62 protein-coding genes and 1 tRNA gene (2 of these 63 running past the window's edge) are annotated in these 54446 nt (G+C 68.6%); 35 read left to right on the top strand and 28 right to left on the bottom strand.

Annotation, left to right across the window (positions count from 1 at the left end):
• From GRI72_RS01785 to GRI72_RS01745, 9 genes are all read right to left on the bottom strand, one after another.
• On the bottom strand, positions 1 to 573 hold the 5' portion of the coding sequence (locus tag GRI72_RS01785; RefSeq protein ID WP_160732208.1) for a TonB-dependent receptor. Its footprint begins 1536 nt before the window's first position; only the first 573 of its 2109 coding nucleotides appear in the window; its start codon is at positions 571 to 573; the stop codon falls past the left edge of the window.
• A 175-nt stretch (positions 574 to 748) separates the two neighbouring features.
• On the bottom strand, positions 749 to 2572 hold the full coding sequence (locus tag GRI72_RS01780; protein WP_160732207.1) for a gamma-glutamyltransferase family protein: 1824 nt from the start codon (positions 2570 to 2572) through the stop codon (positions 749 to 751).
• Between the two features lie 269 nt (positions 2573 to 2841).
• Entirely contained in the window at positions 2842 to 3240 is a 399-nt protein-coding gene (locus GRI72_RS01775; protein ID WP_160732206.1) for a hypothetical protein, read from the bottom strand.
• Between the two features lie 34 nt (positions 3241 to 3274).
• Positions 3275 to 7015 (bottom strand): Ig-like domain-containing protein, encoded by a 3741-nt coding sequence (locus GRI72_RS01770; protein ID WP_160732205.1) that lies wholly within the window; start codon positions 7013 to 7015, stop codon positions 3275 to 3277.
• 48 nt (positions 7016 to 7063) lie between these two features.
• Positions 7064 to 7657 (bottom strand): hypothetical protein, encoded by a 594-nt coding sequence (locus GRI72_RS01765; RefSeq protein WP_160732204.1) that lies wholly within the window; start codon positions 7655 to 7657, stop codon positions 7064 to 7066.
• 28 nt (positions 7658 to 7685) lie between these two features.
• Positions 7686 to 8453, bottom strand: coding sequence for an SH3 domain-containing protein (locus GRI72_RS01760; protein ID WP_160732203.1), 768 nt, complete (start codon positions 8451 to 8453; stop codon positions 7686 to 7688).
• The gene (locus GRI72_RS01755) at positions 8450 to 9226 is read right to left on the bottom strand and encodes a hypothetical protein (RefSeq protein WP_160732202.1); all 777 of its coding nucleotides are present in this window, start codon (positions 9224 to 9226) and stop codon (positions 8450 to 8452) included. The genes GRI72_RS01760 and GRI72_RS01755 overlap by 4 nt, the downstream gene beginning before the upstream one ends.
• A 92-nt stretch (positions 9227 to 9318) precedes the next feature.
• Positions 9319 to 10587: a Yip1 family protein gene (locus tag GRI72_RS01750; RefSeq protein ID WP_237486679.1), complete on the bottom strand. Its 1269-nt coding sequence runs from the start codon at positions 10585 to 10587 to the stop codon at positions 9319 to 9321.
• Positions 10588 to 10768: 181 nt separating this feature from the next.
• Complete coding sequence (locus GRI72_RS01745) at positions 10769 to 11698, bottom strand: helix-turn-helix transcriptional regulator (RefSeq protein WP_160732201.1); 930 nt, start codon at positions 11696 to 11698, stop codon at positions 10769 to 10771.
• 271 nt (positions 11699 to 11969) lie between these two features.
• On the opposite strand from GRI72_RS01745, the gene GRI72_RS01740 reads away from it, so the two are divergent.
• On the top strand, positions 11970 to 13091 hold the full coding sequence (locus GRI72_RS01740) for a glutathione S-transferase family protein (protein ID WP_160732200.1): 1122 nt from the start codon (positions 11970 to 11972) through the stop codon (positions 13089 to 13091).
• 52 nt (positions 13092 to 13143) lie between these two features.
• Here the strand turns inward: GRI72_RS01740 and GRI72_RS01735 are convergent, their stop codons facing one another.
• A complete protein-coding gene (locus GRI72_RS01735; protein WP_160732199.1) occupies positions 13144 to 13716 on the bottom strand; it encodes a TonB-dependent receptor domain-containing protein in 573 nt (190 codons plus the stop codon).
• A gap of 224 nt (positions 13717 to 13940) precedes the next feature.
• Here GRI72_RS01735 and GRI72_RS01730 point away from each other — a divergent pair, with 224 nt between their 5' ends.
• From GRI72_RS01730 to GRI72_RS01715, 4 genes are all read left to right on the top strand, one after another.
• Positions 13941 to 14396: a sigma-70 family RNA polymerase sigma factor gene (locus GRI72_RS01730; protein ID WP_160732198.1), complete on the top strand. Its 456-nt coding sequence runs from the start codon at positions 13941 to 13943 to the stop codon at positions 14394 to 14396.
• Positions 14396 to 15337 (top strand): FecR family protein, encoded by a 942-nt coding sequence (locus GRI72_RS01725; protein WP_160732197.1) that lies wholly within the window; start codon positions 14396 to 14398, stop codon positions 15335 to 15337. Before GRI72_RS01730 ends, GRI72_RS01725 begins: the two co-directional genes overlap by 1 nt.
• A 68-nt stretch (positions 15338 to 15405) precedes the next feature.
• Complete coding sequence (locus GRI72_RS01720; RefSeq protein ID WP_160732196.1) at positions 15406 to 18426, top strand: TonB-dependent receptor; 3021 nt, start codon at positions 15406 to 15408, stop codon at positions 18424 to 18426.
• Between the two features lie 63 nt (positions 18427 to 18489).
• Entirely contained in the window at positions 18490 to 20034 is a 1545-nt protein-coding gene (locus GRI72_RS01715; protein WP_160732195.1) for an alkaline phosphatase D family protein, read from the top strand.
• Positions 20035 to 20290: 256 nt separating this feature from the next.
• Here the strand turns inward: GRI72_RS01715 and GRI72_RS01710 are convergent.
• Positions 20291 to 20380, bottom strand: a tRNA-Ser gene (locus GRI72_RS01710).
• Positions 20381 to 20541: 161 nt separating this feature from the next.
• Between GRI72_RS01710 and hspQ the strand changes: the two genes are divergently transcribed.
• Positions 20542 to 20922 (top strand): heat shock protein HspQ, encoded by a 381-nt coding sequence (hspQ, locus tag GRI72_RS01705; protein ID WP_160732194.1) that lies wholly within the window; start codon positions 20542 to 20544, stop codon positions 20920 to 20922.
• Positions 20923 to 20958: 36 nt separating this feature from the next.
• Here the strand turns inward: hspQ and GRI72_RS01700 are convergent, their stop codons facing one another.
• Positions 20959 to 21861, bottom strand: a complete 903-nt coding sequence (locus GRI72_RS01700; protein ID WP_160732193.1) for an ABC transporter permease — start codon at positions 21859 to 21861, stop codon at positions 20959 to 20961.
• A 73-nt stretch (positions 21862 to 21934) separates the two neighbouring features.
• Between GRI72_RS01700 and GRI72_RS01695 the strand changes: the two genes are divergently transcribed.
• The 5 genes from GRI72_RS01695 to GRI72_RS01675 all read left to right on the top strand — a co-directional run bounded on the left by GRI72_RS01695 (position 21935) and on the right by GRI72_RS01675 (position 25364).
• Positions 21935 to 22615, top strand: a complete 681-nt coding sequence (locus tag GRI72_RS01695) for a GcrA family cell cycle regulator (RefSeq protein ID WP_160732192.1) — start codon at positions 21935 to 21937, stop codon at positions 22613 to 22615.
• Positions 22616 to 22672: 57 nt separating this feature from the next.
• Entirely contained in the window at positions 22673 to 23449 is a 777-nt protein-coding gene (modA, locus tag GRI72_RS01690; RefSeq protein WP_160732191.1) for a molybdate ABC transporter substrate-binding protein, read from the top strand.
• A gap of 3 nt (positions 23450 to 23452) precedes the next feature.
• Complete coding sequence (gene modB / locus GRI72_RS01685; protein WP_160732190.1) at positions 23453 to 24145, top strand: molybdate ABC transporter permease subunit; 693 nt, start codon at positions 23453 to 23455, stop codon at positions 24143 to 24145.
• Entirely contained in the window at positions 24135 to 24770 is a 636-nt protein-coding gene (locus GRI72_RS01680; RefSeq protein WP_160732189.1) for an ATP-binding cassette domain-containing protein, read from the top strand. The genes modB and GRI72_RS01680 overlap by 11 nt, the downstream gene beginning before the upstream one ends.
• Before the next feature lie 69 nt (positions 24771 to 24839).
• Positions 24840 to 25364 carry a DUF1993 domain-containing protein gene (locus tag GRI72_RS01675; RefSeq protein WP_160732188.1) on the top strand — a complete coding sequence of 175 codons (525 nt, stop codon included), beginning with the start codon at positions 24840 to 24842 and terminating at the stop codon, positions 25362 to 25364.
• A gap of 13 nt (positions 25365 to 25377) precedes the next feature.
• Here GRI72_RS01675 and GRI72_RS01670 read toward each other — a convergent pair whose 3' ends face one another.
• From GRI72_RS01670 to GRI72_RS01640, 7 genes are all read right to left on the bottom strand, one after another.
• On the bottom strand, positions 25378 to 26061 hold the full coding sequence (locus tag GRI72_RS01670; protein WP_160732187.1) for a spermidine synthase family protein: 684 nt from the start codon (positions 26059 to 26061) through the stop codon (positions 25378 to 25380).
• Positions 26062 to 26167: 106 nt separating this feature from the next.
• Positions 26168 to 28456: a polyribonucleotide nucleotidyltransferase gene (gene pnp, locus GRI72_RS01665; protein WP_160732186.1), complete on the bottom strand. Its 2289-nt coding sequence runs from the start codon at positions 28454 to 28456 to the stop codon at positions 26168 to 26170.
• A 229-nt stretch (positions 28457 to 28685) separates the two neighbouring features.
• Positions 28686 to 28955, bottom strand: coding sequence for a 30S ribosomal protein S15 (gene rpsO / locus GRI72_RS01660; protein ID WP_160732185.1), 270 nt, complete (start codon positions 28953 to 28955; stop codon positions 28686 to 28688).
• Between the two features lie 5 nt (positions 28956 to 28960).
• The gene (gene truB, locus GRI72_RS01655) at positions 28961 to 29965 is read right to left on the bottom strand and encodes a tRNA pseudouridine(55) synthase TruB (RefSeq protein WP_160732184.1); all 1005 of its coding nucleotides are present in this window, start codon (positions 29963 to 29965) and stop codon (positions 28961 to 28963) included.
• Positions 29958 to 30641, bottom strand: a complete 684-nt coding sequence (locus GRI72_RS01650; protein ID WP_160732183.1) for a site-2 protease family protein — start codon at positions 30639 to 30641, stop codon at positions 29958 to 29960. The genes truB and GRI72_RS01650 overlap by 8 nt, the downstream gene beginning before the upstream one ends.
• A 53-nt stretch (positions 30642 to 30694) precedes the next feature.
• Complete coding sequence (locus tag GRI72_RS01645) at positions 30695 to 31273, bottom strand: thymidine kinase (RefSeq protein WP_160732182.1); 579 nt, start codon at positions 31271 to 31273, stop codon at positions 30695 to 30697.
• Between the two features lie 53 nt (positions 31274 to 31326).
• A complete protein-coding gene (locus GRI72_RS01640) occupies positions 31327 to 32256 on the bottom strand; it encodes a bifunctional helix-turn-helix transcriptional regulator/GNAT family N-acetyltransferase (protein ID WP_160732181.1) in 930 nt (309 codons plus the stop codon).
• Positions 32257 to 32395: 139 nt separating this feature from the next.
• Between GRI72_RS01640 and GRI72_RS01635 the strand changes: the two genes are divergently transcribed.
• The gene (locus GRI72_RS01635) at positions 32396 to 34039 is read left to right on the top strand and encodes an AbgT family transporter (protein ID WP_160732180.1); all 1644 of its coding nucleotides are present in this window, start codon (positions 32396 to 32398) and stop codon (positions 34037 to 34039) included.
• A 43-nt stretch (positions 34040 to 34082) separates the two neighbouring features.
• On the opposite strand, the gene rbfA is transcribed toward GRI72_RS01635, so the two are convergent.
• The 6 genes from rbfA to rimP all read right to left on the bottom strand — a co-directional run bounded on the left by rbfA (position 34083) and on the right by rimP (position 40819).
• Complete coding sequence (rbfA, locus tag GRI72_RS01630) at positions 34083 to 34484, bottom strand: 30S ribosome-binding factor RbfA (protein ID WP_160732179.1); 402 nt, start codon at positions 34482 to 34484, stop codon at positions 34083 to 34085.
• A gap of 19 nt (positions 34485 to 34503) precedes the next feature.
• Complete coding sequence (locus GRI72_RS01625) at positions 34504 to 35199, bottom strand: glutamine amidotransferase (RefSeq protein ID WP_160732178.1); 696 nt, start codon at positions 35197 to 35199, stop codon at positions 34504 to 34506.
• A gap of 64 nt (positions 35200 to 35263) precedes the next feature.
• Complete coding sequence (gene infB, locus GRI72_RS01620) at positions 35264 to 37804, bottom strand: translation initiation factor IF-2 (RefSeq protein ID WP_160732177.1); 2541 nt, start codon at positions 37802 to 37804, stop codon at positions 35264 to 35266.
• 9 nt (positions 37805 to 37813) lie between these two features.
• Positions 37814 to 38572, bottom strand: coding sequence for a DUF448 domain-containing protein (locus tag GRI72_RS01615; RefSeq protein ID WP_160732176.1), 759 nt, complete (start codon positions 38570 to 38572; stop codon positions 37814 to 37816).
• The gene (nusA, locus tag GRI72_RS01610) at positions 38553 to 40241 is read right to left on the bottom strand and encodes a transcription termination factor NusA (RefSeq protein ID WP_160732175.1); all 1689 of its coding nucleotides are present in this window, start codon (positions 40239 to 40241) and stop codon (positions 38553 to 38555) included. Before nusA ends, GRI72_RS01615 begins: the two co-directional genes overlap by 20 nt.
• Positions 40241 to 40819, bottom strand: a complete 579-nt coding sequence (gene rimP / locus GRI72_RS01605) for a ribosome maturation protein RimP (protein WP_160732174.1) — start codon at positions 40817 to 40819, stop codon at positions 40241 to 40243. Before rimP ends, nusA begins: the two co-directional genes overlap by 1 nt.
• 343 nt (positions 40820 to 41162) lie before the next feature.
• On the opposite strand from rimP, the gene rnk reads away from it, so the two are divergent.
• Entirely contained in the window at positions 41163 to 41567 is a 405-nt protein-coding gene (rnk, locus tag GRI72_RS01600; protein WP_160732173.1) for a nucleoside diphosphate kinase regulator, read from the top strand.
• Here rnk and pspF read toward each other — a convergent pair whose 3' ends face one another.
• Positions 41568 to 42653, bottom strand: coding sequence for a phage shock protein operon transcriptional activator (pspF, locus tag GRI72_RS01595; protein WP_160732172.1), 1086 nt, complete (start codon positions 42651 to 42653; stop codon positions 41568 to 41570).
• Positions 42654 to 42808: 155 nt separating this feature from the next.
• Here pspF and GRI72_RS14520 point away from each other — a divergent pair, with 155 nt between their 5' ends.
• The 12 genes from GRI72_RS14520 (at position 42809) to GRI72_RS01540 (ending at position 47309) form a co-directional block, all read left to right on the top strand.
• Positions 42809 to 42961, top strand: coding sequence for a hypothetical protein (locus GRI72_RS14520; RefSeq protein ID WP_202388876.1), 153 nt, complete (start codon positions 42809 to 42811; stop codon positions 42959 to 42961).
• Positions 42958 to 43923: a phage shock protein PspA gene (pspA, locus tag GRI72_RS01590; protein WP_419880230.1), complete on the top strand. Its 966-nt coding sequence runs from the start codon at positions 42958 to 42960 to the stop codon at positions 43921 to 43923. The genes GRI72_RS14520 and pspA overlap by 4 nt, the downstream gene beginning before the upstream one ends.
• Before the next feature lie 3 nt (positions 43924 to 43926).
• Complete coding sequence (gene pspB, locus GRI72_RS01585) at positions 43927 to 44223, top strand: envelope stress response membrane protein PspB (protein WP_160732171.1); 297 nt, start codon at positions 43927 to 43929, stop codon at positions 44221 to 44223.
• On the top strand, positions 44220 to 44597 hold the full coding sequence (pspC, locus tag GRI72_RS01580; RefSeq protein ID WP_160732170.1) for an envelope stress response membrane protein PspC: 378 nt from the start codon (positions 44220 to 44222) through the stop codon (positions 44595 to 44597). Before pspB ends, pspC begins: the two co-directional genes overlap by 4 nt.
• Positions 44598 to 44618: 21 nt before the next feature.
• The gene (locus GRI72_RS01575; protein WP_160732169.1) at positions 44619 to 44933 is read left to right on the top strand and encodes a hypothetical protein; all 315 of its coding nucleotides are present in this window, start codon (positions 44619 to 44621) and stop codon (positions 44931 to 44933) included.
• Positions 44933 to 45250 (top strand): hypothetical protein, encoded by a 318-nt coding sequence (locus GRI72_RS01570; protein WP_160732168.1) that lies wholly within the window; start codon positions 44933 to 44935, stop codon positions 45248 to 45250. Before GRI72_RS01575 ends, GRI72_RS01570 begins: the two co-directional genes overlap by 1 nt.
• Positions 45247 to 45534: a hypothetical protein gene (locus tag GRI72_RS01565; RefSeq protein ID WP_160732167.1), complete on the top strand. Its 288-nt coding sequence runs from the start codon at positions 45247 to 45249 to the stop codon at positions 45532 to 45534. The genes GRI72_RS01570 and GRI72_RS01565 overlap by 4 nt, the downstream gene beginning before the upstream one ends.
• Positions 45531 to 45800: a hypothetical protein gene (locus tag GRI72_RS01560; RefSeq protein WP_160732166.1), complete on the top strand. Its 270-nt coding sequence runs from the start codon at positions 45531 to 45533 to the stop codon at positions 45798 to 45800. Before GRI72_RS01565 ends, GRI72_RS01560 begins: the two co-directional genes overlap by 4 nt.
• A 51-nt stretch (positions 45801 to 45851) precedes the next feature.
• A complete protein-coding gene (locus tag GRI72_RS01555) occupies positions 45852 to 46094 on the top strand; it encodes a hypothetical protein (RefSeq protein ID WP_160732165.1) in 243 nt (80 codons plus the stop codon).
• 101 nt (positions 46095 to 46195) lie between these two features.
• On the top strand, positions 46196 to 46603 hold the full coding sequence (locus tag GRI72_RS01550) for a SufE family protein (protein WP_160732164.1): 408 nt from the start codon (positions 46196 to 46198) through the stop codon (positions 46601 to 46603).
• 146 nt (positions 46604 to 46749) lie between these two features.
• Complete coding sequence (locus GRI72_RS01545) at positions 46750 to 46908, top strand: YqaE/Pmp3 family membrane protein (RefSeq protein WP_160732163.1); 159 nt, start codon at positions 46750 to 46752, stop codon at positions 46906 to 46908.
• Between the two features lie 50 nt (positions 46909 to 46958).
• Positions 46959 to 47309: a DUF454 family protein gene (locus tag GRI72_RS01540; RefSeq protein ID WP_160732603.1), complete on the top strand. Its 351-nt coding sequence runs from the start codon at positions 46959 to 46961 to the stop codon at positions 47307 to 47309.
• A gap of 289 nt (positions 47310 to 47598) precedes the next feature.
• On the opposite strand, the gene GRI72_RS01535 is transcribed toward GRI72_RS01540, so the two are convergent.
• Positions 47599 to 48117 (bottom strand): sterol desaturase family protein, encoded by a 519-nt coding sequence (locus tag GRI72_RS01535; protein ID WP_160732162.1) that lies wholly within the window; start codon positions 48115 to 48117, stop codon positions 47599 to 47601.
• Positions 48118 to 48135: 18 nt separating this feature from the next.
• Positions 48136 to 48537 (bottom strand): acyl-CoA thioesterase, encoded by a 402-nt coding sequence (locus tag GRI72_RS01530; RefSeq protein ID WP_160732161.1) that lies wholly within the window; start codon positions 48535 to 48537, stop codon positions 48136 to 48138.
• 133 nt (positions 48538 to 48670) lie between these two features.
• Here GRI72_RS01530 and leuC point away from each other — a divergent pair, with 133 nt between their 5' ends.
• The 10 genes from leuC to GRI72_RS01480 all read left to right on the top strand — a co-directional run.
• Positions 48671 to 50101 carry a 3-isopropylmalate dehydratase large subunit gene (gene leuC / locus GRI72_RS01525; RefSeq protein WP_160732160.1) on the top strand — a complete coding sequence of 477 codons (1431 nt, stop codon included), beginning with the start codon at positions 48671 to 48673 and terminating at the stop codon, positions 50099 to 50101.
• A complete protein-coding gene (locus GRI72_RS01520; RefSeq protein WP_160732159.1) occupies positions 50098 to 50502 on the top strand; it encodes a GFA family protein in 405 nt (134 codons plus the stop codon). Before leuC ends, GRI72_RS01520 begins: the two co-directional genes overlap by 4 nt.
• Positions 50499 to 50993, top strand: coding sequence for a DNA-deoxyinosine glycosylase (locus tag GRI72_RS01515; protein ID WP_160732158.1), 495 nt, complete (start codon positions 50499 to 50501; stop codon positions 50991 to 50993). The genes GRI72_RS01520 and GRI72_RS01515 overlap by 4 nt, the downstream gene beginning before the upstream one ends.
• A gap of 40 nt (positions 50994 to 51033) precedes the next feature.
• Positions 51034 to 51201, top strand: a complete 168-nt coding sequence (locus tag GRI72_RS01510; RefSeq protein ID WP_160732157.1) for an isopropylmalate isomerase — start codon at positions 51034 to 51036, stop codon at positions 51199 to 51201.
• Positions 51201 to 51803 carry a 3-isopropylmalate dehydratase small subunit gene (leuD, locus tag GRI72_RS01505; protein ID WP_160732156.1) on the top strand — a complete coding sequence of 201 codons (603 nt, stop codon included), beginning with the start codon at positions 51201 to 51203 and terminating at the stop codon, positions 51801 to 51803. Before GRI72_RS01510 ends, leuD begins: the two co-directional genes overlap by 1 nt.
• The gene (locus tag GRI72_RS01500; protein ID WP_160732155.1) at positions 51800 to 52798 is read left to right on the top strand and encodes an NADPH:quinone oxidoreductase family protein; all 999 of its coding nucleotides are present in this window, start codon (positions 51800 to 51802) and stop codon (positions 52796 to 52798) included. Before leuD ends, GRI72_RS01500 begins: the two co-directional genes overlap by 4 nt.
• A 99-nt stretch (positions 52799 to 52897) precedes the next feature.
• On the top strand, positions 52898 to 53221 hold the full coding sequence (locus tag GRI72_RS01495) for a DUF1476 domain-containing protein (protein WP_160732154.1): 324 nt from the start codon (positions 52898 to 52900) through the stop codon (positions 53219 to 53221).
• 7 nt (positions 53222 to 53228) lie between these two features.
• Positions 53229 to 53462: a BolA/IbaG family iron-sulfur metabolism protein gene (locus tag GRI72_RS01490; RefSeq protein ID WP_160732153.1), complete on the top strand. Its 234-nt coding sequence runs from the start codon at positions 53229 to 53231 to the stop codon at positions 53460 to 53462.
• A gap of 34 nt (positions 53463 to 53496) precedes the next feature.
• Complete coding sequence (gene grxD / locus GRI72_RS01485; protein WP_160732152.1) at positions 53497 to 53823, top strand: Grx4 family monothiol glutaredoxin; 327 nt, start codon at positions 53497 to 53499, stop codon at positions 53821 to 53823.
• Between the two features lie 280 nt (positions 53824 to 54103).
• On the top strand, positions 54104 to 54446 hold the 5' portion of the coding sequence (locus GRI72_RS01480) for an NUDIX hydrolase (protein ID WP_160732151.1). The gene runs 428 nt beyond the window's last position; only the first 343 of its 771 coding nucleotides appear in the window; the start codon lies at positions 54104 to 54106; its stop codon lies beyond the right edge, outside the window.

The raw sequence follows: 54446 nt of genomic DNA, 5'->3' as shown, positions 1-54446 counted from the left end.
GTTGGAGAACCAGCCGGCCTTGACGATCGCGCCCACGTCGCGCCCCGGCTCCAGCAGGTCGGCGGCATCGCGCGTGCGGAAGCGGATCGCCCCGCCGATCGCGCCGAAGCCCGCGGTGGCCTCGCCCGCGCCGGTCTGCACCTCGACCCGCTCGAGCAGTTCCGGTTCGATCGACACGCGCCCGACGTGGTGGAACAGCGTCCCCTGGACCTGCGCGCCGTCGATCGAGACGTTGAGCTGCGAATCCTCCAGCCCGCGAACGTAGATCTTCTGCGCTATGCCGATCGCGCCCCCGACCGAGACCGAGGGGGTGCTGCGGAACAGGTCGGCGAGATCGTTGGCCTGGGTCAGCTCGACATCGTCGCGGGTGATCGCCGAATCGGTCAGCTTGCCGACCACGACGATCGGGGCCGCGGCAGGCGCGCCCTCGGCGGGTGCGGCGGCGGAGGCGGCTGCGTCCTGCCGGGTATCGCCGGCGTGCGCGGCATCGGGCTGCGGCGTGGACTGGGCAGCGGCGGCGGAGGGAAGGACGATCGCGGCGGCGGCGAGAAGGCTCGCCTTGGACTGGGACATGGGAACCTCGCTTCGGCATCGACGACAGGCCGGATGCGGCCATCGCCGTCCCGCTAATGCGAATGCTTATCAATGGCAAGCACGATATGCCGCTTTCCCGGCGTGCGCGGCTATCGCTTCCACGGCGGCCAGCTGCGCGGGCCCGGTTCCGTCGAAACCGGGCCCGGCCCCGCCCTCAGTATCCGCTGGCCTGCCCGTCCTTCCGCATCTCGGTCGCCCCGGTGTAAACGCCGCTTTCCGGATCGCGCGCGATCGCCTGGTACCCGCCGAAGGGAATCCCGGTCCGTTCGATCTCGACCTTGTGGCCCATGGCCCGCAGCGCCTCGACCGTGGCGGCGGGGATTCCCGGTTCCACGAACAGCGTGCCCAGGTCGTCCACCGCCATGCTGTCGGCGGCGCTGCCGGCCAGCGCGTCGGTCGGCTGCCGGCCGCCGTCGTGCATCAGGCGCGCCGCGTCGCCGGCTTCCTGCAGGTTCATCCCGAAATCGACCAGGTTGACCAGGACCTGGACGTGCCCCTGCGGCTGCATCCCGCCGCCCATCAGGCCGAAGCTCATGAAAGGCTTGCCGTCCTTCTTCACGAAGGCGGGGATGATCGTGTGGAACGGCCTTTTTGCCGGGGCATAGGCATTGGGATGTTCCGGATCGAGGCTGAACAGCTCGCCGCGGTCCTGGAACATGAAGCCCAGCCCGTCGGCGACGAGCCCGCCGCCCATCCCGCGATAGTTCGACTGGATCAGGCTGACCATCATCCCGTCCCTGTCCGCCACGGTCAGGTAGGTCGTGTCTCCCGGCCCCTCCAGCTGCGGAGCGACCAGGTCGCCCGCGGCAAAGGCCGGCGTGGCCCGTTCGGGATCGATCAGCGCGAACCGCGCACGCCCGTACTCCTCGCTCAGCAGCTCGGCCGGCGCCGCTGCGAAATCGGGATCGGCGTAGAAGCGCGCGACATCGGCGAAAGCGAGCCGCTTGGCCTCGGTGATGTAGTGCAGCACTTGTGCCGAACCGCGTTCCCACTGCGCCAGGTCCACGTTCTTGAGGATGTTGACCATCTGCAACGCGGCATAGCCTTGCGAGTTCGGCGGCAATTCGCACAGCTCGTACCCGTCGCGGTAGGCGACGCAGGCGACATCGACCCATTCGCTCTCGTGCGCGGCAAAGTCGGCCAGGGTGAACGCGCTGCCCTGCCGGCGCAGGTAATCGACCATGATGCGCGCGGTCTCGCCCTCGTAGAACTCGTCGCGCCCGCCCGCGGCAATACGCTCCAGCGTGTCGGCGAGGTCGGGGTTGCGGAAGATCTCGCCCGGCGCGGGCGGGCCGTCGGCGAACCAGGTCGCCCGGGCATTGGCGAAATCGAACGGGTGCTCTTCCTGCCGCGCCTCGTAGCTCCTCAGCGCGCGGGCCAGGTACATCTCGATGACCGGCGCGACCGGGTGCCCTTCGCGCGCGTAGCGGATCGTGGGGGCGAGGTTGTCGGCCATCGGCAGCTTGCCGAACCGATCATGCAGCGCGAACCATGCATCGACGGTGCCGGGAACGGTCACCGGCAGGGGGCCGACCGGCGGGATCGACGTCGCCCCATCGCCCAGCCGGGCCCTCAGCTGCTCCAGCGTCTGGCCCGCCGGCGAACGGCCCGAGCCGTTGATGCCGTGCAGGTGCCCGGTCGCGGGGTCATAGACGATCGCGAACAGGTCGCCGCCGATCCCGTTGCCGGTCGGCTCCATCAGGCCGAGCGCGGCATTGGCCGCGATCGCCGCGTCGACCGCGCTGCCCCCGGCCTTGAGAATATCGAGCGCGACCTGCGTCGCCAGCGGATGCGCGGTGGCCGCCATCCCCTCGCGCGCGACGACCGGGCTGCGGCTCCAGTCCGCCCCCACCGGCCGCGCGCCCGGTCCGATCCCCTGCGTCGCCGCGGCCGTCGTGTCGGCGACATTGGCCGCGTCCTGCGCCGCCACCGGACAAGCCGCCAGGACGCAGGCACCCATCAATGAAATCAACCGCATGAACGCGCTCCCTTCTCCGCAATCGCAAGAGCGCTAGGCCACCCCGCCCGCCGACGAAAGGGGGACAGGCCAAAAAAGAACGGGGGCTGCCGGGCTGCTATCGGGGCCTGGCCGGCCGTCCGGTCCACGCGAAGACTACCCTTCCCGTCTTCCACGCAGGCCGGCGTTTGGCGCATCGGGCGAGACGGAAGCCGGCGCAGCGGCTTCTGACGAAGAGCAGGCGACGTGCATTCGCGCAGGCGGAAAAACCGCCCGCGCGTGATCGCGGATCAGCAGCGGGCGACCAGCGAGACCTGCCGCTCCGCGCCATCTCCTGAGCCGGCGAGCACGGCTTCGGCGCGAATGAGCGGGCCCCATTCCTGCACGATCGGCCCGGCGGGGCGGCCGCGATCGGTCCATTGGCCGCCGATGTTCATCCGGGTGGCGGACCAGTTGATATTGTCGCGGATCACGCTGATGGTCTGCACGTGATCGGCCCGGGCGAGGACGAGCGTGAGACCCACCTCCTCTATCAGGAGGCGCGCGGGTACGCCGTCGGTCGGCGTCATCGCGCAGTCGGCGATCGGATGAACCGTCGTCTCGCCGCCGAAGGTCAGCTGCGCGGTGCCGGCTTCGGGCGCGGTGGTCGAGGCAAGCGTCAGGGCAAGGGTGAGGACAGTGGTAAGCATGGGGGTTCTCCTGCTGGCGTGGTGGGAAGGCCGGCTACGGCTGGGCCGGGCACTCGCCGGCGAGGCGGAAGCCGGCGGTATCGTCGCCGACGCCCACTTTCCCGCGGGCCGTGAGCTGTCCGTCGGCCCCGAGGTCCATGGCCCAGCCATCCGCCGGCCCGCCCCGGTTGCTGACGTCGTAGCCGTCGCTGCGCGACAGCGTGGCGGAGATCGTCCCTCCGGCGCGGCGCATATCGATCTCCAGCCGGCTGCCCGGGTTGGTCTCGAAGACCACGCCCAGGCCCGCCAGGCCGCCGCCGCGGTCGAAATCGCAGCGCGTGATCGTGGCGGGAACGGTCGGATTGGTGCCGACCTCCAGCGTGATCTCCCCTTGTGCGGTGACGGTGACCTCGCGGGCGGGCTCGGCGCGCCGCGACGGCTGCGTTTCCGGGCGGTCGCCAGCCGTGGGGCCGGCCCCCAGCGCGGGGCGATCGGGCATCCAGGGCGAAGGTTCTTCCTGCCCGGCCACGGCATCGAGGACGAATTCCAGCCGCAGCTCCTCCGCCAGGTGCCGTCCGTCCTTCGCGCGCAGCCCGGTTCCGACCACCGCCGCATATGCCCGGCCCGCGACCGGGTCGCGCGGCCTGACCGAGACGATCGTGCCCGAGGGGCTGAGCGAGACTTTCGCTGCGACGGCCGTTCCGTCCATCTCGAGCCGCACGGCATCGAGCGAGGCGGGATCGAGCGCGACGTTGAAGGCCGCGCCGGCGGGGCTGTCGAACGCGCCCGCCCCCGTCTCGCCCGACGGCCAGCTGGCAAGCGGTTCGAGCGGAACGCTCAGCTGCACCGGCAGCATCGTCGTGCGTTCCGCCACCCCGTCGTGGGCGACGATCGCGAAGGCAGCGCGCGGGCCAGGCCTCAGCGTGAGCGGATCGGGGGTGTAGCGGGTATCCGAAAGGAAGTGCGCGAGCGTGGACCACTCCCTGCCATCGGGTGAATAGCGGACGGAATATGTCGTGGCCTCCGCCGGTCCCGCCCCGGCCGTCCACTCGAGAGCTTCGCCCGCGCGGTAGCTGGAACCGGGGGCGTGGGACGTCACGCTCGGGCTGTCCAGCTGGCCCGATGCGCGCAGCTCGCCGATGACCTCGGCCCCGTTGACAAGCGCGATCCGGGCCGGTTCGCCCGACAGCGCCAGGGTGACCGCGAAAGGCCAGACGGGCTCGTCCGATGTCGGTGGACCGACCTTGGCCCGCGCCAGCACGGAACCGGCGGCATCCTCCACGCGCAGTTCGAACGGTCCGTCGCCCGACAGCGGGTCGCGCGGCCCGGGCACGCCGACCGTGGGGAGGAACTGCGCCTTCGTGCCGTCGCTGAGGCCGGAGACCAGGATAAAGCGCCGATCGCCGTCCGCGCCGTCGAATGTCACGCTGGTGGCGATACCGTCGGCAGAGCCGCGGCCTTGGGCAAGCGGATTTCCGCCGAGCGCCGATAGCGAACCGGTATGCGCGCCGGCGTTGCGCAGGATCGCCGGCACGCGCTTCACCAGCCAATCGTACTGGTCGCCATCGATCCAGTATTCCCTCCGGTGATCGTAGGCGCAGGGGAACATCAGGTTGCGCATCGGGGTGCGCGACTGCGCATTGCCATATTCGGAGGATTTCTGCCAGCCGGTCGTCCCGTCGAGCGCGATGCGCATGCCGTCGATCCCCGGCGCTTTCCTGTCCCGGTAGGCGTCGCACACTTCCGCCCGGTGCTCGCGGCCTTCCACATAGGGCGTGTGCGGAAGCGCGAAGACATGGCCGAACTCATGCTCGATCAGCGGGGCGGTGACGATTCCCGGGACGACCCCATCGGGCAGCGGGCCACTGCTCATGACGATCATGTTCCGGTTCTCCCGGTTCTCCCTTCGGAGCGCTGCCAGGTCAGGCGCGGGCAGATGGGTCTTGGCCGTCTCACCCGGCCTGGCGATCAGCGTCGAAGGCTGATCGAACGGCGCATAGGTTTTCCCGGCCCCTCCGAGACTGGGGGGATGGTAGGAGACGATGACATGAGCGACCGATCGCGCGGAGACATGCTCGTAAAACAGCCTGAACAGCGCCATCATGTCGCCGGCATTCTCGTCGCACAGTTCCCTGTCGAAGATCCTGGGTAGTTCACAGATGGTGCGCGCGATGTTGTAGCTTCCCTGAAAACGCCCCACCACGCGAGCGATCGGAAAAACCTGGTTCATGTACGTCTGCTGCTGCTGCGCGGCCAACAGCGCGTAGTGGCGGGCTCGATCGTCGGCGCCTTGCGACCACTCGGCGTGCTCGGCGAGGTAATAATCGAACACCAGGAGGTCGCTGTGTTCGGCAGCGTACTGCATGGTGTGATCCACTGTCGCCGGTTCGGGATCGGCGGTTTCCGGATAGGGGTTTGCCGGCTTGACCTTGGCGGTGAAGTGCATCGGCAACGAGCCCGAGGTCGGCGTCCAGTCGAACAGGTTCAGGGCGTGTTTTCCCAGCCGGCGTTCTTCGTCCGAAATCAGGTCCGGACGGCGCGCCCGCTCGGCAATCTCGGGAAAGACGGTCTTGTCGTCGAGATCGGTGATCTCGGCCACGACAGGATAGTTCAGCACCTGCCAGGCGGGATCGATGTCGTCGCGTTCCTCCCATTCGACGAAGATCCGTCCGGCGGCGGGCTTGTCCTTTATCAGGGGCGCGTCGCGGGAAACCTGGTGGATCTCGAGCCGCAGCTCGTCGGGTTCGACCAGGGTGGAGATGGACATCCGGTAATCGCCGGCGAGCATTTCCTCCTCCAGCCCGCGAAGGCCCTCTTCCCCCGACATGACCTCGATGTCGTAGACCGTCCCGCTCAGTAGCGGCTCGACCGGCCTGACCCGCACCCGGTCGGGCGCGACGAGGGCAAGGTCGGTGGCAACGAAGATCGGCCCCCCGCCCGCGTTGCGGGTGGTCATGAAGACCGTGGTTTCATCGAGGGTCGTCGTTTCGATCGGGGCGTCGAACTCGATGTAGAAGTCCGCGCCTTCGAGAACCACGTTCTCGCGCCCGCTTTCGGGCACGGTCTCGACAACCTGGAGAAACTCCTTCTCCTCGCACAGCGTGAGATCGAAGAGATCCTCGGTCGCCGGCGTTCGCTCGAGAGTGAAAGTCGCCTCCAGGTGCAGTTCTTCCAGCCTGCCTTCGCGCTGCCGCTCGTAATCGAAGGTCTGGCCCGCCACCGGGGTGACGACCGAAACGAACCTGCCCGAAAGGTGCAGCGTGAAGCTGTCCTGCGTCCACTGCGTGACGATCGTCGCGGGGTTTGCCGCTTCCGCCCCGTAGACGGGGAATACCCGCATGTCGGGGCGACCGGTCGCGGCCAGCCGGTTGTCGAACGACACGGTGGCGAACCGCGCGCGGGCCTCCCTCGCCTCCAGCCCGTGAACCGCGTCTATCCGCCGTCCCGAAGGGCCGCAGGGGATCGTCCCGATGTGTATTTCCGAGAAGGTGTCGCCGGTCCGGTGGCGGTGATCGTGCAGGACGATCCCGAAATAGCTGCTGTCGCGATAGCCCCTGCGAACGAAGACGGCCTGGCCCGCCATCTCGCCGTCCGCTTGCGAAACCGAGCTGCCGGACACCCGGCCCGACCACGACCCGACGAGGCGGTCGCCGAAGCGCACGTCGTAGCTGTCGCGGTAAGGCGAATTGGGATCGCGCGCCTGCGCCTGGGCCGGCGAAGCGGCTGCGAACACCTGGAACAGCAGCCCGCAGGCCAGCACCAGGGCCGCGAGGCCGTGTCTGTGCAATCCCGGCATCAATCGCTCTCCATCATTCGCGTTCGGTCGGCCCGGCAGGCGCCGCGATCAAGCGCTTTCGCGCAGCGCTGTGTCGAAAGTCCCCTCGACGGCGACGCAATCGTTCCTGTCCGGCTCCGAGAAGAAATCGGCTTTCCGGCAAAGGTTGGCGGAGTAACGGCCGCTGGCCGAGGCGGCGCCTTGCTCGAACGACACCGCGTCGAGTACGACCTGCGGCGCCGACGCGCTCCCCTCGCTGTGATAGAACGGCCCGTCCGTGCCGCCCGGCCAGTAGGAGATCGTGGCACCGGTAACCGGCGCGGAGGAATCGCTGCCGGCCAGCGTGAACTCGACGGCGAGCACGTTGTGCATGAACCCGTCCGCCGCAGGGTCGTGCGCCTGGATATTCACGCTTTTCACCGCGCCCAGGTCGCGAAACTCGGCCGTGGAGGACCCGTGGGCCGCGCTGTCCACCGTTTCCCCGCGATAGGCCACGTCGCCGATCGTGGCCTCGAGTTCGCCGATCCCCGGCTGCCGGGCCGCGGCGCCATCGCTGTCCGCCGCAGGCTCATCCCCCGGCTCCGATCCGGGCGAGCAGGCGGCAACCATGCCCAGCGCGATCGCGCAAAGAACGGGGGCGGAGAGTTTTAAAGGCAAAGTCATGAGAAGCTCCTTGGTATGGCCGGCTGGATCAGGGAAAGGACCAGCCATCGTGTTCGATGCGGAAGATGCGCAAGGGCGCGCCGGGCTGCGCGGGATCGGCGCGCAGCCGGAACACCGCGGTGTGGCGCCGGCCGAAGTTGACGATCTCCACGTTCACGGTGACCATTCCGCGAAACATCGGCTGGTCCGCGTCCGCGGTCGGTTCGCCATAGCTGCCGTCGAAATCCTGCGCGCCGAACAGCGGATCGGCCTGGGGCGGGCGCGAACGCATCGCGGCCACGACATCGGCGGCGAAATAGGCCGGCGCATTGGCGGGATCGAGGGGATGGCTGGCGGCGGCCGCACCGGGGCCGCCGCTGGCGTAGAGGCGGCGCACGAGGTTCACCGCCTCGGCGATCGTCGCGTCGCCGGCCGGCGCCGGGGCGGCCGCGTCCGGGCCGTCGGGCACGAGGTAGTGCTGGCGAACCCAGCCGGCCTTCGACAGGTCCGCCGAACGCATCAGGCACCAGCTGGGCGGAAGTTCCTCGCGCTGGGCCCGGGTCAGTTTCTCCTGCACCCCGGCGATCAGCAGCGGCACGCAGGTCACCTGGCGCAGGTCGCGCGCATCGTGCGCGAAGCTGTCGATCACCGGATAGCCGGTTCCCGGCCCGACGCGCGCATTGAGCACGTCGTCCGCCGCGACACCGGTCACGCGCCAGGCATCGGGGCCGTGCCCGTCGATTTCGGCGTTCGCCGGAACAGGGGCGCATGCCAGCCCCGTCGCGGCCAGCCGCAGCAGCCACCCGCGCGCGGTCATTGCCCCAGTTCCCGCGTGCTGATCGCGCCGACGGCGTCGATGGTCGCGACGGCCGGGCGCGCACTTATCCCGTCGCCCGGCAGGTTCTTCAGCCGGACATGGGAAAAGGCGGCGTAGGGGCCGAAGCCCGCCGCGTCGATATCGACGCCCCCCCGCGGCCCGTGAACGCTGCCGACCGGCTCCCACGTCTTTCCATCGACGCCGACTTCGACCGACAGGCGCGAATGCGCGTCGCCGGTGAAGATCCACAGATCGCTCGCATCGTCGCCGCTGCCGGTGAGGACATTGTCGGTGAAGCGCACGACCATCTCGCCCCCGGGCGCCAGCGCGACGACAGGGCAATCGCCGCGCGCCGCGCACGGGGCGCCGCCCGCGCCATCGGGTGCGCCCAGGACATTGCCCTGGCCCTGCACCGCGCGCGAGAGCCCGCGGCGATCGCCCGGCCGGTAGGTCACCACCGCGTCGGCAAACGACCGCTCGCCCATCGGGAAGCGGATCTCGCGATCGCCGTCGATGACGGGGTAGGCCTTCGGCCCGCTCTCGCGGCGCACGATTTCCGGTTCTTCCCCCCTGCTCCGGGCCGCCTTGATGCACGTCGCATCGCCGAGCGCGCAACGGGTGACCTTGCGCGCCTCGCGGTCCACTTTCCCCTCGATCTCCCCTTTGACGGCACGCTCGGCGCGATCGAGGAGACGGTCGAAAAACTGCGCTTGCGCGGGCGTGGCGATCGCCGCCACCGCGATGGGCGCAAGCAGACGGATGGATAGGCGCATGGCGTCGTACTCCCTGGAAAGTCCGGCCGGCCTCGCCGCGTCGGGGTGCGACGTCGCGATCGCTCGCCCCGGAACGGAAAAGGGCCGGCGTGCTATTGCTGCTCGACGGCCGCCTCGATTGCGTCGAGGTCGAGGCTCTCGACCGCCTGCTTGAGATCGTCGATGTGGACCCCGCGGCCTTCGGCCGAGACCATGACCCGGTCGGCCACCAGCACGTTGTATTCGCTGCGCCGCGTCGCGCTGTCCCATTTCTCGCCGGTCATGCGGCCGTTGACCTTGCCCAGCCGTTCGTAACCGGTCGCGGTCTGGCGATCGCGCTGGACGTTGAGGCTGGCCGTGACCGCGGAAATCCCGCCCATCGGCGCCACGTCCACCAGGTCCAGCCGGGCCGTGGCGTCGCCGCTGCCGTAGCGCGCCTCGGCCGAGGAGCCGAGCCCGGCACCGAGCGAGGCGTGCTCGATCTCGGCCAGGGGCAAACCGGCGAGGGTCTTGGGCAGGATCGCGGCCAGCGACTCGGCCGAAAGCGCGCCCGATGCCGAGGCCACCGGGCTCTTCAGCGCGGCTTCGGCGCTCTCGGTGATCGAGCCGCCTGCGCCCTGCGGGTCGAGGCCGGCGCCCGCCGCGCCGCCATTGTCCTCGAGCATCTCGATCAGCCCGCCCAGCCCGGGATCGGGGGTGACCGACGGGTCGGGTGCCGGGCGCACGATGTTCGCCAGGGCGCCGAGGACCAGCCCGACGACGATCATGGCCGCGACCAGCACCGCGGTGAAGACGAGCGCCTTCTCGCGCGGCACGTCCATCAGCACCGGCAGGCCGCGGTAGAGCAGGTAGAGGCTGTAGAGCCCCAGGATCGCGAGGAACGACAGCATCGGGACGAGGTGGACAATGCCGACGACCCAGGCCGCGGTGGCCGAATAGGCCACGACCTTGAACGCCCTGGTCCAGTTGGCCGTGCCGCCGAACCGGGGCGCCAGCAGGTTGACCACCCAGGCGAAGACGAAGACGCCGGCCAGCGTCAGAACATATTGCACCAGCGCGGAAGAAAGCGCCGCGCCGAAGGTGGGACGATAGGTCATCCCCAGCACGGAAATGCCGAACAGGAGGGAGCCGATCATCGCCGCAAGCGCCGGGACGGCCGCGAGCGGCACGACGTAGCGGGTGAAGACCGCGCCCACGCCATCCGGTTCCCCGGCAATCCGTTGCCACTCGGTGCCCGGCGCGGCCAGGATGTTCCTGACCCGCGCCGCCAGCTTTGCACGGCCTTCGGCGCTTGCCCAGGCCTCGGCCGATCGGTCGCCGGCACCCGTCGGACCGGTCGCGGGCGGCATGGTCCCGTCGTCTCCGGCGTTGGTCTTCGTCATCGCGTTTCCCCATTCGCATCGCGCCCGATCGCCGGTGCCGCGCGCCGTCGTGCGCGCTGATGCCCGGCGCCGGGCAAATGCCCCCGCGCCCCGATCCGGGCCGCGAGGTTCCCGGGGGCGGAATAGGTCGCCGCGGGTCGCGGCGGAAATAGTGCAGATGCCCTATGCCGGGCGGCGACGCTCAGCGGTTGTCGCGGCCGACGAGCGCTGCAAGCTCGGTCTTGTTCGAAACGCCGAGCTTCTCGTAGACGCGCGCAAGCTGGTTGCGGACCGTCGAAGGCGACGATCCCAGCCGGCGGGCCACCGCCTTGTGCGTCAGGCCCGAGCCGAAGAGCCGGGCGACTTCCCGCTCGCGCGGGGACAGGCGCTCGAGCGCGGGGGTCGCGACCAGGTGGACGAAGTAATTGCGCCCGAAGGGGACCATCTTCGCCTGCAGCGCCACCCCGCCCCACCGGCCCTCCCGGTGCAGCGCCTGGACCACGTCGGCCGGCAGCCCCCCGCTCCCCGGCCCCCATTCCTGCATCGCCAGTTCGACAAACGGCCCTTCGACCGAGATCACCGCGCCATCGGGATCGACGAGGCCCATCGCCTCGCAGGGCAGGTCGCCGCGCGCCTGCCCCAGGTCGCGACTGATGCGTAGCGCCTGGGAGAAATGCGGCATCAGGACCTGCTTGAGGCCGCGCTCCGCGTCGGAAAAGGCGCGCGGGCGATCGTCGGCGCACAGGCCGACGAAACTGACATAGCCGTCGGACCGCTCGGCCACGATCGTCGCCATCATGTGCGAGGCATCGAACCTGCGCCAATGCTCGTTATAGGCGAGGCTTTCGCGATAACCGGGGACGTCGTCGAAACGGGCCGTGGTCCCGAGCTTTTCAAGCGTGAGATCGCAGAAACCGTCATGGTGCGCGACCGCTTCCCACTCGCCCAGGATGGCATGGCTCTGGTCGAGAACCGAAAGATCGTTGACGAGGCGCCCCTCGGCCTGCCCCCCGCCCCAGACGGCGAAGTCGAACGGCACGATGTCCTGCAGGCGCCTGAGAACGCGTATCCTCAGCTCGCTGGGCGAATATTCGGCGGCGTCATGGTACAATTCCAGCAGAAAATCCGCCATGTTCCAGGCGGCCCCTTGCCCGATTGCTGCCCCTTGCATCGAAACCCCTCGCGTTCCCCGTTTCAACGACTCCGCCCCGTCTACACGACATCGGCGCCGATGGGAAAAGCGAACGCGCCCGGCAGCCGCCCGCCCCGTCGCCATGGTGGCCGACCGCAGGCGAGGCGTATCGCTCCGCCAGTTGACGCTCCGCAGCCGCCGTCATAGGCCCGGCATCCACGGCCGGGCACGCCCATCGGGGCCCCGGGCACCCGTATCGACAGGGGAACAAATGCAACCGGTCACCCTCTACGGCGCGCCGCATTCGCTCTACACGGGCAAGACGCGGGCATACCTTCGCAAACAGGGCATCCCCTATGTCGAGCGTGCCGCGGATAGCCGGTTTCGAGCCGAGATCGTCCCGAAGATCGGTCGCGGAATCATACCCGTCGTCGAACTTCCCGACGGCACCATCGTGCAAGACACCGTCGATATCCTGGACCATTTCGAACGGGCCGGCGCCAGGATCAGTGCCTATCCCCCCGGGCCGCGACAGCGGGTCCTGGCGCACGTGGCGGAGCTGTATGCCGTGGTCGGCCTCACCCGCCATGCCATGCATTACCGCTGGAGCCATGCCGACCGGCAGGACCGTTTCCTGCAGGATGCCTTCACCGCAGGATCGGGGGCGGACCAGGCGGCCAAGGTGATGGCTCGCATGCAGTCCTATCTGCCGATGCTGGGCGTCACCCCGGCTACCGTCCCTGCGATCGAGGCTTCCTACCTCGAACTGCTCGACCTGCTGGAGGCGCATTTCGCCCAGCACCCCTACCTGTTCGGGGGAGCGCCCTCGCTGGGCGATTATGGACTGCTGGGCCCGCTGTTCGCGCACCTTGGCCGCGACCCGGTTCCCGCGGACCTGATGAAGCGCCGTGCGCCGAAGGTCTATCGCTGGGTTGAACGGATGAATGCGCCGGACCCGGATATCCCGGAATTCGGGGACTACGCGGCGACCTACCTCGCCGGGGACGCGATTCCCGAGACGCTCGAGCCGGTATACCGCCACATGGCGTCCGAACTGTTTCCCGAACTTGCCGACAAGCTGGCCATGCTGTGCCGGTTCGTCGCCGACGCCGACCCGCAAGAGGGTGCGCCGGTCACCGAGAAGCCGCACCGGCGCATTATCGGTTCGGTCGCAACGGCGTTTCGCGGGATCGCGTTCGAAAGCGGCGTGCAGCCTTACGTGCTCTACCTGTGGCAGCGGGTCACCGATGCTTTCGAACAGCTCGAGCCCCCGTCGGCGGCAGCTACGCGCGAGTGGCTGGATAACGCAGGCCTAGCCCCGCTGCTTGACCTTCACCGTCCGATCCGCGTGGAACGCAACCAGCACCTCGAAGTATGGGGCAGGAAGCTCTAGGGCGGGGTCGCTGCGCAGATAGCGGCGAACCGAGGATCGACCTCGGCGAAGTCTAGAACGCGATCGCGGCTTCCAGCCTGACGGTTCGCGCGAATTCGGGGCGGGCATAGAAATATTCGCCCGGATGCGATGCGGCGTCGAACGCCCCGTTGCGCGGATTGCCTTCGGTCAGGCCCAGCGTATTGGTGAGATTGGTCACATGCGCGCGCAGGCTGACCCGATCGGACAGGGCCGCCCGGATGTTGACGCCGACCAACAGGTAGCCGGGCAGTTCCTGCGCGTTCGCGATGTCGCCGAAACGGCGTGAAAAGTATTCACCCGTCACCTCGGCCCGCAGCCGGCCATTCATCAGTTCGAGGGCCGGCACGGCCCGCACGGCCAGGCGGGGCACCCGGATCAGGCGATGGCCCGAATAGTCGCGGCGCACCGCCTCGCCGTCGATCACCTCGACGAAGTGGAAATTGCGATAACGGCCATCCTGCAACGTCGCCTGGACGGCCACCTCGAAGGGGCCCGCAGGATCCCAGGCGGCCTCCAGCTCTGCACCGAACGTGCGGGTATCCCCGGCTAGTCGCAGGACGTGACAGTTTGCGGTCAGATCCTCTGCCGCTGGCCACGCCGGCAAGCCGCCCGGCCTTTGCCGGTCGCGGCAGGCGCCCCCCGCCCGATCGGCAACTCCTTTCGTTCGCATATCGGAACCTATCTGTCATAATCGTGATCTAGGCGCCGGCGACTGTGAGATCCCGCCGCGCAAGAACACACGACCAGGACGGTTCGTACGGTGCCATCGCAATCGGCGGTGGCGAGGCGGATGAATTCTTCGATTGGCCCGCCGTTCGCGACGCGATCGTGGCCTATGTCGTCCGCCGGGGCCATCCCCGGCACCTGGCCGAAGATGTGGCGCAGGATACGATCGCAGCGCTCATTGCCTATACCGATGAAAGGCGGCCGGGCAGCATCTATGCCCTGGCGTTCCGGATCGCGGCGAACCGCCTTGCCGATCATTTCCGCAAGAACAACCGTTTCACCGGCGAACTGGAAAGCGATCCAAGCTGCGAGAAACCGCTTCCCGATCGCGTGGCCGACGGCAAGCGAAAGCTGGCAATCCTGAAACATGCCATGTCCGCAATGCCATCGCTGCGGCGCGAGGTTATCGTCCGTCGGCGGCTCGAAAACCAGTCCCATGCCCGCATCGCGTCCGATCTCGGCCTCTCCCTCTCCAGCGTGGAAAAGCACGTGACGCGCGGCATGAACGATTTGCGCAAGGCCTTGGCGGCGGCCGAATGCCGGGACAGGATCGGCTGATGCGCAGTATCGAACAGACCAACGCCGAGGCGGCAGGCTGGCTCGACCGGATGAACCGGTCGGCGTTCGACAGCGTTGAAGGCGCGCGCTTCGATGAATGGATGCGCGCTGATCCGCGCAACCGCGAGGCTTTTGCCGAAATGGCGGCGCTTTGGGACGATCGGCTTCTGGAGCAGGCATGCGTGGCCGTTCGGGAGGCGCCGGCCACCGAGCGCGTTGCCGCGCGCGCCGTGCGGCGCCCCCTGTCGCGCCCCAGACGCTGGCTGCCCCTCGCCGCATCGGCCGCCGCAGCGGCTGTGGCGGCCTTGTTGTTCATTCCGGCCATCCCCGTCAGCCACCAGACCGCGCCAGGCGTCATGCGGACGGTGGCATTGTCAGATGGAACGACACTTTCGCTGGGTGGGAACAGCGCCGTGACGGTTCGATACTGGCCATGGCGGCGCGAGGTGGAATTGACCCGCGGCGAGGCCGGTTTCGATGTTTCGCACAGCAGCTGGCGATCGTTCGAAGTGGATGCCGGCAGCGTGCGGATCGGCGTCCTTGGCACCGCGTTTCACATCGATCGCCTTTCACAGCACCGCGTCTCGGTCGCCGTGGCCCGAGGAAAAGTCCGGCTCACCGACGCGGCGAGCCAACTCGATCTCGCCGCTGGCGAGGCCGCGCTGGCATCGGATTCAGTGCTGAGGCGCATTCCGATGGATCCGGAACACGTTCGCCCCGGTTCGGAATGGTTCGTCATGCGGGATGCACCGCTGGGCGATCTGGTCGCGAAAATGCGCCGGTTCTCCGACGCCTCGATCGCCGTCGATGGAACATTGGCCGACGATCTGCGGCTGACCGGACGGTTTCGCGTCTCTGCGACGGAGGAAACGCTGGCCTTGCTGCGAAAGGGTTATGGCCTCGATATCGCGCGCGACGGCGATGTCATTCGGATAGAGTAACAATATCGAAAAACTGTAACCTATTCGTAATTAAATAAATTTGTCCGGGTTGCGGGACCTCGCACGACTTGACCCTCGAAGAACATCGCAAAGGGGGTCAAATGACCAGATCGATCACCATGTCGGCACTTCTGGCCGGCGCTGCCATCCAAGCTATAGCCGCTCAACCTGCATCGGCGCAGGAAGCTGCGGCCCGGACATTTCAGTTCGACGAGCCTGCACAGGACCTGTCAGATGCGCTGATCGGTTTCTCGAGGATTACCGGGCTGCCGCTGGCCACAGCGCCGGATATCGTCGCGGCGTTGCGAAGCCGTCCGGTGCGCGGCGCGATGACCGCGCCCCAGGCGCTGGAACGGATGACCCATGCACTGCCCATCGATGCGCGGATCGACCGGGGGACGGTCATCGTCCGACCTCGCGAGCGCCAGGCGGCGCAGAGCGCGGCCCCCTCTCCGGCCAGGGCGACCGCCGCGACCGCGCCTGTCTGGTCCACCCAGGCCGTCGCCGCCGAGCCCCAGCCGGAAATCGTCGTCACTGGCTTCCGCGAAAGCCTGAGCGTTGCGCAGATGCGCAAGAAGGCAGCGACAGGGTCGCAGGAAGTGATCCTGGCGGAGGATATTGCCGCATTCCCCGATCAGAATCTTGCCGAGTCACTGCAGCGCGTGCCCGGCGTCGCCATTTCGCGCGACAGCGGCGAAGGACGCCAGATTTCACTGCGCGGCCTCGGCCCCAGTTTCACGCGCACCCAGCTCAACGGCATGGAAGTATTGAGCAACACGGCATCCGGCCTCGACAGCCGCAGCGGAGCCAGCCGCAGCCGCTCGTTCGATTACAGCGTGTTCGCTTCGGAACTGTTCAACGAGGTCGTGGTCGAGAAAAGCTATGCGGCCGAGCAGGAGGAGGGCGGAATCGGCGGCACCATCGCGCTGCGCACGGCCAAGCCCTTCGACTATGACAGCAACACTTTCGCCGTCAGCGCCAAGGGACAGGTCAACGAATATACCGACACGCTGACCCCGCGCGTTGTCGGTCTCGCCTCCGTCCGGTCCGGCGACTTCGGCGCATTGTTCTCGGCCGCCTACAGCCAGGCCGACACGATCGAATGGGGCTATCGCAACTGGAACTGGTCGAAGATCAACTTCGGCGAGGCCAATGTCGGGCCCGAGATCGACGACGCAACGCGCGACCTGCTGGTCAATGCCAGCGGCGACGACCGCGTATGGATGTCGCGGGCGCAGACCTATGGCAGCTGGTTCAACCGCCGCGACCGGCTGGGGCTGACGGGAACGCTGCAATATAATCCGGGCAATGGAACCGACATCGCGTTCGACGTGCTCTATGGTAAGCTGACGAACGACCGGCAGGAGAACGTGCTCGGCAATGCCGGGGCCAACGGTCTCTCCTCCAACGACATAACGGGCACCCAGGTCGTCAGCGAGATCGCCATCGACGAACATAATTCGATCAATGGCGGCGCCTTCGCCGGCGTCGATCTGCGCAATGAAGCCAAGGCGACCGATGACGAGACCGAATTCTGGCAGGTCGCCTTCAACGCCCGCACCGAGCTCGGCGATCGCCTCGTGCTCGACACGACGGCCGGCTGGTCAAGCTCGGTCTTCGCGTCCGACTGGCAGCGCGCCTATATGGTGTCCAACGATCACCGCGTCGGCTTTGCCGGGCTGGACACCGACCGGCCGGTCAATAGCTACGATTTCGATCCCGCCGATCCCGCTGCCTGGCAGTTCCATAACATCCAGTGGCGCGAAGACCATATCGAGAACGAGTTCTACAATGCCGACGCCGCGCTCACCTATGCGCTATCCTTCGCATCCACGCTGAAGGCGGGCGTCGAGTTCAAGAAATTCGAGAACAGCGGCTATCGCTATCATGCCAATGGCAGTTACCCGGACGGGCTCGCCGACGCGCCCATGATGCTGAATCCCCATTCCAGCCACATCGATTTCGCGATCGGCGATGTCCCGGCCATTTTTGCAGCGCTCGGCCAGGACGCGTCGCTGGATGCAAGCGATCTGAGCGCGGGCACCGACTTTACGGTGAAGGAAAAGAGCTTCGCGGCATTCGGTCAATATGATCTGGATACCGACCTCGGCGGCATGGGCCTGCGCGCCAATATCGGCGTGCGCTATTATCGCACGCAGCTGACCTCGCAGGGCAACTCGGTCACCGATGGCGGCCTGGTGCCGGTGGAGATCGAGACCGACTATGACGGGCTCCTGCCCGCGGCCAATATCGCGCTCGACATCACGCCGCAGCTGGTGGCGCGCCTGAGTGCAAACCGCAACATCAGCCGCCCGGGCCTGCGGGATCTCAGCGCGGCGGCCACTGTCCGCGTGGCAGGCTATGGCGGCACGATCAGCGCGGGCAATCCCTATCTGATGCCGTATCGCGCCGATTCCCTCGAAGGGTCGCTGGAATATTACGACGGCACCCGCGGCTTTGCCGCGCTGGGCCTGTTCTACAAGGATATGCAGTCTTTCGTGACCAGCGAAACGACACAGGTCCCCTACGAGGAAACCGGCTATCCGCTGTCGCTGCTGGAGGACGGTCAGGACGGATCGATCATCTTCAACTATACCCGCCCCATCAACGGGCCGGGCGCATCGATCCACGGCGTGGAATTCGCCGCCAGGCGCGATTTCGATTTCCTTCCGGGTGTGCTGGGCAATTTTGGCGGCCTCGCAAATGTCACTTATGCCGATGGCAGTTCGGAAGTGTTCTACTCGGGCACCGCACACGATCTGCCGCTGGTCAATCTCTCCAAATGGTCGGTCAACACCACGCTTTATTACGACACGGAAAGCTTCGGCGCGCGTGTCTCGATGGCCTACCGCTCGCGATATCGCAAAGGGAACGGGGGGAACGGCAATATCGGGGAGTTTTTCGACCCTTCAACTGTCTTCGATGCGACCGCTTACTACAACGTCACCCCCGCGCTTCAGCTTCGCATCGAAGCGCTGAACCTGACCGACGAGCGCATCATCCAGTATGCCGACACCGATGCACGGCGGATGATGACCAGCACGGTCAGCGGCCGGGTATTCACCTTCGGCGCATCGATGCGCTTCTGATCGGCGGTGGGGCGGGGCCGTGTTTCGCGCGGCCCCGCCCGCCCTCTTGGCTGGGTCATTTCCATGAGTGCGTTCATTCTCGACCGGCGCGCGGCCGTTGGCGCGATGCTGTCGTTCGGCCTCTTGTCCGGTTGCGCGTCCGCCACCGGACGCCGCCATTTCTTTTCGCGCGATCCGTTCGGTCTGGGGGTCGCCGCAGGCGATCCCGCGCCGGACGGTTTCGTCATCTGGACCCGGCTCGCGCCTGACCCGATGGCCGATGATGGCGGCATGCCCGCCTTCGCGATTCCGCTGGGTTGGGAGCTTGCGGCCGATCCGCAGTTCCGCACGATCGTGCAGAGCGGGACGGCCGAAGCTCTGCCCGACAACGCCCATGCGGTGCATGTGGAATTGGCGGGACTGCGGCCGCACCGCCCCTACTGGTATCGGTTCCATGCCCCGGGCGGCGCGGTCAGCGAGATCGGCTGCGCCCGCACCCTCCCGCCACCAGGCGCGCAAGTCGAACGCATCCGTATCGCCAGCGTCGGCTGCCAGGATTACGAGAGCGGCTTCTATACCGCCTTCGCCCATCTTGCGCGCGAAGAGGCGATCGACGCCGTGTTCCATTACGGGGACTATATCTATGAATTCGGCCGACGCGCGAAGAACCCGTTGCGCCGCCATGTCGGTCCGGAGACGATGACGCTGGCCGATTATCGTCGGCGCTACGCCCAGTACAAGGCGGACCCGGATCTGCGCGCAGCCCATGCGGCAGCGGCCTTCATCCCCTCGTTCGACGATCATGAGGTCGACGACAACTGGGCGGCTCGTCACGGCAAGGATGGCGACCCGTTGCGGTTCGCTGCCCGCAAGGCAGCGGCGCTCAAGGCGTGGTACGAACACATGCCCGTGCGGGCGGCCCTGCGGCCCGGCACCGCCACGCGCTATTTCCGGCGCTTCGATTTCGGCGACCTCGTGAGGATGCATGTGCTCGACACGCGCTCGCACCGGAGCGACCAGCTGTGCGAACCGCGTCGCGACGGCTGCAGGCCCGCCTATGATCCGGCGCGCACGATGCTTGGCGACGGACAGGAACGGTGGCTTGGCAACGGGTTGTCGGGGGGCAGCCGGTGGAACTTCATCGCCCAGCAGGTGCAGATGATGCCCTTCGACGTGCGGCGTGACGGCGCGCAACAGGCGGTGCGCAGCACCGACAACTGGAACGGCTATCCCCATGCCCGCCAGCGGATCATCGACCTGATCGCGCAGCGGCGCCTGACCAATGTCGTCGTCGGCAGCGGCGACATGCACCAGCACGTCGTCGGCAGCATCCCGCGCAACCCGGACGATCCGGAAAGCCCCGCCATTGCAAGCGAATTTCTGGCATCTTCGATTTCCTCGGGCGGCAGCGGCTCACCGCGGCATTCGTTCCAGCAGGACGCGCTGCGCCACAATCCGAATGTGGCGCTGCTGGCCAATCAACGCGGATATCAAGTCTATGACGTCTCCAGGGCGCACTGGAACGCCAGCATAGCCGTGATCGACCAGGTCGATCATCCGGGCGGCCGGAAGACCGATCTCGCCCGGTTCGTGGTAGAACACGAACGGCCCGGTCCCTTGCGCGCCTGAGAGCTTTTTGCCGCACGGCCTGACGGCGGGAAATACCGCCCGCGCGCTGGCCGGTTCTCGGCCGAACCGGCAAACCCGCCCTTCACTCGGACGCATTCCGGCGCGGGAGAGGACCGTCCGTTCACGTGCCGAAGGTCGCTCATGCAGGTTCCCCCGCCTGGCAACGCCCCGAGCGACAGATGCTTTGCGCCGAGATCGAGTGGGCGCAGGCGAGCCAATTTTTCGAAGATCACCGGATCGCGAGGAAAAGGCGCGGTGGCGGAGAGGGAGGGATTCGAACCCTCGGTACCCGTAAGGGCACAACGGTTTTCGAGACCGCCCCGTTCGACCACTCCGGCACCTCTCCGCACGAGAATGCGCTGTGGAGGCAGGGCCTCCGGCCGCGTCGGGAGCGCGCCGGTTAGCGGAGCGGCCATGGCTTGCCAAGCCCCAAGTTGGAAGATGGCGGGGGATGGCGCGCCGGGCATGCTTGTTTCGCCGAAGCGAAATCCTATATTTCCCGGCGCAATGGAACGTTCGCAGTTCTTTTCCGCCCAGGCGGGCCGTTTTATCGAAATGCCGCGACATGCCCGTGCCCGTTTCGGCATCGGCGACGTCGTGCGCCACCGCATGTTCGATTTCCGCGGCGTCGTGTTCGATGTCGACCCGGTCTTTTCCAACAGCGAGGAATGGTACGAGGCCATCCCCGAGGATATCCGGCCGCGGCGCGACCAGCCGTTCTATCACCTCCTCGCCGAGAACGAGGATTCGTCCTACGTCGCCTATGTCAGCCAGCAGAACCTGCTGCCCGACGCGCAGGGCGGCCCGGTGGACCATCCGAACGTCACCGAACTGTTCGAGGATTTCCGCAATGGCCGCTACAAGATGCGGCGTTCGCTGACGCACTGATCGGCGGGCCCGACCGCGCGCGCGAAACCGGCGCGGTCAGTCCTTCAGCTTCCAGCCCGAGCGCAGCACGCGGTAGCAGAAATAGGCCAGCGCGAGGTTGAGCAGGCCAAGGCCGATCGCGCTCTGCACGATGGCCGCGTCGCTGTTGCCGATGTCGCTTTCCCCCAAAAAGCCGTAGCGAAAGCCCGAAATCACGTAGAAGAACGGGTTGGCCCGGCTGACCGCCTGGAATACGGGGGCGAGATTGTCGATCACGTAGAACGTGCCCGAAAGCAGGGCGAGCGGCGCGACCACGAAATTGGTGATCGCGGCGTTGTGATCGAACTTTTCCGCCCAGATCGAGGTCAGCAGCCCCATCAGGGCCAGCATCGCCGCCCCCATCAGGCCGAACCAGACCACGGCCCAGGCGTGCTCCACCGCCAGGCTGACGCCGGGGTAGAACGCCATGGCCAGGGCCACGGCACCGCCGACCATGACCGCGCGGGTCACGGCCGCGCCGACGATGCCGGCCATCAGTTCCCCTTCCGACAGGGGCGGCATGAGCAGATCGATGATCGTGCCCTGGATCTTGCCGCCCAGCAGGGTGAAGCTGGCATTGGCGAAGGCGTTCTGCATCATGCCCATCACGATCAGGCCCGGCGCGACGAAGGTCGCGAAGGGCACGCCCAGGACTTCGCGGCCCGAACGGCCGAGCGCGACGCTGAAGATGACGAGGAACAGGAGCGTGGTGACCGCCGGGGCCCAGACCGTTTGCGTCTGGACCTTGAGAAATCGGCGAACCTCCTTCATATAGAGGCTCCACAGTCCGATGCGGTTGATCCCGTCGAACACGGGCACTCCGCGAGGCGGAAACCGGCGAGCTTCGCCGGCATTTTCCTCCACGAAGGAAATGCCCCCATCGTCGGGCGAACTGGCGGGTGTGCGGGCTTGATCGGCCATTTTGGGCCGACTAGTGCTCGTGGCTTCCGCTGGCAAGCCGCGCCCCATGGAATTTGTTGCGAATGGAATTCGAATGAGCTGGACCGACGAACGGATCGCCACGCTGAAGAAGATGTGGGAAGGCGGCGCCACTGCCAGCCAGATCGCCGACGAACTCGGCGGCGTGAGCCGCAACGCCGTGATCGGCAAGGCGCACCGCCTGGGGCTGAAATCGCGCCCCTCCCCGGTGAAAGCCAACGAACCGAAGAAAGCCGACAAGGCGCCTGCCGCCAAGGCTGCGCCGAAGAAGGCCCCCGCCGCGCCGCGCCCGGCCGCCAAGGCGGCCGATGCGCCCAAGCCGGCACCCGCGCCGCGCGCCGCGCCCGCCGGACAGGGCGGCAACGCGTCGCAGCCCCTGCCGCACACGGGGACGGACTTGCCCAAGATCGTCTCCGTCGGCCCGGGCGGCTTCCTGCGCCAGGGGCCGGGCGACCAGCAGGCGCCGATCCCGCCGGCCCCGCCGCGCCGCCTGGTGCCGGCCAAGCCGAGCCCGGAGATCGCCGACAAGACCAGCCTGCTCGATCTCAGCGACAAGGTCTGCCGCTGGCCGATGGGCCACCCGGGGGAGCCCGATTTCCATTTCTGCGGAGAGCCGGTGAACCCCGGCTTCCCCTATTGCGTCGAACATTGCGGTCGCGCCTACCAGGCGCAGTTGCCCCGGGGCGCGCGCCGTCCCCCGCCCCCGCTGCCCTTCGGCGGCCCGCGGGTCCGCTGACGTTCGCGGGCAGGCCGTGGACGCGCGCCGCGTGACGGGCTGACGGGCGCGGCGCGGATGGCCCGGCTTGCCGCCTCGCTGCTCGCCTTGCTGCTGGCCGCCTGCGCGCCGCCGCAGGAACGCGGCCCGGTCGTGCTCGCCGCGGCCAGCCTGCAGGGCGCGCTCGACGAAGTGGCCGCGCAATGGGCGGCGGCGGGCCATCCGCAGCCCGTCCTGTCCTATGCCGGGTCCCATGCCATCGCCCGCCAGGTAGAAGCCGGCGCGCCGGCCGATATCGTCGTCCTCGCCGACGGCGCATGGATCGATCACTTGCGCCGCGGCGGGCACCTGGGCGCGGACGAACCGCGCGACCTGGCCTCCAACACGCTCGTCGTCGTTCATCCGGGCAGGCGGCCACCTGCCGACGTCGCGCGCGATGGCGCCGCGGGCATGTCGGTCGCCGGGGCGCTCGGCCAGGGGAGCGTCGCGATCGGCGATCCGCAGGCCGTGCCCGCCGGCCGCTATGCCCGCGCCGCGCTGGAGACGCTGGGCCTGTGGACCGCGACCGCGCCCCGCGCGATCGCAACCGACAATGTCCGGGCGGCGCTGGCGCTGGCCGAACGGGGCGAAGTCGACGCGGCGATCGTCTATGCCAGCGATGCCGCCGCCTCGCGCAAGGTCCGCGCGGCCGCGCGGGTGCCGTCCGGCGCCCATCCCCCGATCCGCTATCCGGCCGCGGTCCTCGCGCGCGCTGGGCATCCCGATGCCGGGCCGTTCCTCGATCATTTGGTGTCGCCCGCGGCGCGGCAGGTGTTCCTGCGCCACGGCTTCGCCCCGCTCCCGGGTGAGGACTGAGCCATGCTCTCGCCCGCGGAATGGGAGGTGATCGGCCTGTCGCTGCGTGTCAGCCTGGTGGCGATGGCGGCCACGCTGCCGCTGGCCTATGCCCTCGCCTGGCTGCTCGCGCGGCGACGGTTCCCCGGCAAGGTGCTGCTCGACGCGCTGGTTCACCTGCCGCTCGTCATCCCGCCGGTGGTCACCGGCTGGCTGCTGCTGCTGGCCTTCGGGCGCAACGGGCCGGTCGGCGCCCTGCTGGACCGCGCCTTCGGCCTCTCGCTCGCCTTCCACTGGACCGGGGCCGCGCTGGCGGCGGGCGTCATGGCCCTGCCGCTGATGGTGCGCGCAATGCGCCTGTCGATCGAGGCGGTGGACCGCCGCCTGGTCGCCGCCGCGCGCACCTTGGGGGCGAGCCGCTGGCGCGCCTTCCGCACGATCACCCTGCCGCTCAGCCTGCCGGGGATCCTCGCCGGGCTCGTGCTCGGCTTTGCCCGTTCGGTGGGGGAATTCGGCGCGACGATCACGTTTGCCGCGAACATTCCGGGCGAAACGCGCACCCTGCCGCTGGCGATCTATACCCTGTTGCAGACCCCGGGCGGGGAAGCCGCGGTCACCCGCCTGGCGCTGATCGCGGTGCTGCTCTCGCTCGCGGCGCTGATGGCCAGCGAATGGCTCGTGCGCCGGGCAGCCGGAAGGCAGGCCCATGTCGTTTGACCTCGCGCTGACCTATCGCGCGGGCGAGCGCGAACGCGAGGTGACGATCGCGACGCCGGCCCGCATCCTCGCGGTCACCGGCCCTTCCGGCGCGGGGAAGACCTCGCTGCTCGACTGCCTCGCCGGGCTGCGGCGGCCGCTGGCCGGGCGCGCCGCGATCGGGAGTCGCGCGATCTTCGACGCCGGGGCCGGTATCGACCTGCCGCCCGAGGGACGCCGCGCGGGCTATGTCTTCCAGGACATGCGGCTCTTCCCCCACCTCACCGTGCGGCGCAACCTGGCCTATGGCGTGCCGGGCGGCCGGAGGGCGCCCGCCCTGCCCGCCGACTGGCCGGGGTTCGGGGAAGTCGCGCGCCTGCTGGACCTCGGCCCGTTGCTCGATCGCCGGCCGGCGACTCTTTCCGGCGGCGAGGCGCGGCGCGTCGCGATCGGCCGCGCGATCCTGTCGCGCCCGGCCTTCCTCCTGCTCGACGAGCCGCTGGCGTCGCTCGATCCCGCGCGGGCAGAGCGGACGATGGCGATGATCGAGCGCATCGTGGCCCGGGTCACCGTGCCAGCCGTGCTGGTGAGCCACGAGGAGCGCGAGGTGGAGCGGCTGGCCGGCGCGGTCCTCCCGCTCGCGTGACATGGGTGGCGGGGGGCGCGGGGAGCGACTAGATCATGGCCCCGGACCAGCCATACGGGAGAATAACCGATGCCGCTTTCGCTTCACGCCGCCTTCGTCCCCAGCGCCCTGCAGATGCTCGGCACCGCCAGGGGGCTCGTCGACAAGGCGGAGGCCTGGTGCGGCGAGAAGGGGTGCAGCCACGGCGAAGTGATCGGCGGGCGCCTGATCGAGGACATGCTCGCCTTCGATTACCAGGTGAAGAGCGTCGCCGTGCACACGAAGGGCGCGATCGACGGCGTGCGCGCGGGCCTGTTCAGCCCCGACATGACGACGCCGCCCGACAGCTTCGACGGGTTGCGCGACATGCTGGACGGCGCTCTCGCCGCGCTGGAAGCGGTCGGCGAGCCCGAGATGGAGGAATGGATCGGGCGCCCGATGCGGTTCGAGATCCGCGACTTCGCCCTCGATTTCACCGCGGAGGATTTCCTGCTGAGCTTCAGCCAGCCGAACTTCTATTTCCACGCCGCGACAGCTTACGACATCCTGCGGATGAAGGGGGTCGAAGTGGGCAAGCGCGACTTCCTCGGCCGGATGCGGCTGGCCGCGGGCTGATCGGCCGGGGCCGTCAGCCGGGGCGCCGGGCGAACCAGATCGTGTGGCGCGGCCCCTTGTTGTTGGGCCGCGCGCGGACGGTCCGCTCCTCGACCGCGAAGCCCGCGTCCCTGAGGCGGCGCGTGAACTTGTGATCGGGCGCGGCCGACCAGACGGCCAGCATCCCGCCCGGGGCCAGGGCATCGCGCAGACGGGCAATGCCGGTGCGGGTATAGAGCCGCTCGTTCCCCTCGCGCACGATGCCGTCGGGGCCATTGTCCACGTCGAGCAGGATCGCGTCGTAACGGGCCGTCGTACCGTCCACCGCGTCGTCCACCAGGGCCGCGACGTCGGCGATCGCCACTTCGCCGCGCGGATCGTCCAGGCAATCACCGGTCAGCTCCGCCAGGGGCCCGCGCGCCCAGTCGAGGATCTCCGGCACGACTTCCGCGACGACGACGCGCCCGCCGGCGGGCAGCGCGGCGAGCGCAGCGCGGAAGGTGAAGCCCATGCCATAGCCGCCGATCAGCACGCGCGGGGCCGGCGCGGCGACCTGTTCCAGCGTCAGGCAGGCGAGCTGTTCCTCCGAATAGCGCATGCGCGTTCCCATCAGCTCGTCGCGGCCGAGCATGATGACGAAATCGCGCCCGTGGCCGACCAGGGTCAGCGTGTCGCCGCCGGGAATGCGCGCGGTGGCAAGTGTCTCGCGGGGCAACATGGGCAAGTCTCCATGAATGGCGAAAAGGGGCCGCGATCGTCTCGCGGCCCCTTTCCTCGTTTCCGTCTTCGCCCGGTGCCCAAGGCAGGGAACCGCGCGACGGGGATCAGTCCTTCAGGAAGTCGGGGACGTGGCTCTCGCCGCCACCCTCTCCGCCGCCTTCGCCGCCCCGGTCGCGGCGCGGGCCGCGATCGCGGCCGCCGCCGCGGCCGCCGCGACGGTCACCGCCACGGCCACCGCGATCACCCCGGTCACCGCGCGGTTCGCGGGGCGGACGGGTGTCCTCCAGCTCCTCGCCGGTTTCCTGGTCGACCACGCGCATCGACAGGCGGACCTTGCCGCGCTGGTCGATCTCGAGGACCTTGACCTTCACTTCCTGCCCTTCGGACACGACGTCGGTCGGCTTCTCGACCCGCTCGTTCTTCATCTCGGAGACGTGGACGAGGCCGTCCTTGCCGCCCATGAAGTTCACGAAGGCGCCGAAATCGACGATGTTGACGACCTTGCCGGTGTAGATCTTGCCCACTTCCGGCTCCTCGACGATGCCGAGGATCCAGTTCTTCGCCGCCTCGATCTCGTCGAGGTTGGAAGAGCTGATCTTGATCACGCCCTCGTCGTCGATGTCCACCTTGGCACCGGTTTCGGCCACGATCTCGCGGATCACCTTGCCGCCGGTGCCGATGACGTCGCGGATCTTCGACTTGTCGATCTGCATCGTCTCGATCCGCGGCGCGTGCTTCGACACGTCGGTGCGGGCGGAGCCCAGCGCCTTCGTCATCTCCGACAGGATGTGCGCGCGGCCGGCCTTGGCCTGCTCCAGCGCGGTCTTCATGATCTCCTGCGTGATGCCGGCGATCTTGATGTCCATCTGGAGCGAGGTGATGCCCGCTTCGGAGCCGGCGACCTTGAAGTCCATGTCGCCCAGGTGATCCTCATCGCCCAGGATGTCGCTGAGCACGGCGAAGTCGTCGCCTTCGAGGATCAGGCCCATCGCGATGCCCGAAACCGGGCGCTCGATCGGAACGCCGGCGTCCATCATCGCCAGGCAGCCGCCGCAGACGGTGGCCATCGAGCTGGAGCCGTTGGACTCGGTGATGTCCGACAGCACGCGGATCGTGTAGGGGAAGTCCTCGTGCTTGGGCAGGACGGGGTGCAGCGCGCGCCAGGCCAGCTTGCCGTGGCCGATCTCGCGCCGGCCGGTAAAGCCGAATCGGCCCACTTCACCCACCGAATAGGGCGGGAAGTTGTAGTGCAGCATGAAGTGGCTGTACGAAAGGCCTTCCAGCCCGTCGATCATCTGCTCGGCGTCCTTGGTGCCCAGCGTCGTGGTGCAGATCGCCTGCGTCTCGCCGCGGGTGAACAGCGCCGAACCGTGGGTGCGCGGCAGGAGGCCGACGGTCGCCTCGATCGGGCGGACCTGGTCCACCTTGCGGCCGTCGATCCGGGTGCCTTCCTTGAGGATCGCGCCGCGGACGATTTCCGCCTCGAGCTTCTTGGTCAGCTTGATCGCGGTCATCAGCTGCTGCCCGTCGAATTCGTCCGACGAGTAGTGCGCCTTGACCTTCTCGCGCGCGGCATTGAGCATGTCCGAACGGTCGGACTTGCTCGTCGTCTTGTAGGCTTTCGCGATGTCGTCGCCGATCATGGCGCGGATCGCGTCCTTCATCTCGCCGTGGTCTTCCCGGGCGGGCAGTTCCCACGGTTCCTTGGCGGCCTGTTCGGCCAGGTCGATGATCGCGCCGATGACCTTCTTCGATTCCTCGTGCGCGAACATGACCGCGCCGAGCATCTCGTCCTCGGTCAGTTCCTTGGCCTCGGATTCGACCATCATCACCGCGTCCTGCGTCGCGGCGACGACCAGGTCGAGGCGGCCTTCGTCGTCGAGCGCGGCGGCCTGGCTCGGGTTCAGCTCGTACTCGCCATTGCGGAAGCCGACGCGCGCGGCGCCGATCGGGCCCATGAAGGGCACACCCGAGATGGTGAGCGCGGCCGAGGCGGCGATCATCGCGACGATATCGGGCTCGGTCTCGCCGTCATAGGAGAGGACCTGGGCGATGACGTTGATTTCGTTGTAGAACCCTTCGGGGAAGAGCGGGCGGACGGGCCGGTCGATCAGGCGGCTGGTCAGCGTTTCCTTCTCGGTCGGGCGCGCCTCGCGCTTGAAGAAGCCGCCCGGGATGCGCCCCGCGGCAGAGAACTTCTCCTGGTAGTGGACGGTAAGGGGGAAAAAATCCTGCCCTTCCTTGACCGACTTGGCGGCGGTCACGGCGCAAAGCACCACGGTTTCGCCGTAGGTCGCCAGAACGGCGCCATCGGCCTGTCGGGCAATACGCCCGGTTTCCAGAGTGAGGGTCTTTCCGCCCCACTCCAGCGATACGGTTTTCGTGTCGAACATGCGTTTTCCTTCGACCCGCCGGCCCTATTGCCTGGCGGGGTTTGCTGCCGGGGATTCCGTCCCGGTCCGGTGCGGGGCGTTCATTCGTGCCCCAAAAGGCGATGCCCGTCGAATTACGAGCCGCGCCCCCATTTCGCTGTCTTCCCGCGGGCGGGAAGGGTCTTGCCACCTGCCCCGGGCGGGCGGTGGATGCGAAACGGCCCGCCGAAGCGGGCCGAAGCATTCTTCGTTACTTGCGCAGACCCAGCTTCTGGATCAGGGCGTTGTACCGCTCGACATCCTTCTTCTTGAGATAGGCGAGCAGGCTGCGCCGCTTGTTGACCATCGTCAGCAGGCCGCGGCGCGAATGGTTGTCCTTGTGGTGATCCTTGAAGTGTTCGGTCAGGTTGCGAATACGCTCGGTAAGGATCGCGACCTGCACCTCGGGGCTGCCCGTGTCGCTGTTGCCACGGGCGTTGTCCTTGATGATTTCCGTCTTCTTCTCGGCGGTAACCGACATTCGTATCACTCCGCGGTATCGGGGATGTTGAAGCCCCTGACGACTTTCGCCGTCCCCGCCGTCACTTCCATCAGCGCGACCGGCACACCGCCGGATTTCGCGAGCAGGAGCCCGTCGGGATGGGGCATTCCGGAAAGGACCCGGCCCTGGCGGACCGCCTGCGCGCTTTCCGGATCGAGATCGTGGGCCGGGATACCGTCCAGCCCCGCCTCCAGCGGCAGGAGAAGGTCTTCAAGCCGCGCGCCCTTACCGATTTCGTTCAGCTTGTCCAGCGAAATCGCCTGATCCTGCGCGAACGGGCCGGCCTTCACGCGCCTCAAGTACGTGACGTGCCCCACCGTGCCAAGGGCGTGCGCGATGTCCCGTGCAAGGCTGCGGACGTACGTGCCTTTCGAAACGTGGGCGACCAGGGTGACGCTGTCGGCCAGCTCCAGCGGCGCGCGCGGATCGAACGGGTCGGGGCGCCCGGCCTCGGCCGCGAAGGCCGAACGCGGGGCGGCCTCCTCGCGCCCGTTCGCCAGCGACAGCGCGTGGACCGTGACCGTGCGCGTCTTCATCTCCACCGCCTCGCCCGCACGCGCGCGGTCGTAGGCGCGGCGGCCATCGACTTTCACCGCCGAATAGGCGGGCGGAACCTGCTCGATCTCGCCGGTGAAATGCTCGAGGATCGCCGCCACCGCGGCGATCGGCGGCCGGCGGCCCGACCGCGCGGTCACCTCCCCTTCGACATCGAGCGTGTCGGTTTCCTCCCCGAAGGCGATCGTGAACTCGTAGACCTTGCTGGCATCGAGCATTCGCCCGGCGAGCTTGGTCGCCTCGCCCAGCGCGATCGGCAGGACGCCTTCGGCCAGCGGATCGAGCGTGCCGCCGTGGCCGACCTTGGTTTTCGCATGGCCGCCCTCGCGCAAGTTGCGCTTGACCGCGCCGACCGCCTGGGTCGAACCGAGGCCGCGCGGCTTGTCGAGGATCAGCCAGCCCGAGGCCGGATGGCTGCCCGCGCGGTCAGCCACCGGCGATCCACAGCGCGAGCATCAGGTATTTCTCGCGCAGCCACTCGACCGGGGGCAGGACGACGTTCTCGATCACCCCGCTATCGGGGAAGGCCCAGGTGATCGCGATCAGCGCGATCAGCAGGAACATGCCGATCTGCTGCAGCCGCGCATATTGCGCCGCCATCGAGCGCGGCAGCAGCCCCTCGACGATATGCGACCCGTCGAAAGGCGGGATCGGCAGGAGGTTGAACAGCGCGAGGAAGATGTTGATGACGATGAAATAGTTGAGGCCGGTGACCAGCCATTCCATTGCACCGGCCGGCGGCGCGACGAGCGAGGCCGCGACCAGTCCCAGCACGACCGCGCCCACGGCGGCGAGCACCAGGTTCGTCCCCGGACCCGCCGCGGCCACGGCCATCATGCCGTAACGCGGGTTGTCCAGCCGGTCCTTGCGCACCGGGACCGGCTTGGCCCAGCCGAACACCGGGCCGCCGAACAGCGCCAGCGCGCCCGGCACGATCAGCGTGCCGACCGGGTCCACGTGGCGGATGGGGTTCAGCGACAGGCGCCGCTGCTCCTTCGCCGTCGGATCGCCCAGCGCCAGCGCGGTCCAGCCATGCGCGACCTCGTGAAAGACGATCGCGACGATCAGGCACGGGATCAGGATCGCGGCGAGGATCAGGGTTTCGGTCATGGCGGGCTAGATAGGGGCTGCGACGGCCAGGGCCAAGCGCGTCGGGCTGGCGCTCACGCGGCCAGCGCCTGCGAGAAGTGGCGGCGGCACAGCGCGACGTAGCGATCGTTGCCGCCGATTTCCGTCTGCGCGCCCTGCCGCACCGCCCCGCCCCCGGCATCGACCCGCAGGTTCATCGTCGCCTTGCGGCCGCAATGGCACACGGCTTTCAGCTCGATCAGGGCATCGGCGATCCCCAGCAGGACGACCGATCCCGGGAAGAGCTCGCCCTGGAAATCGGTCCGCAGGCCGTAACAGAGCACGGGAATGCCCGCCTCGTCCGCCAGGCGCGCGCATTGCCAGACCTGTTCGCGGGTCAGGAACTGCGCCTCGTCCACCAGCACGCAGCCGACCGGTTCGGCGCGGTGCGCGGCGGTCACGCGCTGCCACAAGTCGGTCTGCGCGTCGTAGCGGTGGGCGTCCGCGCCCAGCCCGATCCGGCTTTCGATCGCCTGCTGCCCGCCGCGGTCGTCGAGCGCGGCGGTCCACAACATCGTGTGCATCCCGCGCTCGCGATAGTTGAAATCGGCCTGCAGCAGGGTGGTCGATTTCCCCGCGTTCATGCTGGCGTAGTAGAAATAGAGCTTGGCCATGCCCGCTCGCTAGGCCGCCGCCGCCCGCCTGCCAATCGCGCGGCCGCGATTGCTCACAGTTCGAGCACCCAGTTCTCGCTCCGCTCCGGCTTGCCGAAATCGTCGTGCTCGTGCTCGCTGACCATCCGGTAGCCTTCGGAGGCATAGAGGCGGCGCGCGCTTTCCAGCACGGCGTGGGTCCACAGCACGATCCGGCGATAGCCGGCCTCGCGCGCGAAATCGCTGCACCGGCGCACCAGGGCGCGCCCGATACCGGTGCCGCGCGCCTCTTCCTCGACATAGAGCAACCGCAGCCGCGCGGTCGCGGCATCCTCCTCCACCAGGAAGACCGAGCCGAGCATCCGCCCGTCGCGCTCCGCGATCCAGCACTGTTCGCGCCCGGGCCTGAAATCGCGCAGGAAGGCGGCGGTGATCTCGCCGATCAGCGCCTCCATCCCGCGATCCCAGCCGTAAGCCCGGTGATAGAACATCGCCTGCCGCGCGGTGACGAGGCCCATGTCGCCGACCTCGAACGGCCGCAGGCGCCATTCGCCCGCACCGCCGGGAAAGAGCAGCGCCCCGGCTTCGCCCAGCCGGGCGCCCAGTTCGCGCGCCCGGTCGTCGCCCAGCGGGCGGATCAGGCGCGCCGCCCGGGCCGCCGTCTCGCGGTCGAGCGCGGTGAAGGCCGCCTGCCCGGCCTCGGTCAGCACCAGCGGCCGCTGGCGCGCATCGTCCCCCCGCCCCCGCTCCACGTGGCCGCGATCGATCATGCGGCGAACGATCCGGCTGAGATAGCCGGGATCGAGCCGCAGCGTGGCCGCGATATCGCGCGCGAGCACCGGCTGGCGCTGCGCGATCTCGTACAGCACGCGCGCCTCGACCAGCGACATCTCGCTGCCCATGTAGCGCGGTTCGAGCAGGCCCATGATCTGCGAGAAACCGCGGTTGAAAGCCCTGAGGCGGACGACGGTCTCGTCGATCGGCGAAAGTTCGGGGGAAGCCATGGCGCGATCGTGCCGATATTAGTTGCCATCGTCAACTAATATCGGCCGGCGGCTGGGGACCGCGCCGGTTAATCGGGGCGACATCGCCGCGCGGCGATGCTAGCGATCGGCGGAAGAGAGCGAGCAAGAGGATCGAGCAGTGGCAGACAACGCGGCAACCACCCCGGCGCAGAAGGGCATTCTCGGCTGGATCGAGCGAAGCGGCAACAAGCTGCCCGATCCGGTGTTCCTGTTCTTCTGGCTGATCGCGGGCCTCGTCGCGATCTCGGCGATCGCCAGCCTGCTCGGCTGGTCGGCGCTCCACCCGACCGAGGTGGACGAAGCGACTGGGCAGGCGCGGGTGATCGCCGCCACCAGCCTGCTCTCGCCCGAGAACATCCGTCGGCTGTGGGTCGAAATGCCCGCGACATTCACCCACTTCCACCCGCTCGGCTATGTCCTGGTGGTCATGCTGGGGGCCGGTGTCGCCGAACGGGCCGGGCTGTTCGGGACGGCGATGCGCGCGGGCGTGCGCAACGCGCCGACGTTCCTGCTCACCCCGATCGTGGCGCTGGTGGGCATGATCGGCAACCTCGCCGCCGATGCGGCCTACGTCGTGCTGATCCCGCTCGCCGGGATCATCTTCCACGCCGCGGGCCGGCACCCGGTGGCCGGGATCGCGGCCGCTTTCGCCGGCGTTTCGGGCGGCTTTTCGGCCAACCTCCTGCCCGGGCAGCTCGACGCGCTGCTGTTCGGCATTACCGAGGCTTCGGTCGAAACCGTGTTCGGCGATTTCACCGCCAACATTGCCGGCAACTGGTATTTCATCGCCGCGATGACGGGCGTCTTCCTGCCGGTGATCTGGTACGTCACCGATCGCGTGATCGAACCGCGCCTGGGCCCGTGGAATGCGGCCATGGCCGGACAGGGTGTCTCGCCCGAACAGCGCGGCGAGGCAGCCCCGGCCGTGAGCGACGAAGGCGATCGCGAGCTGACCGCGCCGGAGCGCCGGGGCCTGCGCATGGCCGGCCTCGCCGTGTTGTTCGTGGTCGGCCTGTGGCTGTTCTTCACCCTCGGCCCGGGCACCCCGCTGATCGACGAGACCGCAACGCCCGAAGCGCGGCTGACGCCGTTCTACCAGAGCCTGGTGGCCGGATTCTTCCTCCTGTTCCTGCTGGCAGGCTGGGCCTACGGCAAGGCGGCCGGGACGATCGACGATCACCGCGGGCTGGTGAAAATGATGGCCGGCGCGATGGAAGACCTCGCCTATTACCTCGTCCTCGCCTTCGCGGCGGCGCACTTCGTCGCGATGTTCGCCTGGTCGAACCTGGGCCTGATCCTCGCGGTCAACGGGGCCGACTTCCTCGGCAACTCGGGCCTGCCCTCGTGGGCCCTGCTCGGCGCGATCGTCGTCGTCGCGGCCGTGCTCAACATCTTCGTCGGCTCGGCCAGCGCGAAATGGGCGCTTCTCGCCCCGGTGCTGGTGCCGATGCTGATGCTGCTGGGGATCTCGCCCGAGATGGCGACTGCCGCCTACCGCGTGGGCGACGGGGCGACGAACATCATCACCCCGCTGATGGTCTATTTCCCGCTGATCCTGATCTTCTGCCAGCGCTGGCAGAAGGATTTCGGGCTCGGCAGCCTGGCCGCGACGATGCTGCCCTATTCGATCGGGCTGCTGCTGGCCGGCCTGGCCATGACGATCGGCTGGGTCATGCTCGACCTGCCGCTGGGGCCGGGCGCGGGCGTCTTCATCGAAAGCCCGGCGACGATCCAGCCGACCGGCCCGGCGATCGCGGAGTAAGGGCCCAGGGCGCGTCCGGCCCGCCGGCCGGACGCCCCCTGGGTCATTCGTCGCTTTCGTCGAGGTCGCGCGCGACTTTCGGGTCGTTCAGCAGGCGCTCGATCCGCGCGGCCTCGTCGAAGCTCTCGTCGGGCTGGAACTGCAGCCGGGGCGCGAACTTGAGGCCGAGGCGCCTGGCCACCTCGCGCTGGAAGAAGGCGGTGTTGGTCCGCAGCGCCTTGAGCACGGCAGCCTCGTCCTCGCCCAGCAGGGGCTTCACGTAAGCCTTGGCATTGCGCAAGTCGGGCGTCATCCGCACTTCGGTGACGCTGACCGAATGCGCGGTCAGCACCTCGTCGTGCGCCTCCCCGCGCGCGAGCAGTTCGGACAGGATATGCCGCACCCGCTCGCCCACCTTGAGCACGCGGACCGATTGCTGTTCGGGGGTCGATTGCTTTCCGGCCATGTCAGTCGCCTGTCATCCTCTATTCCCACCCTTCCATCCAGCGATGGAGCACCTTTTCCGCGCGATCGGCCAGCGTCGGGCCGAACCGCGCCGCGTCGGCCCGGATCGTGCGCGGATCGCCGCCGCTCGCCAGCAGCTCGGCGCTATGCCCGACCAACCATGCCTCGATCTCCGCGGCATCGGCTTCGAGATGGCATTGCAGGCCCAGCACCCGCGAGCCGATGGCGAAGGCCTGGTGCGGGCAACGTTCGCTCGCGGCGAGCAGCGTCGCGCCTTCGGGCACCTCGAACTGGTCGCCGTGCCAGTGCAGCACCGGCCACCCTTCCAGGCACTGCAGCGGCGAGGCCGCGCCCGCATCGGTCAGCGTGAGCGGGCCGAAGCCGATTTCCTTTTCCGCCATCGGCGAAACGCCCGCCCCCAGCGCCCGGGCCAGGAGCTGCGCGCCCAGGCAGATGCCCAGCAGCGGCCGCCGCGACGCGAGCCGCCGTTCGATCAGCGCCACCTCGCCGGCCAGGAACGGATAATGCGCGTCGTCGAAGGCACCGATCGGCGCGCCGAGCACGACCAGGAGATCGGGCTCGGCCGCATCGATCGACGCAAGATCGGCCCGGGCCGGATCGCGATAGGCGATTTCGAACCCGCGCCGTTCCAGCGCGCCGTGCCACACGCCGAGATGCTCGAAGCCCAGGTGGCGTATGGCGAGAACCGACGGCATACCTTACCCCCTGCGACGATCGACCCGGCGGCGCGGGCGGGCGACGCCGCGCCCGCCCCTGGCGTTACAGGGTCCGTTCGCGCTCTTCCACTTCGAACACCTCGAGCTGGTCGCCCGGCTTGATGTCGTTCGTGTCGGCCAGGACCACGCCGCATTCGAGACCCGCGCGGACTTCGTCCACGTCGTCCTTGAAGCGCCGCAGCGAGGCGATGGTGGTCGCGCTGACGATGACATCTTCGCGCGTGAGGCGCGCGTGGAGCCCCTTGCGGATGACGCCTTCCTCGACCAGCAGGCCGGCCGCCTTGTCCTTCTTGCCCGAACGGAACACTTCCTTGACCGCGGCCCGGCCGACGACGGTTTCGATCCGCTCCGGCCCCAGTTCGCCCGCCATCTCCTTCGCGATTTCCTCGGTCAGGTGATAGATGACGTCGTAGTACATCATCCGCACGTCATCGCGCTTCACCAGTTCGCGCGCCTTGGCATTGGGGCGCACGTTGAAGCCGATGATCGGCGCCTTCGACGCGGCCGCGAGCTGAACGTCGCTCTCGGTAATCGCGCCGACGCCGGCGTGGAGCACGCGGACCTTGATTTCGTCGTTCGAGAGGTTGTGCAGCGCCGAGTTGATCGCCTCCACGCTGCCCTGCACGTCCGCCTTGACCAGGACCGGGTACTCGATGACGTTCGACTGGAGGTTGTTGAACATCGTGTCGAAGCTGGTCGGCGCGAGCGCGGTGCGCTTCTCGGTCGCCTTCTCCTGGCGATACTGGCTCACCTCGCGGGCGCGCTGCTCGTTCTCGACCACGGTCAGCTGGTCGCCCGCCATCGGCACGCCGCCGAGGCCGAGGACCTCGACCGGCATCGAGGGGCCGGCTTCCTTGATCTGCTTGCCCTGGTCGTTGACGATCGCGCGCACGCGGCCGCTCTCGGTCCCGACCACGAACGTGTCGCCCCGCTTCAGCGTGCCGCGGGTGACGAGCACGGTCGCGACCGGGCCGCGGCCCTTGTCGAGCTGCGCCTCGATCACCGTCGCATCGGCCGGGCGGTCGGGGTTCGCCTTCAGCTCCAGCAGTTCGGCCTGGAGCGCGATCTTTTCCAGCAGCTCGTCGAGCCCGGTGCCCTTGAGCGCCGAGATCTCCACGTCCTGCACGTCGCCCGACAGGGCCTCGACGATCACCTCGTGCTCCAGCAGGCGCTCGCGCACGCGCTGGGGATTGGCGTCTTCCTTGTCCACCTTGTTGATCGCGACGATCATCGGGACGCCGGCGGCCTTGGTGTGATTGATGGCCTCGACCGTCTGCGGCATGATCCCGTCGTCGGCGGCCACGACCAGCACGACGATGTCGGTCACGTTGGCGCCGCGCGCGCGCATCTCGGTGAACGCGGCGTGGCCCGGCGTGTCGAGGAAGGTGATCGCGTCACCGCCCTTGGTCTTCACCTGGTAACTGCCGATGTGCTGCGTGATGCCGCCGGCTTCGCCGCGCACGACATTGGTCCCGCGCAGCGCGTCGAGCAGGCTGGTCTTGCCGTGATCGACATGGCCCATGATGGTGACCACCGGCGGGCGCGGCTTCAGCGTCTCTTCCGGGTCCTTGTCGGAACTGGTGTCGATATCGACATCGCTTTCCGAAACGCGCTTGATGTTGTGGCCGAACTCCTCGACCAGCAGCTCCGCCGTGTCCTGGTCGATCGTCTGGTTGACGGTGACCATCATGCCCATGTTGAACAGGGCCTTCACCAGGTCGGCGCCCTTTTCGGCCATGCGGTTGGCGAGTTCCTGGACGGTGATCGCCTCGGGCACGACGACGTCGCGCGACTGCTTCTCGCGCGGCTTCGACGGGCCGCCCTGGAGGCGGCGTTCCTTCTCGCGCGCACGCTTGAGCGCGGCGAGCGAGCGCGCGCGGCGCCCCTCGTCCTCGTTCAGCGCCTTGGTCACCGTCAGGCGGCCCGAGCGGCGCTTCTCCGAACGTTCGGTGCCGGCGCGCTTGTCGTCCTTCTTCTTCTTTTCGGGCTTCTTCGGTTCGGGCCGGGCGACCGGGGTGAAGCGGCGCGGGGCCGGTGCGGCAGGCGCCTTGGCCGCGCCGCCGGCCGGGGCCGGGGCATCGGCGGCGGAGGCATCGGCGGCGGGGGCCGGCTCGGCTTCCTTCGCCTCTTCCTTCGTCTCGGCAGCTTTCTGCGCGGCTTCCTGCTCCGCGCGCTCGGCCGCCTTGCGCTTTTCCTCGGCGCGCTGCTTTTCCTCTTCGGCCGCCTTGCGGGCCGCCTCTTCCTCGCGCCGGCGGGCCTCTTCGGCCAGGCGCAGGCGCTCTTCCTCCGCCTCGCGCTGGAGACGCGCGACGCGTTCCTGCGGCGTTTCACCCGGCGGGGCGGCCTTCTTCGGCGCAGGCTTCTTCTCCGCCGCGGGCGGCGGCGGGGGAGGCGGCGGCGGCGGGGGAGACGGCGGCGGGGGCGGCGCGGCCTCGCCCGGCTTGACGAGCTTGCGGCGGCGCTTGACCTCGACCGCGACCTTGTTGGTCCGCCCGTGGCTGAAGGTCTGCTTGACCTCGCCCGCGTCCACCGACCGTTTCAGGCCGAGCGGCTTGCGGGGGCGTTTGTCGTCACTGTCGCTCATAAAACTCGTCTATCCTTCAATCTCGATATGCTCGTCCCCGGGTGCGACCGTGGACCCCGGCGCCCCGGGCAAGCCCGGCGCACCGTCATGTTCGGCGGGTGCAAGGCCCCTGAAATGCAGCAGGCGCGCCAGGATCGAGCCGATCCGATCGGCCGCGGCCGCGTCGGCCAGCGCCAGGTGGACAACATTGTCGCGGCCCAATGCCACAGACAGCGCCGCCCGGTCCAGTGGCAAGCGAATGCCCCTCTCCCCGCTACCTTCGGCATCGCGCCCGACCCGCCAGGCCTGGTCGAGCTTTCGCGACCCGTCCTCGCTGGCGTCGGCAGCATGGAGCAGCAGCGCGACCCGTCCGGCGCGCGCGTGTTCGGCAATGCGGTCGGACCCCAAGATAAGGTGTCCGCCGCGCATTTCGAGTCCCAGCCGGTCGAGCAGGACCCGCTCCAGCGCGGCATCGATCCTGTCGGGCAGGTCCGCCGGCACGGTCAGCGCCGCGCCCCGGAACGCGCGCGCCAGCGCGCCGCGCAGGCGGCCGCCGGCGATCGCCTGTTCCAGCGCCGCGCGCGGAACGCCGATCCAGGCCCCCCGCCCCGGCGCGCGCGCCAGCGGATCGGGCAGGACCTGGCCGTCGGGCGCGATCGCCAGGCGCACCAGCGCGTGGCGCGCGCCGTGCTCCCCGGAGAGGATGCAGCGCCGCTCCGGCGCGGAACGGTCCGCGCCGCCGGCTCCGGCGATGTCGGGGGTCAGGCGCTCATTGTTCGGAGTCCGCATCGGCGGCCTCCTCGGTGGCGGGCTCTTCGGCCGGGGCGGCCGATTCCTCGTTCTCGACCTCCGGCGCGGCGGGTTCCTCGTCCTCGAACCAGTGCGCGCGCGCGGCCATGATGATCTCGTTGCCCTGCTCTTCGCTCAGGCCGTATTCGCCCAGCACGCCGCCCTTGTCCTGCTCGCGCGCGGAAGGGCGCCGCATCGGCGGACCGTCGGCATTGTTGCGGCGGCGCGGGGCCTCGCGCTTCTTCTGGATCAGCTCGTCGGTGGCGAGATCGGCCAGGTCGTCGAGCGTCTTGATCCCCGCCTTGCCCAGCGTGACCAGCATGGCCTCGGTCAGGTGCGGCAATTCGGCCAGGTCGTCCTCGACGCCCAGCTCGCGGCGCTCGGCGCGGGCCGCTTCCTCGTGCCGCTCGATCGCCTCGAGCGCACGGCTCTGCAGTTCCTCGGCCAGCTCCTCGTCGAAGCCCTCGATCGAGGCCAGCTCGGCCAGCTCGACATAGGCAACCTCGTCCAGCTCGGCGAAGCCTTCGGCGACGAGCAGCTGCGAAAGCGTCTCGTCCACGTCGAGCTCTTCCTCGAACATCTTGGAGCGTTCGGCGAATTCCTTCTGCCGCTTCTCCGAGGCCTCTTCCTCGGTCATGATGTCGATCTGGTGCCCGGTGAGCTGGCTCGCCAGGCGCACGTTCTGGCCGCGGCGGCCGATCGCCAGGCTCAGCTGGTCGTCGGGCACGACGACCTCGATCCGCCCCTCGTCCTCGTCGAGGACGACGCGGCTGACCGTGGCGGGCTGGAGGCCGTTGACGACGAACGTCGCGGTGTCCTCGCTCCAGGGAATGATGTCGATCTTCTCGCCCTGCAGTTCCTGCACGACCGCCTGGACGCGGCTGCCCTTCATGCCGACGCAGGCGCCGACCGGGTCGATCGAGCTGTCATGGCTGATCACGCCGATCTTGGCGCGGCTGCCCGGGTCGCGGGCGGCGGCCTTGATCTCGATGATGCCGTCGTAGATCTCGGGCACTTCCTGCGCGAACAGCTTCTTCATGAAGTCGGGATGCGCGCGGCTGAGGAAGATCTGCGGGCCGCGGTTGTTGCGTTCGACCTTGGTGATCAGCGCGCGCACGCGCTCGCCGACGCGCGCGGCCTCGCGCGGGATCTGCTGGTCGCGGCGGATGACGCCCTCGGCGCGGCCGAGGTTGACGATCACGTGGCCGAATTCGACCGACTTGATCACGCCGGTGATGACTTCGCCCGCGCGGTCCTTGAATTCCTCGTACTGGCGCTCGCGCTCCGCATCGCGGACCTTCTGGAAGATCACCTGCTTCGCGCTCTGTGCGTCGATGCGGCCGAGGTCGACCGGCGGCAGCGGATCGACGATGAAGTCGCCCAGCTTGGCATCCTGGTCCAGCTTCTGCGCCTGGGCCAGGTCGACCTGCTTGAAGTAGTCCTCGACTTCCTCGACCACCTCGACCACGCGCCACAGGCGCAGGTCGCCGGTCTGCGGGTCGAGCTTGGCCCGGATGTCGTTCTCCGCGCCGTACCGGTTGCGCGCGCTCTTCTGGATCGCCTCTTCCATCGCCTCGATGACGATCGCCTTGTCGATCATCTTCTCGGAGGCGACTGCATTCGCGATCGCGAGCAGCTCGGCCTTGTTGGCGGAAATTGCACTGGCCATCAGTCGTCAGCCTTCTCTTTGCTTTCGTCTTGCGGGATTTCTTCGATTTCGTCCGCCCCCGACGCGTCGAGCGGGCGGGTCGCGGCGATCAGCTCGTCGGTCAGGACCAGCTTGGCCGAATGGATTGCCTCCAGCGGCACCGCCACGCGGCCCGCCTTGCGGTCGTCGATCAGGGCCTTGCCCCCTTCGAACCCGGCCAGCGGCCCGCGCAAGTTGCGGTGGCCGTCGACCTTCTCGGCCAGGACGATCTTCGCCTCGTGGCCGACCCATTGGGAAAAGTCCTTCGCCCGGGTCAGCGGCCGGTCGATCCCGGGCGAACTGACCTCGAGGTGATAGGCGCCTTCGACCAGGACTTCGCCCTCGTCCTCCAGCGCGTCGAGCCGGTCGGAGATGCGGCGCGAAAGCGCGGCGCACTGGTCGAGCACGAGCTGTCCGGTCGCCGGGTCCTCGGCCATGACCTGGAGCGCCTGCCCGCCCTCGCCGGCTTCGGAAGCGACCATCTTCACGCGCACCAGCTCGAAACCGAGCGCGCGCGCTTCGGGTTCGATGATCTGTGCCAGGCGCACGAGGTCTGCCATTCGCTCTCCGTTCTGCACGACGCTTGCGACACGGCTTCCGGGTGCCGGCCCCTCGCGGCGCCAGCCCCTCCAGTGTCGCGACAATGTCGGGATGAAGGGGCAGATAGACGCGGCGCCCGCCTTTTGCAACTCGATTCGACATTGCGCCCGCGCGCGCGTTTGACAGGCCCCGTGCAAGGTGACAGCTTCCGGGAATGGCGACCGGATATTTCCGACACCTCGGGGGACAGCTTCTCGCGGGCATCTAGCCCCGGGACGGGTGCGTGCATGCCCCGGCCCCGGGGCCAGGCCTGCATTTTCCCATTATCCGGCGCCGCTTCGCGCCCAGCGAAAGTTTCGATCCATGACCTCCACGAAGGCCGCCGTGCGGCCACCCATCACGCTCGCCGAAAGCGAAGCGGACACCCTCGCAGACCTGGCCCTGGCGATGCAGGGCCGGCAACCCGAAGTCAGCCGTCTCCTGCTGGAAGAGATCGACCGGGCGCAGACCGTTCCCGCGGGCCGGGTGCCGCGCGATGTCGTCACGATGGGCTCCACCGTCGTGTTCGTGGTGCGCGAAACCGGCGAGCGGAGGACGATCACGCTCGTCTATCCCGGCGAGGCGGACATTTCGCAGGGGCGCCTGTCGATCCTCACCCCGGTCGGCGCCGGCCTGCTCGGCCTGCGCGTGGGACAGGAAATCAGCTGGCCGGACCGCAGCGGGGAGGACCGCCTGCTGGCGATCGAAAGCGTCGATCGCCCGGGGTGACTAGTCGCCCGCGCCGGCGCGTTCGCCCAGCCCGTGCTTGCGGATGCAGTGGCGCAGCTGGTCGTATGTCAGGCCCAGCGCCTTGGCCGTCTGGCGCTGGTTCCAGCGATGCCGGCCCAGCGCGTGTTCGACGATGCGCCGTTCGTGGGCATCGACCTCGGCGCGCAAGTCGTCGATCGCGTCGAGATCGGTGCCCGCCGCGGCCGATGCCGGGGCGGATGCCGGGGCGCCCTGCCCCTTGCCCTTACCCTGGCCCTGGCCCTGCCCCAGACTATCGCGCTCCGCCCGCCGGGTCGCCGGCTCGAACGGCTTCCACGGGCTGTCGAAGGGGTCGAACTGGACATGGCCGATCGGCTCCTGCCAGTCTTCCCACCGGTAGACCGCGCGCTCGACCACGTTGCGCAGTTCGCGCACGTTGCCCGGCCAGGGATAGTCCTCCAGCTGGCGCGCGACGTGGTCGGCGAAGCCGGGCCAGCCGTCCCAGTGAAGCTCGGCCGCCATGCGCCGGCCGAAATACTCGGCCAGGACCTCGACGTCGCCCTCGCGCACGCGCAGCGGCGGCAGGGTGATGACCTCGAAGCTCAGCCGGTCGAGCAGGTCGGCGCGGAACTCGCCCCGCTCGGCCAGCGCGGGCAGGTCCTCGTTGGTCGCGGCGACGATCCGCACGTCCACCCGCACCGGGCGGCTCGCGCCGATCCGGGTGACTTCGCCATATTCGACCGCGCGCAGCAGCCGTTCCTGCGCCGCCATCGACAGCGTGCCCAGTTCGTCGAGAAACAACGTGCCTTTGTCGGCTTCCTCGAACCGGCCCGGCCGCGCCCTGGTAGCCCCGGTGAAGGCCCCCGCCTCGTGGCCGAACAGCTCCGCCTCGATCAGCGTTTCGGGCAGGGCGGCGCAGTTCATGGTGACGAGCGGTTCGTCCCACCGGGTGGACAGGCGATGGAGACGTTCGGCGATGAGTTCCTTGCCCGTGCCGCGTTCGCCGATCACCAGCACCGGCCGGCGCATCGGGGCCGCGCGGCTGGCGCGCTCGACCGCGTCGAGAAAGGCGCCGGACTGGCCGATGAACTGGTTTTCGCGATCCACGACCCAACCTATAGTGAATTTCGCCGATAGTTGGCAAGATACGCCGATCAGATTTTTTGCGCTATCTTGCAATCCATTGATAATACGTCACTTTCCGAAACTGGCACACCCCTTGCTGATTGGTGAACGAAACCGATCCAGGGAGGACCCACACGATGTACGACCGCCGCTTCTTCCAGAGCAAGCTGGGACAGGCTTCCATCGCCAGCATCGCCGCGATGGCCCTGTTCGTGGCGCTCAGCGGCCAGATGCAGGCGACGCCGGCAATGGCCGCGACGATCGGCTGCGAACAGGTTGAGCTGGCGTGAGCAAGCCGACCGATCTCGATACCGGCAGGTCCACCCCCCTTGGGCCGGAGCGCGACACCCCCCAGTCCCCGCACGCTTCGGCCCATAACCGCCCCTCGCGCCTCGACGAGGAGGTCGAGCGCCTGCGCACCAGCCCCACCCCGACGCAGGGCCGCCCCACGCGCGAACGCACCACCAGCGAACGCCCGACCCAGGGCCGCTCGCACGCCCGGGCCGGCGGCGGCTGGTCGGGCGACTTCAATTTCAACGGAGCACCTTTGATGGGCATATTCAGCCGTACCCGCGATATCATCGCCGCCAATTTCAACGACATGCTCGACAAGGCCGACGACCCGGCCAAGATGATCCGCATGATCATCCTCGAGATGGAGGAAACCCTGGTCGAAGTCCGCGCCAGCGCGGCGCGCACGATCGCGGACCAGAAGGAGATGCATCGCCACACGGTCAAGCTCGAACGGCTCCAGGCCGACTGGGCGGAGAAGGCGCAGCTCGCGCTCAGCAAGGATCGCGAGGACCTGGCCCGCGCCGCCCTGGTCGAGAAGAAGAAGGCGGCCGACATGGCCGAGCAGCTGAAGCAGGAAATCGCCGTGCTCGACGATGCCCTGCGCGCTTACGAGCAGGATATCGCCAAGCTGCAGCATCGCCTGCGCGAGGCCCGCAGCCGCCAGACCGCGATCGCCGCGCGCCTCGAAAGCGCGGAGAACCGCGTCAAGCTGCGCACGCTGATGAGCACCGAGCGCACCGACGAGGCATTGAGCCGCTTCGACCAGCTCGAACGCCGGGTCGATTACGCCGAGGGCCGCGCCGACGCGCTTTCGCTGTCCGACGACAGCGGCCAGCTCTCGCTCGCCGACGAGATCGCCGCGCTCGAAGGGTCGGACAAGGTCGACGAGGAACTGGAAGCGATGAAGCGCGCGCTGGGCAAGAAGGCCGGCGGCAGCGACGCCGGAAAGGAGGACTGATCGATGGAAGAGCTGATCATCATTCCCGCGATCTTCATCGCGCTGCCGTGGATCATCCTCCACTATATCACCAAGTGGAAAACATCCGCCACGATCACCAGCGACGACGAGGCCCTGCTGGAAGAACTCTACAGCCTCGCCAAGCGGCTCGACGAGCGGATGGACACGGTCGAGCGCCTGGTCGCCAGCGACAACCCCGATTTCAAGCCCGCCCGGCTGGTCCACGACCGCGAGATCGACAACGAGAAACTGCGCGAGCTGGATCGCCTGCTCGCCGAGAAGAAGGGAGCCCACCAGTGAACAGCCCGCGCACCACGCTTTACCGCGACAAGCAGAACGCCAAGTTGATGGGGGTCTGCTCGGGCATTGCCGACTACACCGGCGTCAATGCCTTCTGGGTCCGGCTGGGCTTCCTGGGCCTGACCTTCTTCGCCGGCGGCATGACGATCCCGTTCTACTTCCTCGCCGGCATCCTGCTGAACAAGAAGCCGCCGCACCTCTACGTCGATCGCGAGGAACAGCAGTACTGGCAGCGCGTGCGGCAGAGCCCGAAGCGCACCGCGCGCGAGATCCGCGCCCGGATGCGCGACATCGATCGCCGCCTGGCCGAGGTCGAGACGTACTACGTCTCTTCCAACCCGCGCCTCACCGCCGAGATCGAGCGGCTGCGCTGAACCGCAAAGGGGAAAAGGACAATGGACGTAGCAGTACTGGGCGTGATGATCCCGATCATCGCACTGATGATCCCGATCGTCGCCATCTGGTCGCGGCACCAGCAGAAGATGGCCGAGATGAACGCGAAGTCGACCGCCGAGATGACGGCTGAAAAGGCCGCGCAATATACCGGCCAGATCAAGGACCTGGAGGAACGGGTCCGGGTGCTCGAACGGATCGTGACCGACCGCGGATACGACGTGTCGACCCAGATCGAGGCGCTGCGCGACCAGCACCGCGTCGAGAGCGAAGGCGCCGGCGTCCCGCTCGACATCGCCCGGAAGGAGAAGGCGTAATGGAATTCATGACCGAAACCGCCGTGATCGGCGCGGTGATCGCGCTGTCGCTGGGCTGGGTCGCCAATACCTGGATCCGGGTCAAGAACGGCTACCCGCTCGAGAACAGCTGGGGCAAGGCGGTCTATCCCAAGAACGACCAGGCGGTCGAACGGGTCAAGCTGCTGACGCAGGAGAACGCCGAGCTGCGGGCCGAGCTGGGATCGATCAAGGACCGGCTGGCCAATGTCGAGCGGATCGTCACCGACAGCGGCTATGGCCTGACCCACGAGATCGAGCGCCTGCGCCACGACCAGGCGAAGGACAAGGTCCAGTGAGCCTGCCCGAAGCGATCGCCTTCTGCGCGCTGATCGTCGGCTTCATCGTCGCCGCCGGCATCGTCCTCAGCGCTTACGAGAGCCGGATGAAGCACCGCAGCAAGGAACTGGAACTGCAAGTGCGCCTGGCCGAGGCGAAAGGGCGCCAGCGCTCCGATGCCGAGATCGGCCGGATGGAGGAACGGCTCCAGGTGCTCGAACGGATCGCGACCGACCGCAGCCCCGACCTCGCGCGCGAGATCGACGCGCTGCGCCTCGCCGACGAGAGGGAGCAAGTGCAATGAGCTTCTGGACCGCCGCGGTCGTCATCGTCGCCATCTGGGGCATCGTCCAGGTCATGAACGCGCGGCGCGAACGCGGCCCCGGCCGGGACCGCCCGGCCGACGGCGCCGACGCCGGCGAGGCGACCGGGGCCGGTGCCGCCGACGCGGAGACCCGGCGCGAGATAGAGGACCTGCGCGAACGGATCCGCGTGCTGGAGAAGATCACCGTGGACGGGCGCGAGGCGCGCGCGATCGCCGACGAGATCGAGCGCCTGCGCGACAAGTAGCGACGGCCGCGGGAACGGGGCCGGAGGACAAGAGGGAAAGGAGCATTGCCCATGAGCGACCAGATCGTCATCGCCGCCGCAGCGCTCGTCGCCATCGGCATCGTCGCCCTCGCCGCGCTGCGCGGCTGGCAGGGCTGGCTTTCGCTCAAGGAACGCGAACTGGACCGCGCCGGCCGCCGCCCGCCGCCGGAGATCGAGGGCGGCGCGCAACTGGGCGCAGCGCGGATCGAGATCGCGGACCTGAAGGAACGCATCCGCAAGCTGGAAGCCATTGCCAGCGGGGTCGATCTCTGACGTCGGGCACGGCGCGCTTGCGCGCCTCGAGCGACCCTGGGCCGGCAAGCCGGGGCGAAGGCCCTTTGCGTTTTCGCGCCGCGGCCCCTACCTGCCGCCCCATGCGAACGCTCGACGACATCCGCGAAGAATACGAGTTCCTCGAAGGCGACGAACGCTATCGCCTGCTGATCGAGCTGGGGCGCGAGCTGGAGCCGATGCCCGAGGCGCTGAAAACCGATGCGACGCTGGTGCGCGGCTGCTCGGCCGCGGTCTGGGTCTATCCCACGGCCGAGGGCGAGCGCCTGCATTTCCTCGCCGACAGCAATGCCGCGATCACCAAGGGGATCGTCGCGCTCGTGATCGCAGCGGTGCAGGACCGGCCCGCGCGCGAGGTAGCGGAGATGGACATTGCCGCCGCGCTGGCCCCGTTCGACCTGAAGAACCAGCTGAGTTCCAACCGCACGCAAGGGGTGCCGAACATGATCGCGCTGGTGCGCGATCACGCCGCGCGGATCGCGGCGGGCTGACCGGCGGCGGAACCGCAGGCGCGCGAGAACGCTGTCAGGTAAACGGCCCGCGCGGCCGGCACGCCCCGCCCCGGCGGGACGCGGCCGCGCCGGCCCCGGACAGCCCGGCCAGCCCGGACAGCCTGAACAGCAAGGAGCGTTCATTCATGCCGATCATCATTCTTATCGCCACCATCCTGCTGCCGCCGCTGGGCGTGGCGCTGAAGCATGGGCTGAACAAGGATTTCCTGATAAACCTGATCCTGACGATCATCCTGTTCGTCCCCGGCCTGATTCACGCGGTCTACGTCAACTACGTGCGCTAGGATCGCGCCGGCGGCCCCGGCGGGCGGGCACATCGGGTTCAAGGGGGGGAATCGTGCGCCGGATCTATCTCGCCGCAGGCATCGTCGCGGTGGCGCTGGGCGCGCTCGGCGCTTTCCTGCCGCTGATGCCGACCGTCCCCTTCCTCCTGCTCGCGGTCTATTGCTTCGCGCGCAGCAACCCGGAATGGGAACGCCGGATTCTCGATCACCCGCACTGGGGGCCGCAGATCCGCGACTGGCGCGAAAGGCGCGCGATCAGCCGCCGCGCGAAGACGATGGCGATCGGGGCGATGACCGTCGGCACGGTCTTCACCTGGTACACGCTGGGCCACCCGTGGTACTGGATCTCGATCGCGATCCTCGTCACCTGCGGCACCTGGATCGCCACGCGGAACGAGTGATCGCGCGGGGCAACGCGCGCCGCGTTTTCCTACATCGTATCAATCTGCCAGACCGGCGGGCATGACCGCCCATCGCGCCCCGTTGGATTCGCCGCATCGGCGCCGGCCCTGCTGCGCGCTGGCCCCAATGCAGGCGCCGAAGGTCACGCGCGGCGGCGCGGCGAAAGGTCACGACCGGCGTCGCGGCATGCCGTGCAAGACGCTGGTTTGCCGGGCGATTTCACGGAAGGTCACGCTTTCGACACGCGCACTATGCGTAACGCGCCCGTGCGACCTTCGGCGCGCGCGATCAGGCGCCGGCGCTGTCGCGGACCACGGCGATCCCCGCCTCGCGCTGGGCCTTCAGCTCCGCTTTCAAGCGGGCCGGGTCGCGCGCGAAGACGAAGCCGAAGCTGACCCCGCCTTCCTTCCCCACCGTCGCGTGGTGCAGCCTGTGCGCCTGGACCAGCCGGCGGGCATAGCCGCTGCGCGGAACCCAGCGGAAATAGCGCTGGTGAACCAGCCCGTCGTGCACCAGCGTGTAGATCACGCCGTAAGCGAGAATGCCCAGCCCGATCCAGGTCGCGGGCGGCCAGGCCCCCTCGCCCATGATCCACGGGCTGCCGAGCGCGAACATCGCAATGCTCATCGCCGCGCCGACGAGGGCGAAGAGGTCGTTCTTCTCCAGCACGTTGCCGTGCGGTTCGTGGTGGTCGCGGTGCCAGGCCCAGGCGAACCCGTGCATCACGTACTTGTGGCTGGCCCAGGCGACGCCTTCCATCGCGACGATGGTGGCGAATACGATCAGGACGGCTGCGATCACGCTCATGGCGCGATCCCTTATACGCTATTGCTCGCGCGGGAAGAAGAACCGTGCCACCTCTTCGCCGATCCGCGCGGGGCGCAGCGTCTCGGCATCGATGCAGCACCAGCTCGACTTCACTTCGGCCAGCACTTCCTCCCCCCGGTGGATGACGGTGGAGTAGAACGCGCGCGCGCCCTTGATGCTTTCGAGCACGGTGCGCGCGATCACGTCGTCTTCGAGGAAGGCGGGCTTGCGATAGGTGATCTCGTGCTTGAGCGCGACCCACGCCTTGCTCGCCACCTCGTCCGCCGGGGCGAGCTTGCGCCAGTGCGCGAGGACGGCATCCTGCACCCAGTTGAGATAGCGCGCGTTGTTGACGTGGCCCATGAAGTCGATGTCTTCGGGCGCGACCTTGATCGGAAAGGCAAAGGGTTTTGCTGACATGCCTGTAAGCTACCAGAAAAGCGTTGCGATTGCATTGCAAATCTCGCCCCGGTCGGGCCGCCTCCCGCAAGCCTTGATCGCGGCCAAGTTTTCCCATCTTGCCGCCCCCGGGCAGGGGGCATAGCCCGGTCCCATGGCAAGCGCCCCCCGCACGATGTACGAGAAGATCTGGGACGCCCACGTCGTGGAAACGCGCGACGACGGGACCAGCCTGGTCTTCATCGATCGCCACCTCGTCCACGAGGTCACCAGCCCCCAGGCATTCGAATCGCTGCGCGCCAGCGGCCGCACGGTTCGCCGGCCGGACCTGACGCTGGCCGTGCCCGACCACAACGTGCCGACCACGGCGCGGGTCGATGCGGCGGGCAAGCGATTGCCGATCGCCGACCCGCAGAGCGCGGCCCAGCTCGCCGCGCTGGAGCGCAATGCCCCCGATTTCGGCATTCGCCACATCGGCGCGACCGCGCCCGAACAGGGCATCGTCCACGTCGTCGGCCCCGAACAGGGCTTCTCGCTGCCCGGGGCCACGATCGTCTGCGGCGACAGCCACACTGCCGCGCACGGCGGGATCGGCGCGCTTGCGTTCGGCATCGGCACGAGCGAGGTCGAACACGTGCTCGCCACGCAGACCCTGCTGCTGCGCAAGTCGAAGACGATGGAAGTCCGGGTCGAGGGCGCGCTGGGCCCCGGCGTCACGCCGAAGGACCTGATCCTGCACGTGATCGGAGTGATCGGCACCGCGGGCGGCACCGGCCACGTGATCGAGTATCGCGGCCGCGTGTTCGAGGAGATGAGCGTCGAAGGCCGCCTGACGGTCTGCAACATGAGCATCGAGGGCGGCGCGCGCGCCGGCCTGATCGCGCCGGACGAGGTGACTTTCGCCTACCTCGAAGGCCGGCCCTATGCCCCGCGCGGGGCGGACTGGGACCGCGCGCTCGCCTGGTGGCGCACGCTGCGGACCGACGAGGGGGCCGCGTTCGACAAGTCGGTCACCATCGATGCCGCCGATATCGAGCCCACGGTGACCTGGGGCACGAGCCCGGAAGACGTCGTCCCGATCGGCGGACGCGTGCCGGCGCCGGAGAGCTTCGCCGATCCGGCCAAGCAGGAGGCCGCGCGCAAGTCGCTCGCCTACATGGGGCTGGAACCGGGCCAGCGGCTGGCCGACGTCGCGATCGAGAACGTCTTCATCGGCAGCTGCACCAACAGCCGGATCGAGGACTTGCGCGCCGCGGCCGAGGTCCTGCGCGGCCGGCACAAGGCGCCCGGCGTGAAGTGGGCGATCGTCGTGCCCGGATCGGGGCTGGTCAAGCGCCAGGCGGAGGCCGAGGGGCTGGACAGGGTCTTCACCGCGGCGGGCCTCGAATGGCGCGAGCCGGGCTGTTCCGCCTGCCTCGCGATGAACCCCGACAAGGTGCCGGCGGGCGAACGCTGCGCCAGCACCAGCAACCGCAACTTCGTCGGCCGCCAGGGGCCGGGCGCGCGCACCCACCTGGTCAGCCCCGCGATGGCCGCCGCCGCGGCGGTGACCGGGCGCCTGGCGGACGTGCGCGAACTGGCGTGATCGGCCACTGCCTCTGCCGCCGCGTGCGGATCGAGGTGCCCGGCCCGCCGGACCGGGTCGGGATCTGCAACTGCCGCCTGTGTCGCTGTTCGGGCGCGGCCTGGGGCTACTACGATCCGGCGGCGGTGCGCGTGGACGGCGCGGTCGCGGACTACAGGCGCGAGGATCTCGACGATCCCTGGCTCGTCCTCCACTTCTGCCCGCGCTGCGGATCGGCCACGCATTACACCGCCAGTGCCGCGCACGCGCTGGACCGGATCGGCGTCAACACCCGGCTGTTCGTGCAGGACGAGCTGGACGGGGTGGAAGTCACCTACCAGGACGGGCGCTGCGTGTTCGAAGCGGACGACGCGTTCATCGAGACGGGGACCGGCCGCATCGGCGACGGCAAGGCGTTTTGACGCGCAAGGCGGCCTTCGCCCCGCTCGCCGCGCCCGATGCGCGCCTGCTGATCCTGGGCAGCCTGCCGGGCGAGGCCTCGCTCGCCGCGCGCCGTTACTACGCCCACCCGCGCAACCGGTTCTGGCACCTCGTCGGCAAGGCGATCGGGGTGGACCTGGTATCGCGCGGCTACGAGGAGCGGCTGGCCGCGCTCAAGGCGCACCGGATCGCGCTGTGGGACACGGTCGCCTCCGCCCGGCGCAGCGGCAGCCTCGATTCCGCGATCCGCGAGGCGGAGCACGCCCCGCTGGCCGCCCTCGTCGCCACCCTGCCCGACTTGCGCGCCGTGGCCTTCAACGGGCGCAAGAGCGCCGCGATCGGGCGGCCCCAACTGGCCGGCCGGGCCGGGCTGGCGCTCGTCGACCTGCCTTCCTCGTCCCCCGCCCATGCCGCCATGCCCCTGGCCGAGAAAGAGCGTCTTTGGGGACGGCTAGCGGATTTCCTCGGGTGACCCCTTGCCAAGATTCGGGCAGCCGCGCATGGGATAGGGCATGACCAGGAAGCTCCCCTCATCGCTTGGCGGAAAGGCCGCGCTCGCCGGCGCGATCGGCTCCGCCGCCGTGGCCGCCGCGCTGCTTTATGCGTCCAAGCGCAAGGCGAAGAACACGCCGACCCAGCCCGGGCCGATCCCCTCCGGCGAAAAGCCGGAAACCGACTGATGGAGCCGGTCTCGACCATCGAGGGCCGCGCGATCCCGCTCGGCACCAAGAATGTCGATACCGACGTCATCATCCCGGCGCACTGGCTGAAGACGGTCACGCGCGAAGGGCTTGGCAAGGGCGCGTTCGAATCGCTGCGCGGCCAGCCGGGCAACCCGTTCGACGATCCCGACTTCGCCGGCGCGCCGATCCTGATCGCGGGCGACAACTTCGGCTGCGGGTCGAGCCGCGAACATGCCGCCTGGGCGCTGCTCGACCTCGGCATCCGGGCGGTGATCGCGCCCAGCTTCTCCGACATCTTCGCCGGCAACGCGTTCAAGAACGGAATCCTTGCAGTCTCCCTCCCCCAGGAACAGGTCGATCGCCTGCTGGAGGTCGCGCGCACCGATCCGGTGTCGCTCGACCTCGAGAACCAGACCGTGACGACTCCTTTCCAGGACCGCTTCACCTTCGAAATCGACGCCTTCCGCAAGCATTGCCTGCTGGAGGGGCTCGACGAAGTGGGCCTGACGCTGGAACGCGGCGACGCGATCGCCGCCTACGAGAAACGCCAGGCGCGCGACATGCCCTGGCTCGCAGAACCTAGGGAGAATGCCGCATGAAAGCTCTTCGCACCCACGCCGTCGGAGGCCCGGAAACGCTGACGCTCGACGAAGTCGAGGTGCCCGCGCCCGGCCCGGGCGAAGTGCTGGTCGACGTGAAGGCCTGCGCGATCAACTTCCCCGACACGCTGATGATCCGCGACCTCTACCAGTTCAAGCCGGAGCGGCCCTATGCCCCCGGGGGCGAGATCGCCGGGGTCGTCGCCGCGCTGGGCGACGGGGTGGAAGGCTGGCAGGTCGGCGACCGGGTCCTGGCCGGGATCGGCAACGGCGGCCTGGCGGAGAAAGTCTGCGTTCAGGCCGGGCGCATGTTCAAGGTGCCCGAAGGCGTGCCGTTCGAAAAGGCCGCCTCGCTGATGATGACCTACGGCACGACGATCCACGGCCTGAAGGATCGTGGGCACATCAAGGAAGGCGACGTGCTGCTGATCCTCGGCGCGGCGGGCGGGGTCGGCCTGTCGGCGATCGAGCTGGGCAAGGCCTTCGGCGCGCGCGTGATCGCCGCCGTCTCGAGCGAGGAGAAGGGCGAAGTCGCGCGCAAGGCCGGGGCGGACGACGTGGTGATCTATCCCCGCGGGGAGATGGACAAGGCGGCCAGCAAGGAACTGGCCGGCAAGTTCAAGGCCGCCTGCGGCCCCGAAGGCGCGAACATCGTCTACGACATCGTCGGCGGGCAGTATTCGGAACCGGCGCTGCGCGCGATCGCGTGGGAGGGGCGCTTCCTCGTGGTCGGCTTCCCGGCGGGAATCGCGAAAATGCCGCTCAACCTGACCCTGCTGAAATCGTGCGATATCTGCGGCGTGTTCTGGGGCGCCTTCACTGCGCGCGAGCCGGAGCGGTTCCGCGCCCAGGCGGACGAGCTGTTCGAACTGCTGCAGGCGGGCAAGATCGATCCGCTGATCTCCGAGACCTTCCCGCTGGAGCGCGGGGGCGAGGCGATCGCGAGGCTGGAAAACCGCCAGGCCGTGGGCAAGCTGGTCGTGACGATGGACTGACGCGGGCCTTCCCGCGCGGCGGGGCGCGATTGCGCGCTTGCCCCGCGCGGGGCCTGCCTCTATCCCGTCGCCAGAACCCACCCCTCTCGAGAGGACTGCATGACCGACTTCAAGGATCGCGAGCGCGCGGAAGAAGCCAAGTTCGCGATGGACGAGGAAACCGCCTTCCGCGTCGCCGCCCGGCGCAACCGGCTGCTGGGCGAATGGGCCGCCGGGCTGATGGGCCTGACCGCCGAGGAAGCCGACGCCTACAAGAAGGCCGTCGTCCAGGCCGATTTCGAGGAAGCGGGCGACGAGGACGTGATCCGCAAGCTCCTGGGCGATCTCACCGCCGCCGACTGCAACGTCAGCGAAGCCGACATCCGGGCCAAGCTGGAGGAAAAGACGGTCGAGGCGAAGCGCCAGCTGATGAGCGAGAGCTGATCGCGCCATGCCGATGTCCGGCCCGGAAATCGAAGGCATGATCAAGGCCGCGCTGCCCGGCGCGGAAGTGGTCATGACCGACCTCGCCGGCGACGGGGACCACTGGGCCGCGCGCGTCGTCGCCCCTCAGTTCGCGGGCAAGACCCGGGTGCAGCAGCACAAGATGGTCTACGACGCGCTCGGCGGGAAGATGGGCGGCGTGCTTCACGCCTTGCAACTCACGACCGAAGTGCCCACCTGACGTTCACGACACGATACCTGAACGGAAAGTCTCCATGGCCGATATCAACGAACGCATCACCGACATCGTCGGCAAGAACGACGTGGTGCTCTTCATGAAGGGAACGCCGCTGTTCCCGCAGTGCGGCTTTTCCAGCCGCGCGGTCGCGATCCTCGACCACTGCGGCGTCGCCTTCGAGGGCGTCGATGTCCTGCAGGACATGGAAATCCGGCAGGGAATCAAGGCCTATTCGGACTGGCCCACGATCCCGCAGCTTTACGTGAAGGGCGAATTCGTCGGCGGCAGCGACATCATGATGGAGATGTTCGAAGCCGGCGAACTGCAGCAGATGCTCGACGACAAGCAGGTCGCCAAGGCCTGACCGTCCGCCCCATGCGATGAAAATGGCCCGCCCGGCACTGCCGGCGCGGGCCATTTTGCTGGGTTCGGGGAGGCGGCGCCGGGAGACTGGATGCGCCGCCTCTGTTCGAAGACCGCTTTGGGTACGCGCCGCGCTGCATTGTTCGTGCCAGGCGTGCCATCGCGCGGGAATCCGCGCGATACGAAGGTAAAGGGGCGTTAACGCCGCGCGCCGGTTGTAAAGGAAACCGACAGGCGATTCACCCTTGGCAGCGGACGGCGCGCGCTCCACACTGGCAGCGATGAACGATACGCCCAACGGCATTCCCGCCGCCACCGTCGTGGTCTTCCGCAAGGGGCCGGAAGGCTCGCCGCCCGAACTGCTGATGGTCATCCGTTCGCGCACGATGAGCTTCGCCGGCGGGGCCGCCGTGTTCCCCGGTGGCCGCGTGGACGATGCCGACCGCGCACTGGCCGCAACCCTGCCCGAGGTCGACGACCCGGACGAGGCTGCCCACCGGATCGCCGCGATCCGCGAAACGCTGGAGGAAACCGGCCTCGCGATCGGGTTCGCGGGCCGGATCGATGGCGGGAGCGCGCGCGAGGCACGGCGCATCCTGCTCGACGCCGGCTCGCTCGCCCCGG

Origin of the sequence: Pelagerythrobacter marinus (assembly GCF_009827515.1) — a bacterium.
Classification (GTDB): Bacteria; Pseudomonadota; Alphaproteobacteria; order Sphingomonadales; family Sphingomonadaceae; genus Pelagerythrobacter; species Pelagerythrobacter marinus.
Note: the sequence above shows the minus strand (reverse complement) of the source record. Positions and strands in the feature narration are given on the sequence as shown.

What these genes read in the sequence shown, in the direction of transcription:
- GRI72_RS01780 (WP_160732207.1), bottom strand. Translation starts at nt 2,572, where the DNA reads ATGCGGTTGATTTCATTGATGGGTGCCTGCGTCCTGGCGGCTTGTCCG.
- GRI72_RS01775 (WP_160732206.1), bottom strand. Translation starts at nt 3,240, where the DNA reads ATGCTTACCACTGTCCTCACCCTTGCCCTGACGCTTGCCTCGACCACC.
- GRI72_RS01770 (WP_160732205.1), bottom strand. Translation starts at nt 7,015, where the DNA reads ATGCCGGGATTGCACAGACACGGCCTCGCGGCCCTGGTGCTGGCCTGC.
- GRI72_RS01765 (WP_160732204.1), bottom strand. Translation starts at nt 7,657, where the DNA reads ATGACTTTGCCTTTAAAACTCTCCGCCCCCGTTCTTTGCGCGATCGCG.
- GRI72_RS01760 (WP_160732203.1), bottom strand. Translation starts at nt 8,453, where the DNA reads ATGACCGCGCGCGGGTGGCTGCTGCGGCTGGCCGCGACGGGGCTGGCA.
- GRI72_RS01755 (WP_160732202.1), bottom strand. Translation starts at nt 9,226, where the DNA reads ATGCGCCTATCCATCCGTCTGCTTGCGCCCATCGCGGTGGCGGCGATC.
- GRI72_RS01750 (WP_237486679.1), bottom strand. Translation starts at nt 10,587, where the DNA reads ATGACGAAGACCAACGCCGGAGACGACGGGACCATGCCGCCCGCGACC.
- GRI72_RS01745 (WP_160732201.1), bottom strand. Translation starts at nt 11,698, where the DNA reads ATGGCGGATTTTCTGCTGGAATTGTACCATGACGCCGCCGAATATTCG.
- GRI72_RS01740 (WP_160732200.1), top strand. Translation starts at nt 11,970, where the DNA reads ATGCAACCGGTCACCCTCTACGGCGCGCCGCATTCGCTCTACACGGGC.
- GRI72_RS01725 (WP_160732197.1), top strand. Translation starts at nt 14,396, where the DNA reads ATGCGCAGTATCGAACAGACCAACGCCGAGGCGGCAGGCTGGCTCGAC.
- GRI72_RS01715 (WP_160732195.1), top strand. Translation starts at nt 18,490, where the DNA reads ATGAGTGCGTTCATTCTCGACCGGCGCGCGGCCGTTGGCGCGATGCTG.
- hspQ (WP_160732194.1), top strand. Translation starts at nt 20,542, where the DNA reads ATGGAACGTTCGCAGTTCTTTTCCGCCCAGGCGGGCCGTTTTATCGAA.
- GRI72_RS01700 (WP_160732193.1), bottom strand. Translation starts at nt 21,861, where the DNA reads ATGGCCGATCAAGCCCGCACACCCGCCAGTTCGCCCGACGATGGGGGC.
- GRI72_RS01695 (WP_160732192.1), top strand. Translation starts at nt 21,935, where the DNA reads ATGAGCTGGACCGACGAACGGATCGCCACGCTGAAGAAGATGTGGGAA.
- modA (WP_160732191.1), top strand. Translation starts at nt 22,673, where the DNA reads ATGGCCCGGCTTGCCGCCTCGCTGCTCGCCTTGCTGCTGGCCGCCTGC.
- modB (WP_160732190.1), top strand. Translation starts at nt 23,453, where the DNA reads ATGCTCTCGCCCGCGGAATGGGAGGTGATCGGCCTGTCGCTGCGTGTC.
- GRI72_RS01680 (WP_160732189.1), top strand. Translation starts at nt 24,135, where the DNA reads ATGTCGTTTGACCTCGCGCTGACCTATCGCGCGGGCGAGCGCGAACGC.
- GRI72_RS01675 (WP_160732188.1), top strand. Translation starts at nt 24,840, where the DNA reads ATGCCGCTTTCGCTTCACGCCGCCTTCGTCCCCAGCGCCCTGCAGATG.
- GRI72_RS01670 (WP_160732187.1), bottom strand. Translation starts at nt 26,061, where the DNA reads ATGTTGCCCCGCGAGACACTTGCCACCGCGCGCATTCCCGGCGGCGAC.
- pnp (WP_160732186.1), bottom strand. Translation starts at nt 28,456, where the DNA reads ATGTTCGACACGAAAACCGTATCGCTGGAGTGGGGCGGAAAGACCCTC.
- rpsO (WP_160732185.1), bottom strand. Translation starts at nt 28,955, where the DNA reads ATGTCGGTTACCGCCGAGAAGAAGACGGAAATCATCAAGGACAACGCC.
- GRI72_RS01650 (WP_160732183.1), bottom strand. Translation starts at nt 30,641, where the DNA reads ATGACCGAAACCCTGATCCTCGCCGCGATCCTGATCCCGTGCCTGATC.
- GRI72_RS01645 (WP_160732182.1), bottom strand. Translation starts at nt 31,273, where the DNA reads ATGGCCAAGCTCTATTTCTACTACGCCAGCATGAACGCGGGGAAATCG.
- GRI72_RS01640 (WP_160732181.1), bottom strand. Translation starts at nt 32,256, where the DNA reads ATGGCTTCCCCCGAACTTTCGCCGATCGACGAGACCGTCGTCCGCCTC.
- rbfA (WP_160732179.1), bottom strand. Translation starts at nt 34,484, where the DNA reads ATGGCCGGAAAGCAATCGACCCCCGAACAGCAATCGGTCCGCGTGCTC.
- GRI72_RS01625 (WP_160732178.1), bottom strand. Translation starts at nt 35,199, where the DNA reads ATGCCGTCGGTTCTCGCCATACGCCACCTGGGCTTCGAGCATCTCGGC.
- infB (WP_160732177.1), bottom strand. Translation starts at nt 37,804, where the DNA reads ATGAGCGACAGTGACGACAAACGCCCCCGCAAGCCGCTCGGCCTGAAA.
- GRI72_RS01615 (WP_160732176.1), bottom strand. Translation starts at nt 38,572, where the DNA reads ATGCGGACTCCGAACAATGAGCGCCTGACCCCCGACATCGCCGGAGCC.
- nusA (WP_160732175.1), bottom strand. Translation starts at nt 40,241, where the DNA reads ATGGCCAGTGCAATTTCCGCCAACAAGGCCGAGCTGCTCGCGATCGCG.
- rimP (WP_160732174.1), bottom strand. Translation starts at nt 40,819, where the DNA reads ATGGCAGACCTCGTGCGCCTGGCACAGATCATCGAACCCGAAGCGCGC.
- rnk (WP_160732173.1), top strand. Translation starts at nt 41,163, where the DNA reads ATGACCTCCACGAAGGCCGCCGTGCGGCCACCCATCACGCTCGCCGAA.
- GRI72_RS14520 (WP_202388876.1), top strand. Translation starts at nt 42,809, where the DNA reads ATGTACGACCGCCGCTTCTTCCAGAGCAAGCTGGGACAGGCTTCCATC.
- pspB (WP_160732171.1), top strand. Translation starts at nt 43,927, where the DNA reads ATGGAAGAGCTGATCATCATTCCCGCGATCTTCATCGCGCTGCCGTGG.
- GRI72_RS01575 (WP_160732169.1), top strand. Translation starts at nt 44,619, where the DNA reads ATGGACGTAGCAGTACTGGGCGTGATGATCCCGATCATCGCACTGATG.
- GRI72_RS01570 (WP_160732168.1), top strand. Translation starts at nt 44,933, where the DNA reads ATGGAATTCATGACCGAAACCGCCGTGATCGGCGCGGTGATCGCGCTG.
- GRI72_RS01560 (WP_160732166.1), top strand. Translation starts at nt 45,531, where the DNA reads ATGAGCTTCTGGACCGCCGCGGTCGTCATCGTCGCCATCTGGGGCATC.
- GRI72_RS01555 (WP_160732165.1), top strand. Translation starts at nt 45,852, where the DNA reads ATGAGCGACCAGATCGTCATCGCCGCCGCAGCGCTCGTCGCCATCGGC.
- GRI72_RS01550 (WP_160732164.1), top strand. Translation starts at nt 46,196, where the DNA reads ATGCGAACGCTCGACGACATCCGCGAAGAATACGAGTTCCTCGAAGGC.
- GRI72_RS01545 (WP_160732163.1), top strand. Translation starts at nt 46,750, where the DNA reads ATGCCGATCATCATTCTTATCGCCACCATCCTGCTGCCGCCGCTGGGC.
- GRI72_RS01535 (WP_160732162.1), bottom strand. Translation starts at nt 48,117, where the DNA reads ATGAGCGTGATCGCAGCCGTCCTGATCGTATTCGCCACCATCGTCGCG.
- GRI72_RS01530 (WP_160732161.1), bottom strand. Translation starts at nt 48,537, where the DNA reads ATGTCAGCAAAACCCTTTGCCTTTCCGATCAAGGTCGCGCCCGAAGAC.
- leuC (WP_160732160.1), top strand. Translation starts at nt 48,671, where the DNA reads ATGGCAAGCGCCCCCCGCACGATGTACGAGAAGATCTGGGACGCCCAC.
- GRI72_RS01510 (WP_160732157.1), top strand. Translation starts at nt 51,034, where the DNA reads ATGACCAGGAAGCTCCCCTCATCGCTTGGCGGAAAGGCCGCGCTCGCC.
- leuD (WP_160732156.1), top strand. Translation starts at nt 51,201, where the DNA reads ATGGAGCCGGTCTCGACCATCGAGGGCCGCGCGATCCCGCTCGGCACC.
- GRI72_RS01500 (WP_160732155.1), top strand. Translation starts at nt 51,800, where the DNA reads ATGAAAGCTCTTCGCACCCACGCCGTCGGAGGCCCGGAAACGCTGACG.
- GRI72_RS01495 (WP_160732154.1), top strand. Translation starts at nt 52,898, where the DNA reads ATGACCGACTTCAAGGATCGCGAGCGCGCGGAAGAAGCCAAGTTCGCG.
- GRI72_RS01490 (WP_160732153.1), top strand. Translation starts at nt 53,229, where the DNA reads ATGCCGATGTCCGGCCCGGAAATCGAAGGCATGATCAAGGCCGCGCTG.
- grxD (WP_160732152.1), top strand. Translation starts at nt 53,497, where the DNA reads ATGGCCGATATCAACGAACGCATCACCGACATCGTCGGCAAGAACGAC.